Annotated in this window: 55 protein-coding genes and 1 pseudogene (1 of these 56 running past the window's edge); 22 read left to right on the top strand and 34 right to left on the bottom strand. The window is 63.5% G+C overall.

Annotated features, from left to right (window positions below; translation table 11 throughout):
* The 20 genes from Q8O29_RS03010 to Q8O29_RS02915 all read right to left on the bottom strand — a co-directional run.
* Positions 1–1205, bottom strand: partial view of an ABC transporter ATP-binding protein gene (locus Q8O29_RS03010; protein ID WP_305560576.1) — the 5' portion only. The gene continues 424 nt to the left of window position 1, outside the view; 1205 of the gene's 1629 nt are visible here — the first part of the coding sequence; its start codon is at positions 1203–1205; its stop codon lies off the left edge, out of view.
* Positions 1202–1897 (bottom strand): cysteine hydrolase family protein, encoded by a 696-nt coding sequence (locus Q8O29_RS03005; RefSeq protein ID WP_305560575.1) that lies wholly within the window; start codon positions 1895–1897, stop codon positions 1202–1204. The genes Q8O29_RS03010 and Q8O29_RS03005 overlap by 4 nt, the downstream gene beginning before the upstream one ends.
* 16 nt (positions 1898–1913) lie before the next feature.
* On the bottom strand, positions 1914–2900 hold the full coding sequence (locus Q8O29_RS03000; protein WP_305560574.1) for a formamidase: 987 nt from the start codon (positions 2898–2900) through the stop codon (positions 1914–1916).
* 19 nt (positions 2901–2919) lie between these two features.
* Positions 2920–3843, bottom strand: a complete 924-nt coding sequence (locus Q8O29_RS02995) for an ABC transporter permease (protein ID WP_305560573.1) — start codon at positions 3841–3843, stop codon at positions 2920–2922.
* Positions 3840–4931 (bottom strand): ABC transporter permease, encoded by a 1092-nt coding sequence (locus Q8O29_RS02990; protein ID WP_305560572.1) that lies wholly within the window; start codon positions 4929–4931, stop codon positions 3840–3842. The genes Q8O29_RS02995 and Q8O29_RS02990 overlap by 4 nt, the downstream gene beginning before the upstream one ends.
* Before the next feature lie 74 nt (positions 4932–5005).
* Positions 5006–6109: a BMP family ABC transporter substrate-binding protein gene (locus tag Q8O29_RS02985; RefSeq protein ID WP_305560571.1), complete on the bottom strand. Its 1104-nt coding sequence runs from the start codon at positions 6107–6109 to the stop codon at positions 5006–5008.
* Between the two features lie 54 nt (positions 6110–6163).
* Positions 6164–6550: an oxalurate catabolism protein HpxZ gene (gene hpxZ, locus Q8O29_RS02980; protein WP_305560570.1), complete on the bottom strand. Its 387-nt coding sequence runs from the start codon at positions 6548–6550 to the stop codon at positions 6164–6166.
* Between the two features lie 4 nt (positions 6551–6554).
* Positions 6555–7952, bottom strand: a complete 1398-nt coding sequence (locus tag Q8O29_RS02975; protein ID WP_305560569.1) for an AtzE family amidohydrolase — start codon at positions 7950–7952, stop codon at positions 6555–6557.
* Entirely contained in the window at positions 7949–8170 is a 222-nt protein-coding gene (locus Q8O29_RS02970; protein WP_305560568.1) for a DUF4089 domain-containing protein, read from the bottom strand. Before Q8O29_RS02970 ends, Q8O29_RS02975 begins: the two co-directional genes overlap by 4 nt.
* A gap of 16 nt (positions 8171–8186) precedes the next feature.
* Positions 8187–9008 (bottom strand): ABC transporter ATP-binding protein, encoded by an 822-nt coding sequence (locus tag Q8O29_RS02965; protein WP_305560567.1) that lies wholly within the window; start codon positions 9006–9008, stop codon positions 8187–8189.
* Positions 9009–9010: 2 nt separating this feature from the next.
* Positions 9011–9859, bottom strand: coding sequence for an ABC transporter permease (locus Q8O29_RS02960; protein WP_371134136.1), 849 nt, complete (start codon positions 9857–9859; stop codon positions 9011–9013).
* Between the two features lie 4 nt (positions 9860–9863).
* Positions 9864–10871 carry an ABC transporter substrate-binding protein gene (locus tag Q8O29_RS02955; RefSeq protein WP_305560566.1) on the bottom strand — a complete coding sequence of 336 codons (1008 nt, stop codon included), beginning with the start codon at positions 10869–10871 and terminating at the stop codon, positions 9864–9866.
* A gap of 49 nt (positions 10872–10920) precedes the next feature.
* Positions 10921–12666 (bottom strand): allophanate hydrolase, encoded by a 1746-nt coding sequence (gene atzF, locus Q8O29_RS02950; RefSeq protein ID WP_305560565.1) that lies wholly within the window; start codon positions 12664–12666, stop codon positions 10921–10923.
* 243 nt (positions 12667–12909) lie between these two features.
* A complete protein-coding gene (locus Q8O29_RS02945) occupies positions 12910–14235 on the bottom strand; it encodes a TRAP transporter large permease subunit (protein WP_305560564.1) in 1326 nt (441 codons plus the stop codon).
* Positions 14232–14804 (bottom strand): TRAP transporter small permease subunit, encoded by a 573-nt coding sequence (locus Q8O29_RS02940; RefSeq protein ID WP_305560563.1) that lies wholly within the window; start codon positions 14802–14804, stop codon positions 14232–14234. The genes Q8O29_RS02945 and Q8O29_RS02940 overlap by 4 nt, the downstream gene beginning before the upstream one ends.
* 7 nt (positions 14805–14811) lie before the next feature.
* Positions 14812–15987 carry a TRAP transporter substrate-binding protein gene (locus Q8O29_RS02935; protein ID WP_305560562.1) on the bottom strand — a complete coding sequence of 392 codons (1176 nt, stop codon included), beginning with the start codon at positions 15985–15987 and terminating at the stop codon, positions 14812–14814.
* Between the two features lie 189 nt (positions 15988–16176).
* Entirely contained in the window at positions 16177–16341 is a 165-nt protein-coding gene (locus Q8O29_RS02930; RefSeq protein WP_305560561.1) for a rubredoxin, read from the bottom strand.
* 58 nt (positions 16342–16399) lie between these two features.
* Positions 16400–17155: a cytochrome b/b6 domain-containing protein gene (locus Q8O29_RS02925; RefSeq protein ID WP_305560560.1), complete on the bottom strand. Its 756-nt coding sequence runs from the start codon at positions 17153–17155 to the stop codon at positions 16400–16402.
* Positions 17156–17172: 17 nt separating this feature from the next.
* Positions 17173–17691, bottom strand: a complete 519-nt coding sequence (locus Q8O29_RS02920) for a diheme cytochrome c (protein WP_305560559.1) — start codon at positions 17689–17691, stop codon at positions 17173–17175.
* A gap of 29 nt (positions 17692–17720) precedes the next feature.
* Positions 17721–18143 carry a DUF1924 domain-containing protein gene (locus Q8O29_RS02915; RefSeq protein WP_305560558.1) on the bottom strand — a complete coding sequence of 141 codons (423 nt, stop codon included), beginning with the start codon at positions 18141–18143 and terminating at the stop codon, positions 17721–17723.
* Positions 18144–18283: 140 nt separating this feature from the next.
* Here Q8O29_RS02915 and Q8O29_RS02910 point away from each other — a divergent pair, with 140 nt between their 5' ends.
* The 3 genes from Q8O29_RS02910 to Q8O29_RS02900 are packed head-to-tail and all read left to right on the top strand — an operon-like array spanning position 18284 to position 20780.
* Positions 18284–18676, top strand: a complete 393-nt coding sequence (locus tag Q8O29_RS02910) for a PepSY domain-containing protein (protein WP_305560557.1) — start codon at positions 18284–18286, stop codon at positions 18674–18676.
* A 17-nt stretch (positions 18677–18693) separates the two neighbouring features.
* Positions 18694–19356 carry a response regulator transcription factor gene (locus Q8O29_RS02905; RefSeq protein ID WP_305560556.1) on the top strand — a complete coding sequence of 221 codons (663 nt, stop codon included), beginning with the start codon at positions 18694–18696 and terminating at the stop codon, positions 19354–19356.
* Positions 19353–20780, top strand: a complete 1428-nt coding sequence (locus Q8O29_RS02900) for a sensor histidine kinase (RefSeq protein ID WP_305560555.1) — start codon at positions 19353–19355, stop codon at positions 20778–20780. Before Q8O29_RS02905 ends, Q8O29_RS02900 begins: the two co-directional genes overlap by 4 nt.
* Here the strand turns inward: Q8O29_RS02900 and Q8O29_RS02895 are convergent.
* Positions 20770–21648: an exodeoxyribonuclease III gene (locus Q8O29_RS02895; protein WP_305560554.1), complete on the bottom strand. Its 879-nt coding sequence runs from the start codon at positions 21646–21648 to the stop codon at positions 20770–20772. The genes Q8O29_RS02900 and Q8O29_RS02895 overlap by 11 nt on opposite strands.
* A gap of 9 nt (positions 21649–21657) precedes the next feature.
* Here Q8O29_RS02895 and pyrE point away from each other — a divergent pair, with 9 nt between their 5' ends.
* Both pyrE and Q8O29_RS02885 read left to right on the top strand, forming a co-directional pair.
* Entirely contained in the window at positions 21658–22437 is a 780-nt protein-coding gene (gene pyrE / locus Q8O29_RS02890; RefSeq protein ID WP_305560553.1) for an orotate phosphoribosyltransferase, read from the top strand.
* A gap of 12 nt (positions 22438–22449) precedes the next feature.
* A complete protein-coding gene (locus Q8O29_RS02885; protein WP_305560552.1) occupies positions 22450–23151 on the top strand; it encodes a DUF4124 domain-containing protein in 702 nt (233 codons plus the stop codon).
* 195 nt (positions 23152–23346) lie between these two features.
* Here Q8O29_RS02885 and gatB read toward each other — a convergent pair whose 3' ends face one another.
* The 3 genes from gatB to gatC are packed head-to-tail and all read right to left on the bottom strand — an operon-like array spanning position 23347 to position 26691.
* On the bottom strand, positions 23347–24882 hold the full coding sequence (gene gatB, locus Q8O29_RS02880; protein ID WP_371134135.1) for an Asp-tRNA(Asn)/Glu-tRNA(Gln) amidotransferase subunit GatB: 1536 nt from the start codon (positions 24880–24882) through the stop codon (positions 23347–23349).
* Between the two features lie 10 nt (positions 24883–24892).
* A complete protein-coding gene (gene gatA, locus Q8O29_RS02875) occupies positions 24893–26395 on the bottom strand; it encodes an Asp-tRNA(Asn)/Glu-tRNA(Gln) amidotransferase subunit GatA (RefSeq protein ID WP_305560551.1) in 1503 nt (500 codons plus the stop codon).
* On the bottom strand, positions 26392–26691 hold the full coding sequence (gene gatC / locus Q8O29_RS02870; protein WP_305560550.1) for an Asp-tRNA(Asn)/Glu-tRNA(Gln) amidotransferase subunit GatC: 300 nt from the start codon (positions 26689–26691) through the stop codon (positions 26392–26394). The genes gatA and gatC overlap by 4 nt, the downstream gene beginning before the upstream one ends.
* A 250-nt stretch (positions 26692–26941) precedes the next feature.
* On the opposite strand from gatC, the gene Q8O29_RS02865 reads away from it, so the two are divergent.
* The 4 genes from Q8O29_RS02865 to mrdA all read left to right on the top strand — a co-directional run bounded on the left by Q8O29_RS02865 (position 26942) and on the right by mrdA (position 31703).
* On the top strand, positions 26942–27985 hold the full coding sequence (locus tag Q8O29_RS02865) for a rod shape-determining protein (protein WP_305560549.1): 1044 nt from the start codon (positions 26942–26944) through the stop codon (positions 27983–27985).
* Between the two features lie 50 nt (positions 27986–28035).
* The gene (mreC, locus tag Q8O29_RS02860) at positions 28036–28956 is read left to right on the top strand and encodes a rod shape-determining protein MreC (RefSeq protein ID WP_305560548.1); all 921 of its coding nucleotides are present in this window, start codon (positions 28036–28038) and stop codon (positions 28954–28956) included.
* Positions 28953–29471 (top strand): rod shape-determining protein MreD, encoded by a 519-nt coding sequence (gene mreD / locus Q8O29_RS02855; RefSeq protein ID WP_305560547.1) that lies wholly within the window; start codon positions 28953–28955, stop codon positions 29469–29471. Before mreC ends, mreD begins: the two co-directional genes overlap by 4 nt.
* A gap of 156 nt (positions 29472–29627) precedes the next feature.
* On the top strand, positions 29628–31703 hold the full coding sequence (gene mrdA, locus Q8O29_RS02850; protein ID WP_305560546.1) for a penicillin-binding protein 2: 2076 nt from the start codon (positions 29628–29630) through the stop codon (positions 31701–31703).
* A gap of 89 nt (positions 31704–31792) precedes the next feature.
* On the opposite strand, the pseudogene Q8O29_RS02845 reads toward mrdA, so the two are convergent.
* Positions 31793–31945, bottom strand: a pseudogene (locus Q8O29_RS02845) (sulfite exporter TauE/SafE family protein); the annotation flags it as partial.
* Between the two features lie 467 nt (positions 31946–32412).
* Entirely contained in the window at positions 32413–34689 is a 2277-nt protein-coding gene (locus Q8O29_RS02840; RefSeq protein WP_305560545.1) for a response regulator, read from the bottom strand.
* A gap of 130 nt (positions 34690–34819) precedes the next feature.
* On the opposite strand from Q8O29_RS02840, the gene Q8O29_RS02835 reads away from it, so the two are divergent.
* The gene (locus Q8O29_RS02835) at positions 34820–35338 is read left to right on the top strand and encodes a TIGR02281 family clan AA aspartic protease (protein WP_305560544.1); all 519 of its coding nucleotides are present in this window, start codon (positions 34820–34822) and stop codon (positions 35336–35338) included.
* Between the two features lie 155 nt (positions 35339–35493).
* Complete coding sequence (locus Q8O29_RS02830; protein WP_305560543.1) at positions 35494–36282, top strand: hypothetical protein; 789 nt, start codon at positions 35494–35496, stop codon at positions 36280–36282.
* Positions 36283–36420: 138 nt separating this feature from the next.
* Here Q8O29_RS02830 and Q8O29_RS02825 read toward each other — a convergent pair whose 3' ends face one another.
* From Q8O29_RS02825 to Q8O29_RS02815, 3 genes are read right to left on the bottom strand one after another with little or no spacing between them, the layout of a single operon-like run.
* Positions 36421–38160: a GMC family oxidoreductase gene (locus Q8O29_RS02825; protein ID WP_305560542.1), complete on the bottom strand. Its 1740-nt coding sequence runs from the start codon at positions 38158–38160 to the stop codon at positions 36421–36423.
* Positions 38161–38170: 10 nt separating this feature from the next.
* A complete protein-coding gene (locus Q8O29_RS02820; protein WP_305560541.1) occupies positions 38171–38737 on the bottom strand; it encodes an HNH endonuclease in 567 nt (188 codons plus the stop codon).
* Positions 38738–38740: 3 nt separating this feature from the next.
* The gene (locus Q8O29_RS02815; protein WP_305560618.1) at positions 38741–40273 is read right to left on the bottom strand and encodes a CoA-acylating methylmalonate-semialdehyde dehydrogenase; all 1533 of its coding nucleotides are present in this window, start codon (positions 40271–40273) and stop codon (positions 38741–38743) included.
* A gap of 373 nt (positions 40274–40646) precedes the next feature.
* Between Q8O29_RS02815 and Q8O29_RS02810 the strand changes: the two genes are divergently transcribed.
* From Q8O29_RS02810 to creD, 7 genes are all read left to right on the top strand, one after another.
* A complete protein-coding gene (locus Q8O29_RS02810) occupies positions 40647–41804 on the top strand; it encodes an ABC transporter permease (RefSeq protein WP_305560540.1) in 1158 nt (385 codons plus the stop codon).
* Position 41805: 1 nt separating this feature from the next.
* The gene (locus Q8O29_RS02805) at positions 41806–42639 is read left to right on the top strand and encodes an ABC transporter ATP-binding protein (RefSeq protein ID WP_305560539.1); all 834 of its coding nucleotides are present in this window, start codon (positions 41806–41808) and stop codon (positions 42637–42639) included.
* 166 nt (positions 42640–42805) lie between these two features.
* Positions 42806–43759 carry an MlaD family protein gene (locus Q8O29_RS02800; protein WP_305560538.1) on the top strand — a complete coding sequence of 318 codons (954 nt, stop codon included), beginning with the start codon at positions 42806–42808 and terminating at the stop codon, positions 43757–43759.
* 80 nt (positions 43760–43839) lie between these two features.
* Positions 43840–44451 carry an ABC-type transport auxiliary lipoprotein family protein gene (locus Q8O29_RS02795; RefSeq protein WP_305560537.1) on the top strand — a complete coding sequence of 204 codons (612 nt, stop codon included), beginning with the start codon at positions 43840–43842 and terminating at the stop codon, positions 44449–44451.
* A complete protein-coding gene (locus tag Q8O29_RS02790; protein ID WP_305560536.1) occupies positions 44430–44993 on the top strand; it encodes a cyclic nucleotide-binding domain-containing protein in 564 nt (187 codons plus the stop codon). Before Q8O29_RS02795 ends, Q8O29_RS02790 begins: the two co-directional genes overlap by 22 nt.
* A gap of 181 nt (positions 44994–45174) precedes the next feature.
* Positions 45175–45582, top strand: a complete 408-nt coding sequence (locus Q8O29_RS02785; protein ID WP_305560535.1) for a hypothetical protein — start codon at positions 45175–45177, stop codon at positions 45580–45582.
* Between the two features lie 278 nt (positions 45583–45860).
* Positions 45861–47240, top strand: coding sequence for a cell envelope integrity protein CreD (gene creD, locus Q8O29_RS02780; RefSeq protein WP_305560534.1), 1380 nt, complete (start codon positions 45861–45863; stop codon positions 47238–47240).
* 26 nt (positions 47241–47266) lie between these two features.
* On the opposite strand, the gene creC is transcribed toward creD, so the two are convergent.
* From creC to Q8O29_RS02760, 4 genes are all read right to left on the bottom strand, one after another.
* Positions 47267–48664, bottom strand: a complete 1398-nt coding sequence (creC, locus tag Q8O29_RS02775) for a two-component system sensor histidine kinase CreC (RefSeq protein WP_305560533.1) — start codon at positions 48662–48664, stop codon at positions 47267–47269.
* Between the two features lie 99 nt (positions 48665–48763).
* Positions 48764–49447, bottom strand: coding sequence for a two-component system response regulator CreB (gene creB / locus Q8O29_RS02770; protein WP_305560532.1), 684 nt, complete (start codon positions 49445–49447; stop codon positions 48764–48766).
* Between the two features lie 212 nt (positions 49448–49659).
* Positions 49660–50292 (bottom strand): MarC family protein, encoded by a 633-nt coding sequence (locus tag Q8O29_RS02765; protein WP_305560531.1) that lies wholly within the window; start codon positions 50290–50292, stop codon positions 49660–49662.
* Positions 50292–51038, bottom strand: coding sequence for an SDR family oxidoreductase (locus Q8O29_RS02760; protein WP_305560530.1), 747 nt, complete (start codon positions 51036–51038; stop codon positions 50292–50294). The genes Q8O29_RS02765 and Q8O29_RS02760 overlap by 1 nt, the downstream gene beginning before the upstream one ends.
* Positions 51039–51134: 96 nt before the next feature.
* Here Q8O29_RS02760 and Q8O29_RS02755 point away from each other — a divergent pair, with 96 nt between their 5' ends.
* From Q8O29_RS02755 to Q8O29_RS02740, 4 genes are all read left to right on the top strand, one after another.
* The gene (locus Q8O29_RS02755; protein ID WP_305560529.1) at positions 51135–51737 is read left to right on the top strand and encodes a 2-hydroxychromene-2-carboxylate isomerase; all 603 of its coding nucleotides are present in this window, start codon (positions 51135–51137) and stop codon (positions 51735–51737) included.
* A 59-nt stretch (positions 51738–51796) separates the two neighbouring features.
* Positions 51797–52570: a dienelactone hydrolase family protein gene (locus Q8O29_RS02750; protein WP_305560528.1), complete on the top strand. Its 774-nt coding sequence runs from the start codon at positions 51797–51799 to the stop codon at positions 52568–52570.
* 77 nt (positions 52571–52647) lie between these two features.
* Positions 52648–53493, top strand: coding sequence for an amidohydrolase (locus tag Q8O29_RS02745; RefSeq protein ID WP_305560617.1), 846 nt, complete (start codon positions 52648–52650; stop codon positions 53491–53493).
* 32 nt (positions 53494–53525) lie between these two features.
* Entirely contained in the window at positions 53526–54185 is a 660-nt protein-coding gene (locus Q8O29_RS02740) for a glutathione S-transferase family protein (RefSeq protein WP_371134134.1), read from the top strand.
* Positions 54186–54211: 26 nt separating this feature from the next.
* On the opposite strand, the gene Q8O29_RS02735 is transcribed toward Q8O29_RS02740, so the two are convergent.
* Positions 54212–54733, bottom strand: a complete 522-nt coding sequence (locus tag Q8O29_RS02735) for a CorA family divalent cation transporter (protein ID WP_305560526.1) — start codon at positions 54731–54733, stop codon at positions 54212–54214.
* Between the last annotated feature and the right edge of the window lie 169 nt (positions 54734–54902).

Here is a 54902-nt window from a genome sequence, read left to right as displayed (position 1 = left end):
CCGCCGGCGCACAACGGCGGCCGGTCGAAGTCGCGCAGCGCCATGTTCTCGGCCACCGAGAGCTCGCCGACGCAGGCATTGCGCAGCGGCTCCTCGGGCAGGCTGCGCACCTTCAGCCGATGGTTTTCTTCGCGCGTGGCGGCATAGGACTGGCCCTTGACCTGCACGCTGCCGGCGGCGCGCGCGCGCTGGCCGACCAGGGCCTCGACAAGTTCGCGCTGGCCGTTGCCAGAGACGCCGGCGATGCCGAGGATCTCACCGGCCGCTACCGACAGGCTCAGGTCACGCACCGCAAGTGTGCCGCGATCCCCCATCACAGAGAGGTTTTTTATGACCAAGGGGAGGACCGTAGTTGCTATTATTTTTATAGCTGATGGCTCATGTTCGCTATGGGCTGGAGGCATATTTTTCTTCTCATCCAGGCTTTCGGGACGGGCGGCAGTCGCATCGCCCACCATGGCCTGCGCCAGCCGCGCCGGGTCGGTGCCTGCCACCGACGTGGTGTGCACCGCCTTGCCACGGCGCAACACCGTCACGTCGTCGGCATAGGCCATCACTTCGCGGAACTTGTGGGTGATGATCAGCACCGTGCAGTGGCCGGCGCGCGCAAAGTCGCGCACGTGGCCCAACACTTCGTCGGCCTCCTGGGGGCTCAAGACCGAGGTCGGTTCGTCCAGGATCAACAGGCGCGGCTTCAGGTAGAGCTGCTTGAGCAGTTCCAGCTTCTGCTTTTCGCCCGCCGCCATGTCGATCGGCCGCGCGTCCAGGTCCAATCGGAACGGCGTGGTCTGCAGAAAGGCTTGGAGTTCGGCGCGTTTTTTCTTCCAGTTGATCACCGCTGGTGCCCGGCCGCTGGCCAGCAGCAGATTTTCGGCCACTGTCATGCCGGGCGCCAGCGTGAAATGCTGGTAGACCATGCCGATGCCCAGCGTGCGCGCCACCACCGGGTTGTCAATCGCCTGCTCGCGGCCGTCAATCAGGATGCTGCCTGCCGAGGGCCTTTGGTACCCCGCCACACATTTGACCAGCGTGCTTTTGCCAGCGCCGTTTTCGCCCAGCAGCGCATGCACCGTGCCCGGCGCCACCTTCATGCTGACACTGTCGAGCGCGGTGAAGCTGCCGAAGTGCATGCTCATCTGGTAGGTGTCCAGCGCCAGCGCGCCGGTGGCCGGCGGCAGGCTGCCGATGGCTGCGGCTGTGCTCATGGCTGCGCCAGTGCGTCCAGCACTGCCGCAGATGTCGCATGGGCGCCGAACACGCCGCCCTGCATGGTGATCATCTTGAGCGCCGCCGCGTGGTTGCCGGCGTCGGTGGCGGCGGTGCAGTCCGACAGCAGCAGGCATTCGAAGCCGCGGTCGTTGGCGTCACGCATCGTCGTGTGCACACACACATCGGTGGTGATGCCGGTCAGGATCAGGTTGCGGATGCCGCGCGTGTGCAGCACCATCTCCAGGTCAGTGGCGTAGAACGAGCCCTTGCCGGGTTTGTCGATCACCACCTCGTCCGGCAAGGGCGTCAGTTCAGAAATGATGTCCCAGCCCGGCTCGCCGCGCACCAGGATGCGGCCGCAAGGCCCGTCGTCGCCGATGCCCACGCCGTTGGTGCCGATCTGGCGCGAGCGCCAGCGCTTGTTGGCCGGCAGATCCGACAGGTCGGGCCGGTGGCCCTCGCGCGTGTGGATGATGTGGTAACCCCTATCGCGCATACTGGCCATCAGGGTCTTGAGCGGCTCAATCGGCGCGCGTGTCAGTGAGATGTCATAACCCATCTTGTCCACGTAGCCGCCTTCGCCGCAGAAATCGACCTGCATGTCGATGACGACAAGCGCGGTGTTGCCCGGCTGCAGGTCACCGTTCCAGGGCCAGGCGTAGGGATTGGCGTTGACCAAGCGTTGCATCGGGTTGTTTTCCTTCTCAGGCCTTGTAGCTGCGGGTCGGCGCGTCGAAGCCGCAGGAGGTCCCGTCGGTGACGTCCACCGGCCAGGGCAGCCTGTACGTGCCGTCCATCATGTCGCGCATATAGGTGTAGGGGCAGTCCTGGGCGCCGCCTTTCACCGCCACGTAGCCGCGGTGGTAAAGCTGGTAGATGTTGTTTTCCACGCCCCAGCCGGTACGGGCTTCACGCACCAGGTCGGGCCGTACTTCGGCCGTGATGATTTCGTCGGGACGCCCGCCGCCTTCAACCAGCACGGTGCCATCGAAGTTGCAGAACATGCCCTCGCCCATGGAGTCGAAGCTGCCGTCGCTGCCGCACAGGCAGACGTTGGCCGTGATGGCGAGGTTGCTGAAGGCGTTGGCCTGGTTGCTGATTTTCCAGCTATGGCGGATGGGTGCGGTGTAGCCTGCAGTGCGGATGATGATTTCTGCGCCCTTGTAGGCGGCCTCACGCGCCATCTCGGGGAACATGCCGTCGTGGCAGATGATCAGCGCGAGCTTGCTGCCGTTCGGGCCGTCGCAGACCGGCACGCCGAGGTTGCCTGGCTCCCAGGGTTCGACCGGCACCCAGGGATGCAGCTTGCGGTAGTAGAGCTTGACAGCGCCGGTGTCGTCGATGATCAGGCCGCTGTTGTAGGGGTTGCCGCCGGGGTTGGCCTCCATGATGGAAAAACAGCCCCAGATGTGATTGTCCACGCAGGCGCGCTTGAAGGCTGCGACCTCGGGGCCGTCGAGCGACACCATCAGTTCAGGCGAGATCGACATCGACAGCCCGTGCAGAGCGTATTCGGGAAATACCACCAAGTCCATATTGCCCTGGTTGCGCCGCGCCTTGGCCACCATGTCGCAGATGCGCTGCGTCTGCGCGGCGAGTTGCGCGGCGGTATCGACCACAGGCAATTGCAGTTGCACCAGGCCCATGCACACGCCATGTTTCGATTTGTTGAGTCCACCCAGTCCTGTCATGCTGCTTCCTTGGTTGGTTTCATTGTGTAGAGGAGGAAAGTTCGCCCGGGCTACCGCTCACCGTGGTGCCTGGCCGGCAGGTGATGACCAGGATCAGCAGCGTCAGCACATAAGGCACGATGTTGAACAGGTGGTAGCCCCAGCTGATGCCGATGGACTGAAGCGCCGGGCCGATAGCGCCGGCGCCGCCGAACAGCAGCGAGGCGTAAACGCAGCGGATCGGGCTCCAGCGCGCGAAGATCACCAGCGCCACCGCGATCAAGCCCTGACCGCTGGAGATACCTTCGTTCCAGCTGCCCGGATAAAACAGCGTGAGGCAGGCGCCCCCCAGGCCGGCCACCATGCCGCCGGCGGCGGTGGCAGCAATCCGGATCGCGGACACCGAATAGCCGAGAGCGCGCGTGGCGTTGGCCGAGTCGCCGGCCATGCGCACCAGCAGGCCAGCGCGGGTGTTGGCAAAGGCCCACCACAACGCCACCGCCAGCGCGATGCCTATGGGCACCAGCGCGTTGATTTGCAGGGCCGAGCGCACCGCAGCCGAGTCGCTCCAGTTGCCCAGCGCAATCGCCGGCAACTGCGGCGCCTGCGGCTGGATCAGCGGCTTGCCCAGGTAAAACGCCAGGCCCATGCCCAGCAGCATCAGCGCAATGCCGGTGGCGATGTCGTTGACGCGCGGCAGCGAACACAGCACACCGTGCAAGGTGGCCAGCAATGCGCCGGTGGTGGCGGCGGCCAGCACGCCGATCCAGGCCGAGCCGGAGAGGTACGACGCGCCAAAGGCCGACATGGCCGACAGCACCAGCACGCCTTCAAGACCCAGGTTGATGCGTCCCGATTTTTCGGTGATGCATTCGCCGAGACTGACAAACAGGAAAGGCGCACCGACGCGCAAGGCACCGCCCACGATGCCGGCAAAAAAAATCAGGAGCTGGTCGGCGCTCATGGCTTGCCCTGCGGCAGGGGAATCGGACTGGGTTCGGATGGGCCAAAGCGGTTGATGCGTGCGAAGAAGGCTCGCCAGTCCACATCGCGCAGCGCTTCGCTGGCCAGGATCAGCACAAAGGCAATGCCCTGCAGCACCAGCACCGAGGCGTCGGGCAAACCCAGGCGGCGTTGCAGCAGGCTGCCGGCCGCGCCGAAGCCACCGAACAAAATCGCCACCGGGATGATGGCCACCGGATGCTGGCGCGCAATAAAAGCCACCAGGATGCCAGCGTAGCCGTAACCAGCGATCAGCGATGCGTTGGCGTTGGTGTGCACCGCCGCCACCTCGATGGCACCTGCCAATCCGGCGCTGGCGCCGCCGAGCGCGCAGGCCAGCAGAATCAGTTTGGAGGCCGGCAGGCCGACCAGATGCGCCGCGCGCGGATTGCCGCCGACCACACGCACAGCAAAACCCGAAGGCGTGATACGCATCCACAGGCCCGCCGCCAGGCAGGCCAGCACACCGATCACCAGCCCCCAGTGCACGTCCGAGCCGGCGATGCCGCCGATGCGCAAACCTTCGTCCAGCGAAAAGGTCGAGGGTTTGTTCAGGCTGGACGGATCGCGCAGCGGCCCCTCGACCAGGTGCTTGAACAAGCCGATGGCCACATAAGCCAGCAGCAGGCTGCTGATCGTTTCATTGATACCGCGGTATTGGCGCAGCCAGCCCGCCAGCGTTATCCATAGCGCGCCGGCCACTGCGGCGGCCAGGCAGACCATCACCGTGCCGGCCACATTGGCGGGCAGCGGCAGGCCCTGCGCCAGCCCGGCGCAGGCCAGCCCGCCCAGCACCACCGCGCCCTCGCCGCCGATCACCGTCAGGCCGGCGCGCGCCGGGATGGCCACACACAGGGCGGTCAGCATCAGCGGCGCGGCGCGCTGCAAGGTGTTCTGCCACGAGTACCAGTCACCGAAGGCGCCCTTGAACAACAGCAGCCAGACCTCCAGCGGGCTCACGCCGGCGAACCAGACGAAGACGCCGAACAACGCCAGCGCCGCGATGATGGCGCCTACCGGCAACAGGACGTTGGCGAGGGAGTTGCGCATGGGGGTTTTCTCCCGTTTCGGGCTGAGCCTGTCGAAGCCAAGGACCCTTCGACAGGCTCAGGGCAAACGGAACTTCAGACCGAGCCGATCACCCCTTCGACCAGGTAATTCATCTTCTCCAGCTCGAGGTCGGTCTGCTTGAAGACCTTGCCGGCCGGGACGATGGTGCCGCCCTTGTTGTCCTTGAGCGGGCCCTTGAAGATGTCGAAGCTGCCCGCTACCATCTGCGCCTTGACGCTGTCGGCCTGCTTTTTCGCCGCATCGGTCACGGTCGGGCCGTAGGCCGACATCTTCACGTAGCCGTCCTTCAGGCCGCCGCGGATGAAGTTGGGATGCGGCTTGCCGCTGCGCGCGGCTTCCACGAAGGTGGTGTAAGCCGTGAGCCAGTTCCACTCGGCGCCGGTCAGGTAGGCCTGGGGCGCGAGCTTGGCCTGGCTGGCGTGGTAACCGCAGACCATCTTGCCGCGTTTGGCCGCCGTCTCGACGATGACTTTCGGGCCGTCCACGTGCATGGTGAAAACGTCCACGCCCTGGTCGGCCAGACTGTTGGTGGCTTCGGCTTCCTTGACTGGCATGGACCAGTCTCCGGTGAAGATCACGCTGGTGGTGATGCCGGGCTTGACCGAACGGGCACCCAGGGTGAAGGCGTTGATGTTGCGCAGCACCTGCGGGATCGGCTTGGCGGCGATGAAACCGATCTTGTTACTCTTGGTCATGTGGCCGGCGATCACGCCGTTGAGGTACTGGCACTCCTCGATGTAGCCGAAAAAGCTGGCGGCATTTTTCGGGTGTTTGCCTTCGGTCCAGAGCCCGCCGCAGTGGGCAAAACGCACATTGGGAAATTTGGGCGCCACCGCCAGCACATGCGGATCGAAGTAGCCGAAGGAGGTCGGGAACACCAGCGACGCGCCGTCCTGCGCAATCATGCCGGTCATGCTCTTCTGCACGGCGGCGGTCTCGGGCACGTTTTCCTCCTCGACCACTTTGACGCCGGGCATCTTCTTGAGTTCGGCTGCAGCCTGCGCCTGCGCCTGGTTGTAGCCGTAGTCGTCGCGCGGGCCAACGTAGATCACGCCCACGGTCAGGGGCTTTTGCGCAAAGGCAAACGGGCTGGCGGCTGCGGCGCCTAGCGCGGCCAGGGTTTTGATCGAATCGCGGCGATTAATGAAGTTGGTCATGGTTGGTGCTCCAGGGGTTAAGGGGAATCAGTGGTCAAGGGAACAGGGATGAACTCAGTCAAGAAGGCTCACATGCGCCGCGACCACACGCCAACCTTCGGGCGTGCGTACCCAGGTCTGGCTCTGCCTGCCAGGTTTGGCGTTGCCGGCGCGCTGGAACTCGACGTTGGCGGTCGCGAAGTCATGTCCATAGGTGGTGATCACGGTTTTCAGCAAGCTGCGCTGCAGCCCCTGCGCGGGCCGTCCCGCACGGAAGTCCTGGATGGCGGCGTAGCCGTAGAGGTTCTCAGTGGCGCCGTAACGCAGGGTGTGCGGGCTGTCCCAGAACAGCTCGTCAAGCACCTCTACCTTGTTGTTGACCAGCGCGTCCTCATAACGCGCAAACACGGCCGTGACTTCGGCCAGGACCGCAGGAAGATTGATGGCGAGGGTGGGATGCATGGCTTCACAGAGTGACGGGTTGAACGTGGGCAATACCGGCGTCGCCCAGCACCTGCGCAACCCGGAAGGCCAGGTCCTCGCGCCACGGCGCGGCAATGATTTGCACGCCTATCGGCAAACCACCGGTGCCCGCCGGCCACATCGGCGCGGTGACCACCGGGCAACCCGCAAAGGAGATCGGCTGGGTCAGCAGGCCCATGGCGGCGCGGCAAGGCTGACGCACACCGTTGATGTCCTGCCACTCGGTGCCAATCACGGTGGCGCTGACGGGTGTGGCGGGGGTCAGCAGCACGTCCCAGTCCTGAAACAGGGTGTTGACCTTGTCGCGGTAAACGCGGCGAAAGCGCTGCGCGCGCAGATACCAGTCCACAGGCTGCAGCGCACCGGCGATGAAACGGTCCACCGACAGCGGCTCGAAATCGTCGGCACGCGTGCGCAGGTCGCCCAGGTGCAGGCTGCCCCCTTCACTTGCGGTGATGATGAAGGCCGCAGCGCGCGCCAGCGCGGCGTCGGGCCACAACACATCGGACTGCGCACCCAGGGTGCGGGCCGCCAGCGCCACCACCTCACGGGCGCCGGGTCCGGCATTGTCATGAAAGTAGCCGTCGAGCACACCGATGCGCAGGCCGGCTATCCCCTTGCCCAGGGCTGGCGACACCGGCTGCACACGCAGCGCATGGCTGCCCGGATCCAGCGGGTCGGGCTGCTGCAGCGCGTCGTAGGCCAGGCCCAAGCCGGCCAGGCTGCTGGCCAGCGGCCCGAGGTGGTCGATGCTGTGTACAAAGGGATAGGTACCGCGGCGCGACAGGCGACCGAAGGTGGGCTTGAGCCCCCAGACGCCGCACAGCGAGGCCGGCACACGAATGGAGCCGTTGGTGTCAGACCCCAGCGTGACGGGCACCTGTCCGGCCGCCACCGCTGCGCCGGAGCCGCCCGAGGAGCCGCCGGCGATACGCGTCAGGTCGTGCGGGTTGTGGCAAGGACCGTAATGCGTATTTTCGGTGGTGAAACCGTAGGCGTATTCGTCCATGTTGAGCGCTCCGACCAGCACCGCGCCGGCGGCTTTCATCTGCGTGACAAGCACCGCATCGGCGGTCGCCGCCGGCAAGCCATGGTTGACTTTGGAGCCGGCCAGGGTGGTCAGGCCCTCAATGTCAAACAGGTTCTTGACCGCATAGGGCACACCGGCCAGCGGCCCCAGGGTCTCACTGCGGGCTCGCCGGGCGTCCACGGCATCGGCTTCGGCGCGGGCGCGGTCCCGGGTTGTTTCGGTGAAGGCATTGACCCGGCCGTCGGTGGCGGCGATACACGCCAGGCTGGTCTCCACCAGCTCGCGTGCACTGAGATCGCCCGCAGCAACGGCGGCAGCCATGGTGGCAGCGTCAAACGCTATGATTTTCATAGCTGACTGCGCCCGTCATTCAAGGGCGGAAAGGCTGCCGGACTGTAAATTTCGGCGAGTTCGTCGTGCGGCGCCAGCGGCGCGGTATCCAGCAGCGCGGCCATGGCGGCGGTGCGCTGGAGGTGGGCAAGCACGCGGGCCGCCCGCTCCGGCGGCAGCGGCAGTCCCAGCACGGCGGCCGTGCTGCCGACATAAGCCGCGATCTTTGCTTCGTCCATGGTTTCTCCAGATGGCTCAGCGCCGCACTTCGCGCTGGAAAATTTCCAGGCTCAGTTTCTTGGCGCTGATGAAGCCCGGCTCGGACAGCGTCTCCACCGTGCGCGGCCGGGCATCGTCGTAGGGCAGGATCTCGGCGACGCGGGTCGGCCGCTTGGTCAGCAGCAACACCTGGTCGGCCAGGTACACCGCCTCTTCCAGGTCGTGCGAGACCAGCAGCATGGTGGTGCCGGTCTGCATGAAGACCTCTTGCAGTTTTTCGCGGATGAACAATGTCATTTCAAAATCAAGCGCAGAAAACGGCTCATCGAGAAACAGCACCTCGGGCTTGGGCGCCAGCGCTCGCATGATGGACGCGGTCTGCTGCTGTCCGCCAGAAAGCTCATACGGATAACGCCTCAGGTCGAACTTCACGTCAAACGACGCCACCAGTTCGGCCATGCGCCTGTCCACCTCAGCCTTGGACTTGCCCTCCAGCTTGAGCGGGTAGGCGATGTTGTCGATGGTGCGCATCCAGGGGAACATCGCCTCCCGGTAGTTCTGGAAGACGTAGCCGATCTTGGTGTCTTTCAGCGACTTGCCGTCAAACAGGATTTCACCGGCGTCAATCGGCACCAGGCCGGCGATCATGTTGATCAGGGTGGATTTGCCACAGCCATTGGGGCCGAACACCGAAACAATCTTGTGTTTCGGAATGTCCAGATTGAAGTCTTCATACAGCGGCCAACCGGCAAAGTATTTGGTCAGTCCGCGTATCGTGATGTGGGTGCCGGCCGGGCCGGGCTTGAACTGGGGCACAGGCACATCGGCAAAAACAGGGGCGTTGAGAACTGCAGACATGGCTACCTTCCACTCCAGTGAACAATACGGCGCTCGACGACGAGAAAGAGGATATTCAGCGCATAACCCAGCGCACCTGCCGCCAGAATCGACGCATACATGTCTTTCACATTCATGACCTGTTGCGAGTTGATGATGCGGTTGCCCAAGCCGCTGTCGGCACCAATAAACATCTCGGCCACAATCACGATCACCAGCGCCATCGACACCGCCGAGCGCAGTCCGACAAAACTCGGCTGCAGGCTTTCCCAGATCAGCACGTCCTTGAACACCTGCCAGCGCGAGGCGCCCATGACCTTGGCCGCCATCACCCGCTGCTTGCGCGCATTGATGACACCGTAAGCGCTGTTGAACACCACAATCAGCAGCGCGCCAAAGGCCGCAATGGCCACCTTGTTGACGTCCGATACGCCGAAGATCATCAGGAACAGCGGGATCAGCGCGGAGGACGGTGTCGAGCGAAAGAAGTCAATCAGAAACTCGACGCTGCGGTAGGCTTTTTCTGAACTGCCGAGCAAAACCCCCAGCGGCATGCCCACGGCGGCAGCAATCAGGAAGGCCTGAACCGTGCGCCAGACCGTCACCAGAAAGTCCTTGAGCAGCGGCCCACCCGCCAGGCCGTTGATCAGGGCGCCCATCGCATCGAGCGGCGGTGGCAGCAAAATCGCCTTGATAAAGCCCAGGCGCACCACCAGGTCCCAGACGATAAACAGCACCACCGGGCCAATGAAGGGCAAGGCCTTGCCCCAGGACGGCTTGCGCGGCGCGCTGCCGACCGGCGCTGTCGCGGGCGGCGCCCACGGTTTGCCCGGCGCCGTCGCTGCGGCGGCGATGGAAGAGTGGGCATCCACCGCTTTAGCCCTTGTAAAGCATGGAGTCAACCATCAGGCGCGAGGCAAAAATGCCGCGCTCGAAAAACAGGTCAAAAAACTTCTGAAAGTGGGCCACGTCGGCTGGCGTGAACTCGTTGTACATGGTGTAGGCCGCCAGCGGCACCTCGCTGGTCAGCGCGCCCTCGATGGCGGTGTAGCCCTTGAGGTACTGACGTGCCTCAACCGCCTTGGTACGCACATAGGTGACACCCTTGCCGTAGGCGGTGATGAATTTTTTCGTTTCGGCTGGGTGCTTTTTGATGAAGCTCGATGTCAGCGATGCGGAACCGCCAAACCAGGGCGCCATGGGGTCGCCCAGCACATAGCGGGAGATCACGCCGGCTTCCAGCACGCGGGTGGTGCCGTTGAGGCGGCCGATGGTGCCGGTGGGCTCCAGTGTGTAGGCGCCATCTAGTTGGCCTGCCGCCAGCGCTGCGATGTGCTGGCCAATGGGTAGCTCGACCACGGTGGCGCCGGTGGCGCCGCCGCGCTCCAGCACCGTCTTGGCCAATGTCACATTCTGGATACCGGGGCCTGAGCCTATACGCTTGCCCTTGAGGTCGGCCATGATTTTGGCGGTGCTTGCGACAGGAACAATCACCTGATCCAGCACGTTTTTCACGTTGCTGGGGTTGGCGCAGAAAATCTTGAAACTGCCGGGCGCTGCCAGCTCCCCCACAGCAATATTGCCTGAGCCGGTGCCATTGGCACTGCCGTCACAACGGTCGGCCAGCATGCCTTCCATGATCTGCTGGGCGCCGGCGAACTTCAATACTTCCACGTTCAGCCCTGCTTCCTTGAAGTAGCCGAGTTCAACCGCCGTATAAAAGGGCAGGCCGGCGGCGATAGGCCAGTAGCCGATGCGGATATTGGGGCCGGCCTGGGCACGGACGATGGCGGGCATGCCCAGCACGCCAAGCAGGGCAGCGCCTGTGACCAGGGTTTTTCTACGGGTGGCCGTGGCGGTGGAAGTTGAGCTGGGGGTCGTCATGGAAGCTCCTTGGAAGTGAAGTGGTTGATAAAACGATGCAAAGAAGGCGTCAGACCGCCAGGGGTTTGAGCGACTGGATATAGGCACGCCAGCCGCCAAGGTGAGAAATGTCACGAGCTCCGCCCTGCAGGGCCTGGACCTCGCAGACAAAACCTTGAACGCTGCTGCCGTCGCCGAGTTCCAGCGTGCCTATGCCCAGCGGCGCGGGAATCAGGGCGACAAACGAGCCGTACTCGGTCAGCGGCATGTCCCAGATTTCCAGCGCGATGCGCACGCCCTGGTTGGGGGCTACGCGCAGCAAGCCGGGTTTGGGCGGCGTGGTGCCGGGCAAGGCATACAGCCTGTAATGCGCTGCGGTTTCAGTGTTGCAAACCAGCGTGGCGCCCCGTTGGGTCAGTTGACCGTTTAGCGGCATGCCCGACAAATGCGCCCCCACGACGGCCACCTTCACGGTTTTAGCTCTCTCGCTCGTTGGGAGAGGGGTGGGGTGAGGGCTGAGCCCGGCAACCGGCTGCATGGCCGGTAAGGGCTCCCCGGTTGCGCCCAGCAGCAATCCTGTCTGGTGGTGGTAACGCTGGCCAAGCTCGGCCAGTTGCCAGTCGCTGCCGGAGGGCCCGATCAGGGTGATGCCAAACGGCAGGCCGTCTGCCCGCATTGAACTGGGTACCGACAGCGCTGCGTAGTCGAGCAGGTTGACAAAGTTGGTATAGGCGCCGAGCTTGCGGTTCAGCGCCACCGGGTCCCGCTGCATCTGCGCAATCGTGTAATGCGTAGGTGCGGTCGGCACCAGCAGGCAATCGGTCTGCGCCCACATGGCATCGGCCTGCTGGCCCAGCAACTTGACGCGGGTTTGCACCTCATAAAGATCAGCGGCGCTGTAGTTGCGGCCGGCGGCAATGATGCTGCGTACCGGCTCGATCACCTCGCCTTCGTGCGCATCAAAGAAACCGCGGATGGCGGTGTAACGCTCGGCCACCAGCGCACTTTCATAAAGCAGCGACGCTACCTCGGCGAGCGGGCGGAAATCGACGGGCACGGCGGTGCCGCCCATAGCCTGCAGGCGAACGATGGCGTCCCCGAACGCCGCCTCGGCAGCAGCGTCACCATAAAACTCCGGCGCCGACGGAATACCAAAACGGAAGGCAGCGGGCCAGGCTTTGCTGGCCATCACCAGTTTGCGCGACCAGGCGTCAAGCGGGTCGTGCCCCATGGCGGCCTCCAGCACGCGCACGGCGGTGGCGACGGTACGCGCCAAGATGGACACGCAGTCCACGCTTTGCGCGGCTGGCACCACGCCGCGCGCACTGATCAGGCCGCGCGAGGGTTTCAGGCCGACGATGTTGTTCAGGCCGGCCGGCACCCGGCCGGAGCCGGCGGTGTCGGTACCCAGCGCAAAGTCCACCTGACCGGTGGCCACCACATAGGCCGAGCCCGAGCTGGACCCCCCCGATACATACAGCGGGTTGAGCGCATTGGGCACGGCGCCAAACGGTGAGCGTGTGCCGTTCAGGCCGCAAGCAAACTGGTCAAGGTTGGTTTTACCGGCCAGCTGTGCACCAGCATCGAGCAGCTTTTGCACGACAGCGGCATGGGCTGGCGGCGTGTAGGCAAAGGCCGGGCAGGCCGCCGTGGTGGGCAGTCCGGCAGCATCAATATTGTCCTTGACGGCAAAACGCAACCCCGCGAGCGGGCCCGTCCCCGCCTCGTCGGCTGCCGACAGGACAGCTTGCGCCGGTTTGTGGATCCAGGCCTCATCCGCCCAGGCCGGGTCGGATGTGGCGGAATCGAGGGTCATGACGGGGTGCACCAATTTAAAGCATCCATACTTGTGTACAAGATGAGATGCAAGGGCCGTGCCAAGTGATGGTGGCGTCGCTGACCAGCGGTGCTACCTTGCCCGCGCCACAGCCGGGCGCGCCTGCGCGCTCAGCGCAGGTGCCCTGCATTTATGTATCAAAAATGCCGCTGGCCCATGACTGGTGGGAGGAGGTAGCTACTTTTTTAATAGCACCTGCGCCGACCGGCGATGCCGCAGGCCTTACCAGCCGATGGCCTTCGGCAGCCAGGTCGCTATCGCCGGGAAGAAAAAGACCAGCACGATGCCCAGGATCTGCAGCCCCACGAACGGAATCACACCGAGGTAGATGTGCCGCGTGGTCACACCGGGCGGCGCGACGCCGCGCAGGAAAAACAGCGCCCAGCCGAAGGGCGGCGTCAGAAACGAAGTCTGCAGGTTGACGGTGATCATCATCGCCAGCCAGACCATGTCGACACCGGCGGCCGCGAAGATCGGCAAGAACAGCGGCACGGCGATGTAGCTGATCTCGATCCACTCGATGAAAAAGCCGAGCACGAAGATCAGGCCCATCAGGAACCAGATCGCGGTGTTGATGCCGCCCGGCAAAAACGCGAACAGGTCCTCGATCAGCTTTTCACCTTGCAGGCCGCGGAACGCCAGGCTGAAGACCTGCGAGCAGATCAGGATGAACAGCACCATCGCAGAGATCCGCGTGGTGGTCTGCATCACGTCGCGCAGCACTGACAGCGAGAGGCGGCGCGCCAGTGCCACCACCAGGATGGAGCCCAGCGCGCCCATGGAGGCGGCCTCGGTCGGTGCCGCGACGCCGCCGATGATGGAGCCCAGCACCGACAGCACCAGCGCCACCGGCGGCAGCGCCACCTTGAGCACGCGCAGCCACAGCTGCGCACGTGACACCGCGTCGCGCTCGGCCTGCGGCACCGGCGGCATGGAGTCGGGCCGGATCATGCCGTAGACCACGATCCAGCTCACATACAGCCCGGCCAGCATCAGGCCCGGCAGCACCGCTGCGGCAAACAGCGTGCCCACCGACAGCTGCATGATGTCGGACAGCAGGATCAGCACCAGGCTGGGCGGGATGATCTGGCCCAGCGTGCCCGAGGCGCAGATGGCGCCGCAGGAGATCGCCGGGTCGTAACCGCGCCGCAGCAGCGTCGGCAGCGTCAGCAGGCCCAGCGTGATCACGGTCGCGCCGACGATGCCGGTGGTCGCGCCCATCAGCACGCCGACGCCGATGATGCCCAGCGCCATGCCGCCGCGCAGCCCGCCGGCCAGGTGGCCGATCACGTCGAGCAGGTCTTCGGCCAGGCGCGATTTTTCCAGCATCACGCCCATGAAGACAAACAGCGGGATCGCCAGCCACTGGTAGTTGGCGACCACGCCGTATATGCGCGCCGGCAGCAGGTTGAACAGCGATTCACCGAAACCCATGAAACCAAAAATGAAGCCGCTGGCGGCCAGCGTGATGCCGACCGGGATGCCGCCCATCAGCATCAGGAAAAAGCCGATCAGCAGGCCGATTGCCAGCCATTCGTTCATGCTCATGGCGTGCCCTCCGGGGTGGGGGCCGGTTGCGGGTCGAACAGGCGCAGCGCAGCGCCGACACCCTGCGCCGCTGCCATCAGGCCGAACACCGCAAAACCCACGGGGATCAGTGCCTTGAGCATCCAGCGGTGCGTCAGGCCTCCCGGGTCGGACGAGATTTCGTTGATCACATAAGACTGGGTCACGAACTGGATCGAATAACGAATCACCAGCGCCGCCATCGCGATGGCCAGCAGCGCCGTCAGCAGGTCCACCGCGGCTTGCGCGCGCGGCGTGTAACGCGCGTAAAAAACATCGACACGCACATGTTCACCCTTGAGCAGCGCGTAGGTCATGCCGAACAGCACCAACGGCGCCAGCAGGTGCCACTCGAGCTCCTGGGCCCAGACCGAGCCGATGCTGAAGGCATAACGCATCAGCACATCAATGGCCATCAGCACCACGATGGCCAGCGTGAGCCAGGAAGCAGCGCGGCCGATCAGGTCCACGGTGCGCTCGACACGCGCCACAAAGGCGCGGGCCAGCCCGGCGGCCCCCCCGGGGGCGCCGGCAGTTGTCAGATTCGTCATGACTGGTTCAGGCCGTCAGGATCTTGTCGTGGTACGGGCCTTCGCTGTAGCCGGCCCAGGCGTCGTACTTTTTCTTGTACGCCATGTAGGAGTCGTGCACCTTTTTGGTCATGGCATCCTTGGCCACTGCCTCGGCCAGCACCTGATTGGTGACTTCGCGCAGCTTTTTGAGCACCTCGGCGGGCAGCGGCTTGGCGATCACGCCCTGGTTTTTCACCAGGTCGTCCATGGCCTCGGCATTGTTGCGCTGGCACCAGGCCTCGCTGATGACGTTGCACGCGGCCGCGGCGTTTTCCACCACCGCCTGCAGGTCCTTGGGCAGCTTGTCCCAGGCGGCCTTGTTGATCAGCAGTTCCGACACCGTCGCCGACTCGTGCCAGCCCGTGGTGTACAGGTATTTGGCTGCCTTGTGCAGGCCCAGCTTGCGGTCCTGGAAGGGGCCGACGAACTCGGCCGCGTCGATCACGCCGCGCTCCAGCGCGGGGAAGATCTCGCCGCCGGGCAGCAGTTTCACATCGACGCCGAGGGCCGCATACACACGGCCGGCCAGGCCGGGAATACGCATCTTCAGGCCCTTGAGGTCGGCGCTGGACTTGATCTCCTTCTTGAACCAGCCGGTCATCTGCACGCCGGTGTTGCCGCAGGGCATGGCGACCATGCCGAAGGGCGCATACACCTCGTTCCACAACTGCTGGCCGCCGCCGTCGTAGAGCCAGCCGTTGATGCCCTGGAAGTTCAGGCCAAAAGGCACGGCGGTGAAGTACTGCGCGGCAAAGGTCTTGCCGGTCCAGAAGTAGCTGTTGGCATGGTTCATTTCCACCGTGCCGGCACGCACCGCGTCGAAGCCTTCCAGCGCGGGTATCAGCTCGCCCGCGCCAAACACCTGGATCTTCAGGCGCCCGCCCGACATCGTGTCGATGCGTTTGGCCAGGTCGGTCGCACTGCCCGGTCCTTCCATGTAGAAGGGGGAACCCTTGCCGTAGGCGCTGGTCATCTTCCAGCTGAAATTCTGCTGGGCGCGGGCAATCATCGGAAAGCCGAGCGCCGTGCCGGCAGCGGCGGCGACAGAGGCCCGGGTCAACATGGAGCGGCGTGTGGAAGTCATGCGGTAGTCCTTGAAGTAGTGAGGCTGATAAGACAGGGCCTGCTGCGCAAACGGGATGGTTACGCCAAGGGTTAGCATGCAAACAGCGTGCCACGGAAGGGTTAAACAACAGGCGGTTTTCCCTCTGTAGGGGCCTCCCTACAGGCCCTGGTGCAGGCCCCACAGAGGACGTGTTCCGCTCCGGCTGGATGGCTGGGTCAGCGGACGCGGCTTTGACTCGGGATTGAAGTCCGGTGCTTCAGGCTGCCCGGCCAGCCTTGACAGGCTTTAGATCAGCACCATGCTGAAGTCGCTCTTGCCGACATTGCATTCCGGACAGGTCCAGTTGGCGGGCACGGCGGCCCAGGGCGTGCCCGGGGCGATCCCGTCTTCGGGCCGGCCAGCCGCCTCGTCATAGATGAAACCGCAGACGACACACAGGTAGACGTTCATGGATTCCTCACCGGGAGTAATGGAGTGATCGAGTGATGGGAGTGGGGCGCGCACCCTGTCAGTCTTCATCGTGGGCCTGCCCGGTTGCCGCGTCGTTCCAGGTCTTGCTGGAGATCAGGCCGTTCGGTGATTGCTGCCACTCCCAGCCACCGTAGGCCAGCACGGCGAGCAGCAGCAGGGCGGCCAGCCAGACACGGTTCTTCTGCACCAGGTCCGGTCCCTTGCCGGCTATCCTGCCGGTCAGCATGGGCAGGGCCTGGTTTTTCCGCCGCAGCAGGCTCAGGCCCGCGATCAGCGCCAGGTGGGCCAGCACGACAAACAAAAACGCTTCACCGAAAAATTCGTGAACCTCTTCCAGCCAGTCGCCGCCGAGAAAGTCGCCCCAGTCGTTGTAAGTGGCATAGCCGCTGAGCGTCAGCGGCAGCACCATCAGCAGCAGCGCCACCACGGCCAGCGCCATCAACAGGTTCTGGCCCTGCCGCCAGTTGATGTCGGCCAAGGACCGGCTTTGCGTGAGCGAGCGCAGCCACGCCGGTGCGCCGGCCAGCTTGCGCCACATCAGGCCCAGGCCCGCCTGGCGCGGACCCAGCAGGCCGTACAACACACGAAACACCAGCAGGCCGGCCAGGGTGTAGCCGAGCGTGACATGCAACAGACGCCAGCTTTCGCCGTCAGCGGTCAGGTAGGCGCCCAGAAAGCTCAGCGCAAACAGCCAGTGGAACATGCGCGTGGGCGCGTCGATCACCCGGCGGCCTGGGGTGGCCGCTGCGGGCGCGGCCAGCGCGGTGGTGTGGATGGAAGGGGTGGCATGCATGGTGGTTGTCTTTCGAGTCAGTCGTTCCAGGCCCGGCGATAACGGGTATCGAGCCCGGCCGGGAAGCGGATGTTGTCGTCGTTGTAGTCGCCCTTGTCGGCCGCGGTGTGGCAGGCCGCGCAGTTGGCAGCACTCTTGACGCTGGCGTGTTTCCAGACAGCGGGATCGACCTTGCGGTGTTTGCGTTCAAACCAGGCCGCGCGGGTGATGCGGTCCTGCGGCGGCTCTTGCGCCACGCGTTTGTAGGTGCCCGCGTTGACCTTCAGCCAGCTGCTGAGCTGTTGCACCGTGGCCGCGTCCAGCGAGGCGTCGGTGCCGTAGTGCTTGTCCAGGTTGGTCATGATGCGTTCCCAGGAGCGGGCAGGCAACATGCCCGGCGGATAGGCGGTGTGGCAGGCGGCGCACTCCTGGGTGTAGGCCGCAGGCATGTTGCCCGGCAGCAAGCGGCTGCTGTCGGCCCGGACCAGGGCGGGCAGCGCAGCGAGGGCGCAGGTGGCGGCGATCAGCAGGCCGCGGACAGGGGGGAGGGTGTTCATGAAGAAACTCCGGTGGGGAAAAGCATGGCTCAGGGCTTGAGGCTGTTGAGGTAGGCCAGCACGTCGGCCTTTTCGCCAGCGCTGCATTCGCGGCTCAGCACATCCTTGCAGTTGCGGCGAAACCATTTGTCCACCTTGGCGCTGTCGGTGAATGCCTTGGGGTTGAAAGCCGGAGCCAGCGGTGTGATCGACTTTCCGGTGCTGGCGTGTTTGCCCTGCGCCGTGGGTGGCGCGCCGTGGCATGAGGCACAGGACCATTCACCGCCGTGTCTGGCGGAAAAAAATACCCGGCCCTTGTCGGCGTTGCCGGGGGACCCGGCCTGGGCGCTCCAGTGGCTGAGCTGCTCTGCAGGCGTGGTGTCGCCGGCCTGGCTGGTGGCGGGCAGCAGCGCACTGGCCAGCGTGGCGGCAAGCAGCAAGGCTGCGGGAAAGAAGCTGCGTATCGGGGTCATGGCTGGGCTTTCTGCGTTCGGGTTGAGTGGGTGTTGGCAGGTCTTGCAGGGGATGGCATGTATTTTTGGCAAAGGCGCTTGAACCCTTCCTGAAGACGTCGTTCATCTGCGGTTCACAATGGCTGCAGGACAATCCCGTCATGACCTTCATCCTGCCTTTCGTCCTTGTCGGCAAGCGCCGCCGCCCGCTGCGGGGCGCCTTGTGGGTGCTGGCGCTGCTGATTGGCAGCCTGGGGCTGCAGCCAGCCTGGTCGGGCGGCAGGGACGACCACAACCGTGCGCGCCAGGCGCTCCAGGCCGGTGAGGTGTTGCCACTGGGCAAAGTGCTCGAGCTGCTTGAGCGCGAGCACCCGGGCCAGGTCATGGAAGTCGAACTGGAGCAGGAGGAAGGCCGCTGGGTCTACGAAGTCAAGCTGCTGCAGCCGCAGGGCCAGCTGGTCAAGCTCAAGCTGGATGCCCGGACTGCCGCCCTGTTGTCCACCAGGGGCGGCAGCACAAGCGACGCGCGCAGCGGCCGTGACACGCGCCCCTGACACCCCGCTGCCAGCCCATGCGCATCCTCCTGGTTGAAGACGAACCCACGCTGCGTGCCCAGCTGCGTGCCGGGCTGGTGGAAGCCGGTTATGCGGTGGACGAGGCCGACAACGGCCGCGACGCCCACTTCCTGGGAGACACCGAAGCCTTCGACGCCGTGGTCCTCGACCTGGGGTTGCCGGTGCTCGATGGCCTGACCGTGCTCCAGCGCTGGCGTGACGGCGGGCGAACCATGCCGGTGCTGATCCTGACGGCGCGTGACAACTGGCACGACAAGGTGGCCGGCATCGACGCCGGGGCCGATGACTACCTCACCAAGCCCTTTCACATGGAGGAGCTGCTGGCGCGTGTGCGCGCGCTGATCCGCCGCGCTGGCGGCCTGGCCTCGGCGGTGCTGCAGTGCGGCGCGCTGGCGCTGGACACACGCAGCGGTCGCGTCACGCTGGCCGGCCAGCCGGTGAACCTGACCAGCCACGAGTACAAGGTGCTCGACTACCTGATGCACCGACCCGGCGCCGTGGTGTCGCGCACCGAACTCACCGAACACATTTACGCCCAGGACTTCGAGCGCGACTCCAACACCATCGAGGTTTTCGTAGGCCGCCTGCGCCGCAAACTGCCGCCCGAGCTGATCGAGACGGTGCGCGGGCTGGGTTACCGGCTGGTGCCGCCGCCATGACCATCTGGCGCCGGGCCACGTCGCTGCGTTTGCGGCTGCTGGCCGCGACACTGGCCGCACTGGCGCTGGCCTTGCTGCTCGCGGGCGTGTTGCTCAGCGGCCTGTTTCGCGATCACGTGATGCGGCAGTTCGAGGCCACCCTGACCCAGCAGCTTGACCAACTGACCGCCCGGCTCGAGCTGGATGCCAGCGGCCAGCCGCTGATCGATACCCGGACCCTGTCCGACCCGCGCTGGCTGAAACCCTATTCGGGGCTGTACTGGCAGCTGGACCGCATCACCGCCGACGGCCTGTCCCGCGCGGGCGTGTTGCGCTCGCGCTCGCTGTGGGACACCAGCCTGTCGCTGCTCGCCGACGAACTGGCCGATGGCGCGGTGCATGTGCATCAGGGCAAGGGTCCGCTGGACGCCCCCTTGCTGATGCTCGAGCGCAAGGTGCGGATCGCCGAACAACCCGATGACCGCTGGCGCATCGTGGTCGCGGCCGACATGCAGGAAGTCACCGGGGCGGTGGACAGCTTCAATGGCGTGATGGCGGCGTCGCTGGCGGTGCTGCTGGTCTTGCTGGTGCTGGCGGCGCTGGCGCAGGTGGCGGTGGGACTGGCACCCCTGCGCGCCATGCAGCGCGCGCTGGCCGATGTGCATGAGGGGCGGGCGCAGCGCCTGCAGGGCCGCTTTCCCGCCGAGGTGCAGCCCCTGATCGACGACTTCAACGACGTGCTTGACCGCAACACCGAGGTGGTGACGCGCGCGCGCACCCAGGCGGGCAACCTGGCCCATGCGCTGAAGACGCCGCTGTCGGTGCTGGACCAGGCCGCGGCGGGGACGCTGGCAGGGCCGGGCAGCGAACTGGCCCGGCTGGTGAGGGAACAGGTGGGGCTGTCACGCCGCCACATCGACTGGCACCTGGCCCGCGCCCGGGTGGCCGCGACGCAGCGCCTGCCCGGCCAGCGCACCGCGGTCGGGCCGGTGCTGGCCGGCCTGGTGCGGGTGATGGCGCGGGTCCACGCCGAAAGAGGCATCACCATCACCCTGCAAGCCGGTGGCGCAGCGCTGTTTTTTGCCGGCGAGGAGCAGGACTTGCAGGAAATGCTGGGCAATGTGCTGGACAACGCCTGCAAGTGGGCCCGTTCAACGGTGACGATTGCCGCCCGACCGCTGACCGGCGTCCGGCCCCTTCAGTTGCAGGTTGATGTCGAGGACGATGGTCCCGGAATTGACGCCGCACATCTTGCTTTGGTGGGCGCCCGGGGCGTGCGCCTGGACGAGTCGGTTCCCGGTACGGGGCTGGGCCTGGCCATCGTGCAGGACCTGGTCGGCTTGTACGGCGGTGAGCTCAGCCTGCAGCCAGCCGCAGGCGGCGGATTGCGTGCCAGCTTGCGCCTGCCGGCCGTCCAGGCGCCTGCTGCCGGTGTCAAAGTGTGAGGGCGTAGTCCACGGTGATCGGTGCATGGTCGGAAAACCGCTGCGCCCTGTAAATTGTCTCGCTTTGGGCCAGCGCCGCCACCGCCGGCGTGGCCAGGTGGTAGTCCAGCCGCCAGCCGACATTTTTCGCATAGGCCTGGCCGCGGTTGCTCCACCAGGTGTAGGCCTCGTCGGTGGCCGTGGGTTGCAGCTTGCGGTAGACATCGACCATGCCGCCGCCGCGTGTGGCTGTTGTCGTTGGCTGCCCGGTGCCGCCTGTCATTTCTTCAATGGCTTCATCCGCCACCTCCGCGTCACGCAGCAGTTCCGACATCCAGGCGCGTTCTTCGGGCAGGAAGCCGCTGTTCTTTTTGTTGCCCTTGAAGTTCTTCAGGTCGATCTCCTGGTGCGCGATGTTGATGTCGCCGCACAGCACGAAGTCGCGCGTCTTCTTCAGCTTGGCGAGGTAGGGGTAGAACTCGGCCAGGAAGCGGAACTTGGCGGCCTGGCGCTCCTCGCCGGAAGAGCCACTGGGGAAGTAGCAGCTGATGATGGACAGTCTGGGCGCCTGCTTGCGGCCGGGCCGGTCAAAACGCAGCTCCACATAACGGCCTTCGGCGTCGAATTCATGGGAGCCGTAACCGGTGATCACGTCGCTGGGTTCGTGGCGCGTGTAGATGGCGACGCCGGAATAGCCTTTTTTCTCCGCGAAGTGAAAGTGCCCCTTGAGGCCGGCGATGTCCTCGAAGCGCCCGGCCACATCGGCGGCCTGGGCCTTGAGTTCCTGCATGCAAATACAATCCGGCTGGGTCTGGGCCACCCATTCGGTCATGCCCTTGCTGGCGGCAGAACGGATGCCGTTGAGGTTCAGACTGGTCAACTTAAACATGGGACTCCAATGAGCATAACAACGGGCACGCCAGCGCCGGCCGGCAATCCTTTACCCCGGGACGGCACGCCAGACGACGAGCGCCGGACGCTGGCGCAGGAATTCGTCGAGTTCGCCATCGCCTCCGGCGTGTTGCGCTTCGGCGAGTTCAAGACCAAGGCTGGTCGCATGAGCCCCTACTTTTTCAATGCGGGCCTGTTCGACGACGGCGCCAAGCTGGGCCGGCTGGCGCAATTTTATGCGCGCGGCCTGCTGCTGCAGGAGAAAACCAGCGGCCTGCAGTTCGACATGATTTTCGGCCCGGCCTACAAGGGCATCCCGCTGGCCGCCGCGGTGGCGGTGGAGCTGGCGCGTCTCGGCCGCAATGTGCCGTTTGCCTACAACCGCAAGGAAGCCAAGGACCACGGCGAGGGCGGCACGCTGGTCGGCGCACCCGTCAAGGGCCGGGTGTTGATCATTGACGACGTGATTTCGGCTGGCACCGCGACACGCGAGTCGATTGCCATCATCCGCGCCGCTGGCGCCACGCCGCATGCGGTGGCCATCGCGCTGGACCGGCAGGAGAAGGCAGTCGAAAACGGCCAGGATGTGGCTTACAGCGCCGTACAGTTTGTCACCCGCGAGCTGGGTCTTCACGTTTTTGCGATTGCCCGCTTGACCGACTTGTTGCAGTATCTGGCTGAGGCGGGCAAGGCGCCTGCTGGTGGTTTGGAGTCAAACGGCGGCGACTTGCTTCAGACTCATTACCAGCGGGTGCTGGACTACCGGCAGCGCTACGGCGTTGATTGAGGAATCAAGCACATGCCCCTGCAGTTGTACACCGTGACCCAGGCAGGCCTTGCCCTGGTAGCCGCCTGCCTGAGCGAAATCGCGGTCGCACAAACCCGCGTGCCCACCGTGCAAGGCATTTACACCTGCGTTGACGGCACCGGCCGCAAGATTACCTCTGACCGCCCGATTGCTGAATGCCTAGACCGGGTTCAGCGCGAAATCAACCCGTCAGGCACGGTCCGGCGGGTGCTGCCCCCCCAGCTGACCCCCCCAGAGCGCGCCGCGCTGGAAGAAAAGGAAAAGGTCGCCGCCGAAGTGCGGGCCCGCGAGGCTGAAGACAAGCGCCGTGACCGCGCCTTGTTGCTGCGTTATCCCACGCGTGACCTGCATGACAAAGAGCGCGCCGAAGCGCTGAGCCAGGTGGGCGAAGTCATCAAGGCCTCGAACAAACGCTCGCAGGAGCTTGCCGAGCAGCGCAAGGCCATCCATGCGGATTTGGAGTTTTACAAAGACACGCCAGGCCGGGCGCCGGCCTCCCTGAAACGTCGGCTGGAAGAAAACGACAGCAGCGTTGCGATGCAAAAACGCTTCATCAGCGAGCAAGACGCCGAGAAAAAACGGGTGAACCGGCGCTTCGACGACGAGTTGCTCAAGCTCAAACAGCTGTGGGCGACTTCCGGTGCTGTTGTGCCGGGCAAGCCTGCGCCTGCGCCGGTGGCCGCCAAAAAATAAGAGTACCGATCTTTTTCAAATACACGACAGTGAATTGGACTGCTCTCACCCTCGCCCTTCGGGAGAGGGTTGGGGTGAGGGGTTGGGCGCTTCGACAATGATGAATTTGGAGCGCTCGATAGTGATCAAAAATGGCTCTGGCCCATATTGGACGGGCGCAAGCAGCTATTATTTTGCTAGCGATTTCGATCTGCGCTAAGCCAATTTTTTCTTCAGCAATTCATTGACCTGCGCCGGATTGGCCTTGCCCTTGGTGGCTTTCATGGCCTGACCGACCAGCGCGTTCATGGCCTTGGCATTGCCGGCGCGCACTTCCTCGACGTTTTTAGCGTTGGCCGCGAGGACATCGTCGATGATCTTTTCGAGCTCGCTGGTGTCGCTCATTTGTTTGAGGCCAAGCTGTTCGATTAACGCATCCACTTGCGCGATGGGCTCAGCATCCACAGTATTTCTCGACCACAGCAACTCAAAAACCTGCCGAGCTGCTTTGTTGGAAATCGTATTGTCAGAAATGCGTGAAATAAGCGCTGCGATTTTTGCTGGTGCTTTGGTGCTCGTCAATTCGTAAACACTGATTTCAGGTAAAGCGTCTGATGAATTTAGTGCAGGTAACACTGCGTTGATGTACCAATTCGCTGCGAGTTTAGGTTCGCTGCTCAGTTTGGCTGCATCTTCATAATCTGCAGCGATACCCCAGCTACAGGTTAGTTGAGCGGCGTCGTGCTCCGATAAACCGTGCTGGCTCCGAAATCGCGCAGCCATTGCTCGAGGTAGCTCCTTCATAGCCGCACGCGTTTCCTCAACCCACTCGCGCGAAATCACCAGCGGAGGCAGGTCCGGGTCAGGAAAATAGCGGTAATCCGCCGCATCTTCCTTGGTGCGCATGGCGCGCGTCTCGCCGGTGTCCGGGTCGAACAGCACGGTCGCTTGCTGGATGGTTTTGCCGTCCTCGATTTGCTCGATCTGCCAGCGTACTTCGTAGTCGATGGCCTGCTGCATGAAGCGGAAGCTGTTCAGATTCTTGATCTCTCGGCGTGTGCCCAGCTCCGCGCCGGGCTTGCGCACCGACACGTTGGCGTCGCAGCGGAAGCTGCCTTCCTGCATGTTGCCGTCACAAATCCCTATCCAGGTCACGATCTTGTGCAGCTCTTTCGCATAGGCCACCGCTTCCGCAGATGAACGCATGTCGGGCTCGGTGACGATCTCCAGCAGCGGCGTGCCGGCGCGGTTCAGGTCGATGCCACTCATGCCTACAAAGTCTTCGTGCAGCGACTTGCCGGCATCTTCCTCAAGATGCGCACGCACCAGGCGCACCGATTTTTTTTCATCGCCGAGGAAAAACTCGACCGTGCCGCCCTGCACCACCGGAATTTCAAACTGGCTGATCTGGTAGCCCTTGGGCAGGTCGGGGTAAAAATAATTTTTGCGTGCGAACACGCTGCTCTCGGCGATGTGCGCATTGACGGCCAGGCCGAACTCGATGGCGCGCTGCACTGCGCCCTTGTTCATCACTGGCAAAGCGCCGGGCAGGGCAAAGTCCACTGCCGAGGCCTGGGTGTTCGGCTCTGCACCAAAGGCGGTCGAGGCGCGGCTGAAAATTTTCGATTGCGTGGTGAGCTGCGTGTGGGTCTCGAAGCCGATGATGACTTCATAGCCCAGCACCAGCGGCCCCGTGGGTCTGCCTGCCTGCATCTGGGCGAAGGGGTTGACGGTGGGTTGGGTCTGGCTCATGTCAAATCACTCAAAGGCCTGGGGGCTGGCGCAGGTGCCAGTCGGTCGCGAGCTGGAACTGGTGCGCCGCGCCCAGCAACTGCGCTTCCTTGAAATAGTTGCCGATCAGTTGCAGGCCGACCGGCATGTTGTGCGCGCCGAAACCGGCCGGCACACTCATGCCGGGCAGGCCCGCCAGGCTGCTCGACAGTGTGTAGATGTCGGCCAGGTAGCTGGCCACCGGGTCGCTGGCGTTCTCGCCGATCTTCCAGGCGACGGTGGGCGACACCGGGCCGGCAATGATGTCGCACTGTGCGAAGGCCTTCTGGAAGTCCTCGGCAATCAGCCGGCGGATTTTCTGCGCCTTCAGGTAGTAGGCGTCGTAATACCCGTGCGACAACACATAAGTGCCAATCATGATGCGGCGCGTGACTTCGTCGCCAAAACCTTCGCTGCGCGACTTCTTGTACATGTCGGTCAGGTCGCCGTAACTGGCGGCGCGGTGCCCGTAACGAACACCGTCGAAGCGGCTCAAGTTGCTGCTGGCCTCGGCCGGTGCGATCACGTAATACACCGGGATGGACAGCTCTGTCAGCGGTAGATCGACATCAACCAGCGTCGCCCCCAGCTTTTCAAACTCGGCCAGCGCGGCGCGCACGGCCTGCAGCACGTCGGCCGAGCAGCCAGCGCCGAAAAACTGGGTGGGCAGGCCAATCCGCAGACCCTTCAAGCTTTTTGGGGCTGTAGCCCCTGTCCCACCTGCGCCAGCAGCTATCAAATCTGTAGCGTAATCGGCCACCGGCAGGTCCAGCGAGGTCGAGTCGCGGTCCAGGTCCGGCCCAGCCATGCTCGACAGCAGCAGGGCGCAATCGAGCGCAGAGCGCGCCATCGGGCCGGCCTGGTCCAGGCTGGAGGCAAACGCCACCATGCCGTAACGCGAGCAGCGGCCATAGGTCGGCTTGATGCCGGTGATGCCGGTCAGCGAGGCGGGCTGGCGGATCGACCCACCGGTGTCGGTGCCGGTCGCCGCAGGCACCAGGCGCGCAGCCACAGCGGCTGCGCTGCCGCCCGACGAACCACCGGGAATCCGCGTGCGGTCCCAGGGGTTCAGCACTGGCTGGTAGGCGCTGTTCTCGTTGCCCGAACCCATGGCGAACTCGTCGCAGTTGAGCTTGCCCAGCGTGACCATGCCCGCGCCAGCCAGTTTGCCCACCACGGTGGCATCGAACGGACTGCGGTAGTTCTCCAGCATTCTTGAACCGGCGGTGGTTGGGAAGTCGCGCGTGACAAAGATATCCTTGTGCGCCAGCGGCACACCGAGCAGCGGCGTGCGCTCCCCGGCGGCCAGGCGCGCATCGGCCGCCTTGGCCTGCGCCAGTGACACCGCGCTGTCGGTGGCAAGAAAAGCGCCCAGGCCGGCGTTTTGTTCAATGCGGGCCAGGAAGTGCTGCGTCACTTCGACGCTGGAGACGTTGCGGGCGGCGAGTTTGGCCGCGAGTTGGGCGACCCCGAGGTCGTGCAAATCGGTGCTCATTCAATCACCTTGGGCACGAGGAAGAGGCCGCGCTCGACAGCGGGCGCGCTGACCTGGCTGGCCTCGCGCTGGTTCGGTTCACTGGCAATGTCGTCGCGCAGACGCAGGGCCACCTGCCCCAGCACCGCCGCCGGGTGCGCCAGCGGCTCCACGCCCTCGGTATTGACGGCGTTCATCTGTTCTACCAGCGCGAAAAAGCCGTTGAGCTGACTGCGTGTGTGTTCGGTTTCGTCGGGGCGTAACTCCAGCCTGGCCAGGTTGGCGACGCGCATGATGTCTTGGGGTGTCAATGCCATGGAAAAACTACAGCGGAAACGAGGTGTAAAGGTGAAATAATGGCTTGTGTGCCAGCCAGTGACTCACGGGGGATGCGTTATTATCCCGCCTTTGGTGTGCACTCAGGGTTGGATGCACGCTTTAGGCGTTATTTATCAAGGTGCTAGACCGTTTCGTCCTTCCATTTTTCACGCGCTCATTGATTAATCATAGAAGGCGATAGGGCAACGAAGTTTGCTCCGTGCCCACCACCAGAACCGGACCCCCAACATGTTTGAAACTTTCCGTCGGTATTTTTCCACCGACCTGGCGATTGACCTCGGAACCGCCAACACCCTGATTTTTGTGCGCGACCGTGGCATTGTGCTGGACGAACCTTCGGTAGTTGCCATCCGCCACGAAGGCGGCCCGCAGGGCAAAAAAACCATCCAGGCCGTTGGCCGCGAAGCCAAGGCGATGCTGGGCAAGGTTCCCGGCAACATCGAGGCCATCCGGCCGATGAAAGACGGCGTGATCGCCGACTTCACCGTCACCGAGCAGATGCTCAAGCAGTTCATCAAGATGGTGCATCCGCGCAGCTTCTTCAAGCCGAGTCCGCGCATCATCATCTGTGTGCCCTGCGGCTCCACCCAGGTCGAGCGCCGGGCGATCCGCGAAAGCGCCCTGGGCGCTGGCGCCAGCGACGTGTACCTGATTGAAGAACCCATGGCGGCGGCCATAGGCGCCGGTCTGCCGGTGTCCGAAGCCAGCGGCTCCATGGTCGTCGACATCGGCGGCGGCACCACCGAAGTCGGCGTGATCTCGCTGGGCGGCATGGTATACAAAGGCAGCGTACGCGTTGGTGGCGACCGTTTCGACGAGGCCATCATCAGCTACATCCGCCGCAACTACGGCATGCTGATCGGCGAGCCGACCGCCGAAGCCATCAAGAAAAACATTGGCTCTGCCTTTCCCGGCTCCGAGGTCAAGGAGATGGAAGTCAAGGGCCGCAACCTGTCCGAAGGCGTACCGCGCAGCTTCACGATTTCCAGCAACGAAATCCTCGAAGCCCTGACCGACCCGCTCAACAACATTGTCAGTGCCGTGAAAACCGCACTCGAACATACCCCGCCCGAGCTCGGCGCCGACATCGCCGACCGCGGCATGATGCTGACCGGCGGCGGCGCGTTGCTGCGCGATCTGGACCGCCTGCTGGCCGAAGAAACCGGCCTGCCGGTGCTGGTGGCCGAAGACCCGCTGACCTGCGTGGTGCGCGGTTGCGGCATCGCGCTGGAGCGCATGGACCGCATGGGTTCCATCTTCACTTCGGAATAACACGCATCCTTCTCGATGCCGCCGAATGGGCGCATGATTGACCGCAGACCATGCCCTTAGGAACCCTCGACAGAACCCCGCCGCCCTTTTTTAAACAGGGGCCGTCGGCCTTGTCCAAGCTGATGTTTTTCAGTGCGCTGGCCCTGTTCCTGATGGTCGCCGACATGCGCTTCCGGGTCACCCAGCCGATTCGTGCCGCCTTGGCCACTGCGCTCTATCCTGTGCAATGGCTGGCGCTGCAGCCGGTGCGGGCCGTGCAAAACGGCGGCGGTTATTTCACCGCCTTGAACCAGGCCAAAACCAGCGAGGAAGAAGCGCGCAAAAAACTTGCGCTGCAGTCGCTGCGGGCCGGCCAGGTCGAGCAATTGGCGCTGGAGAACACGCGCCTACGCAAGCTGCTCGATCTGCGTGAGCAAAAAGCCATCAACGGCCTGGCCGCTGAAGTGCTGTACGACGCGCCCGATCCCTACACCCGCAAGATCATTATCGACAAGGGGCTGGCCCATGGCGTTGCCCTCGGCTCGCCGGTGGTGGATGAGTCTGGCGTACTCGGCCAGGTTACCCGCGTGCATCCCCTGGTCAGCGAAGTGACCTTGGTGATCGACCGCGAACTGGCCATTCCGGTGCTCAACACCCGTACTGGCGCGCGCAGCGTTGCGTATGGCGAGCCCTCGGCTTCGGGCGGTGGGCTGGAGCTGCGTTTCATGGGCAGCAACTCGGATGTGCAGCAGGGCGATTTGCTGACGACCAGCGGTGTGGACGGGGTTTACCCACCGGGGTTGCCGGTGGCCAAAATCGAGAAAATTGAACGCCGTGCCGAATCGGCTTTTGCCCGCATTTACTGCACGCCCGAAGCCCAGGTCGGCGCGGCCGTGCATGTCATGGTGATCGCGCCGGTGTCGGGCCAGATTCCGCAGCGGCCGGTTGACGAGGCCGCGCCGAGCCCGGTGAAGAAAGGAGCCGGAAAATGATCATGCCGTCGGGCCAGCAACTGTTGTTGCCGGCCAACCCCGTTTTCATTTGGACCAGCCTGATCGTTGCCCTGCTGCTGGACATGCTGCCGCTCGGACGTGTGCCCTGGATGCCCGATTTTCTGGCGCTGGTGCTGGTGTTCTGGAACGTGCACCAGCCGCAGCGCGTGGGCATCGGCCTGGCGTTCATGTTCGGTCTGGGCATGGACGTGCACCAGTCGGCCTTGCTGGGACAGCATGCGCTGGCCTATACCGCGCTGAGTTTTTTCGCCACCATGATTCACCGCCGCCTGCTCTGGTTCACGGTGCCTTCGCAAGCCCTGCAGGTACTGCCGATGTTTGCCGGGGCGCACGGGGTCGAGATCCTCATCCGCATGAGCAGCGGCGGTATTTTTCCGGGCTGGACACTGCTGTTGGCCCCGTTGGCCGAGTCGCTGCTGTGGCCGGTGGTCAGCGTGATGCTGCTGGCCCCGCAGCGGCGGGCGCCCAACCCCGACGAAAACCGGCCTTTATGACGCCCCCACGGTCACTCGCTGCGCGTAGTTCCCTGCCCCCCGAGGGGGCCGCTGCGCCTGCGGGCCGGCGGAGCCGGACCCGCGGCCCTTGCTTGAAGGGGATGGGAGTTCAACTCCGGTTCGGGCACTTATTGATCTGCGCGGGGTCCGACTGAGATGACTGAACTCCGGGATGTTGAAGCCGACCTGTCCCGCTTTCGCGCGCGGGTACTGGTGGTGGGCCTGGTCGTCCTGTTGGCCTTCTCGCTGGTCGCCGCCCGCCTCGTTTATTTGCAGGTGGTGCGGCACGACGACCTCAACGCGCAGGCCGAAAGCAACCGCACGGCCGTGGTCCCCATCGTGCCCAACCGTGGCCTGATTCTGGACCGCAACGGCGTGGTGCTGGCGACCAATTATTCCGCCTACACGCTGGAGATCACGCCCTCCAAAGTCGGCGACCTCGACGACACCATCGAGGCCCTGGGACGTCTGGTGGAGATCACACCGCGCGACAAGCGACGCTTCAAAAAACTGCGTGATGAATCCAAAAATTTCGAATCCTTGCCGATCCGCACCCGACTGAGCGACGAGGAAGTGGCGCGTTTCGCGGCCCAGCGTTTTCGGTTTCCCGGCGTGGACATCAAAGCGCGGCTGTTTCGCAGCTACCCCTACGGCGAGCTGGCCAGCCATGTGGTGGGCTACATCGGCCGCATCAACCAGGCGGAAAAAGAGCGCATCGAGGAAAACGACGAGGAAGGCAATTACCGCGGCACCGACTACATCGGAAAACTCGGTGTCGAGCAGAGCTTTGAGCAGCAACTGCATGGCAACACCGGCGTCGAGCAAGTGGAAACCTCCGCCGGTGGCCGGGCGGTGCGCAAGCTGGCCAGCAGCCCAGCTACGCCGGGCGACACGGTCATGCTGTCGATCGACATCAAACTGCAGAAACTGGTGGAAGATCTGTTCGGCGAGCGGCGCGGTGCGCTGGTGGCGCTGGACCCGCGCACCGGCGAGGTGCTGGCCTTTGTCAGCAAGCCGACCTTCGACCCCAACCTGTTTGTTGACGGTATCGACAGCGAAAGCTGGCAGGCCCTCAACGAGTCCATCGAAAAACCGCTGCTGAACCGGGCCTTGCGCGGCACCTACCCGCCGGGTTCTACCTACAAGCCTTTCATGGCCATGGCGGCACTCGAGTCCGGCAAGCGCCAGCCCGGCAGCATCACCAACGACACCGGCTCCTGGATGTTCGGCGGCCACCAGTTCCGCAGCCACGGCTCAGCGATGGGGCCGGTGGACATGTACCAGAGCATTGTCAAATCGAGCAATGTCTACTACTACTCGCTGGCCAACGACCTCGGCGTGGACGCCATGCATGATTTCATGAGGCCGCTGGGCTTCGGCCAGTTGACGGGCATCGACATCCAGGGCGAGGTGCGCGGCGTGCTGCCCAGCCAGGCCTGGAAGCGCGAATACTTCAAGAAAAAAACCGAGCAGATTAAAAAATGGTACCCCGGTGAAACCATCTCGCTGGGGATCGGGCAGGGCTACAACAGCTTCACCATGCTGCAACTGGCCCAGGCAACGGCGGTCCTCGCCAACGATGGCGTCAAACACAAGCCACGCCTGGTGATTGCAACCCAGGACTCCATGACGCGAGCCACCCACCCGGTGGCGGCCGATGCGCCAGAAAACCTCGGCTACAAGCCCGAGAACCTGGCCGTGATTCGCAAGGCATTGGTGGGGGTGACACAGGAAGGCACCTCAACGCGGGTGTTTGCGGGCGCCGGTTACTTGAGCGGCGGAAAGACAGGCACTGCCCAGGCCTCAACGGTCGGGCAGAAAGACAAGTACAACAGTGCCAAGCTGGAGGAGCATCAGCGTGATCACGCGGTCTACATGGCGTTTGCACCGGCCGACCAGCCCAAAATTGCGCTGGCGGTGATTGTTGAAAATGCCGGCTGGGGCGCTGGCGTGGCGGCGCCGATTGCGCGGCGCGTGTTTGACTATGTGCTGCAGGGCCAGTACCCCAGTGAGGAAGACATGCTTGCCGTACAAAAGGGGCTGGCTGCTGCGCCCATCGGCAAGCCACGCTCGGCCGCCGAGATGGCCGGGCTGCTGGCCACCAGCGCCGCGTCTGCCGGGCCAGTGAGCGCGGCGGCGGCCCAGGTCAGGGCGGCCAGGGCGGCGGCACTTGCGGAAGCCGTTGCCAAACTGATCCCCACCGCGTCTGCCGTCGAGGCCAACGCAGACTAGGAGTCTGGGCGGCAGAAGGCGTCGAAGCGAAAAGTGGCCCCGTCGCGGCCGCTTTGCAGCCGACGTACCTTCTGCCGCCCAGGCTCCTAGACCGACGTCCCCTTGTTGACACCAAACAGCGTGGCCGGGTGAGTGGTGGGAAAGACAGCAAACAATGCGGGTACCAGAATCAGGCCGCCGCCGACGATGGCGTCCACAAAACCCACCGGCAGCGAGGCCATCGTCACGATCAGCAACTCCATGGCTGGATGGTCTCATCGAGCCTGCGGGACCTGCGGATCCGACGGGTGGGGAGCATCCACTGATTCGGTACGCGGGAGGCAAAAAAAAGCGCCGGGAAAGCCCGACGCTTTTGTCAAAAACATCCCAGAGGATGCCAATATTTTCTAGTCAATCTGTTTGTCTCCTCGGCCCCTCTGCGAGCACCGTGGCCCGTCTGCAGGTCATTAACTGTAGGTCGCGCACCCACTTAGTGCATCAGCATTTTCCCTCCCCTGGGGCGCGCACTCCTCGTATGCGAGGGTTCCAGCTTGCTGGCATGACTTATGCCTCTTGCCACCTGTCGTTGGGTTTATTCGCACAAAAACGGGAATCACTATGGACCGCAGGCGCCATCTTCGGCGACAGTGAGACCCATCGCCAGCGTGAGCGCCGAGACGTTCACGCGCCGCGTTATGTCAAAGGGTTGGGCTGATTTTTCGCCGGCTGGTTATCGGGCTGGCTTGCCAAGGGTGAAGAAAAAACAGGCACCTTCTTGCGGCGCAGATTTTGCCCAGATTTTCCCGCCGTGGCGCGACACGATCCTGCGCGCCGTCGCCAGGCCAATACCGGCGCCTGGAAAATCTTCCGGTGCGTGCAGACGCTGGAAGGCGCCAAACAGTTTGTCCGCATAGGCCATGTCAAAGCCTGCGCCGTTGTCCTTGATAAAAAAAACCGTGTCGCCGTCCGAGCTGGTTTCAGCGCCTACCGAGATGTCGGCATGGGCCTGCCGCGAGGTGAATTTCCAGGCGTTGCCCAGCAAAATCTTCAGGAGGTGGCGCACCAGTGCGGCGTCGGCAGACGCGGGCAAGGGCGCATGCACATGCGTGTGGACCTGGCGGTCAGGCGCCTGTTGCCGCAGCGTTTCAATCTCCTTTTCTGCCATGGCGGCCAGGTCCAGGGGTCCGCGCCGGATATCGGTGCGAGACAGTTGCGCCAACGCCAGCAGACTGTCGGTTCGCTCATTCATCTGGTTGACACCGGCGCGGATGCGCTGAAGGTAGTGCTTGCCGCGCTCGCTGGCACCGGCGCCCATCTCTCTTTCGAGCAGGCCGGCCAGTCCGTTCACAGCGATGTAGGGCTGACGCAAGTCGTGCGCGAGCGACTGCGAGAAGGCCTGCAACTCCTGGTTGGCCGCAGTGAGCTCGATGGTGCGCTGCTCCACCCGGCTTTCGAGCTCGGCGTTGAGCTGCATGATTTGTTGCTCGGCGAGTTTGCGCTCGGTGATGTCGCGCAGGATCACGCTGACCTGGACATCGCCATGGCTGCCGACATGTTGTGAGGATGAGATCTCAACCGGAAAACGTGCGCCGTCGCCGCGCACGCAATTGATCTCCCCGCGAAACTCACCGGTACGGCTTCTCTGTTGGAGCATCGCCGCCACACGCGGATCAGCGGCATCCATAAGACCGGTGAGGCCGGTGGCCTTGATCCGGGTGTCATCCATCCCGAACATGGCGCAAGCGGACGGGTTGGCAGCAATCACCGTGCCGTCTGCCAGAGCCTGGATGAATCCGTCGAGGCTGGTCTCGAACACCAGGCGAAAACGCTCTTCGCTGATGCGCAAGGTGTCTTCCGCCGCCAGCAAACTGCGGTAGCGGCGCGCGCGGCTTTGCGCCGCCGAGACCAGCGCGGCCGGCTCCACCGGCTTGACGATGAAGTCATCTCCGCCTTGCCGGAGCGCTTGCGCCTGTTTGTCCAGGCTGGTTTCAGCCGACAGGAAAACAATCGGGATGCGCACAAAGGCCTGCTGCTGGCGAATAAGCGCGGCCAGCTCAATCCCGCTGCATTGCGGCATGTGGATGTCGCAAGTGATCAGGTCGGGCTGGAAGTCGATCAAGGGCGCCATCACCTGGCTGGGGTCGGTGACGATGCAGGTTTCCATGCCGGACGCTTCAAGCACGCCGGCATAAAAGGCGGCCAGTAGATCGTCGTCGTCCACGATCAGCACACGGTAGGGTCGGACGGGTTCCCCGGACGTGACCTGGTCCAGCAGGCCAAGCAGTGCGGGCACATCGAGCGGGTGCGCAAAATAACCGGCTGCGTCGGCGCGCACGGCTTCCAGTCGGGCCTCGAAATCGTTGCTGCCCGTGATAAAAATCAGGGGGACCGGGTTGGCGCCTTCGGGGACGGTCTGGGTGTACTGCTTTAGTTGGGGGTCGGCGTTAAAAACCGCGTTGGCCAAAATCGCAACAGGCCGCGTCTGCACCGGGAGCTGATCCGGCTGGTCAACGATGCGGCTGGGGTATCCGGCGTGCTGGAGCTGGGCACTCAGCCGGCTGGCCGCTTGCACGTCTGCTTCAACAATAAAGATCAGGCCCCCGGTCTGTGTGCGAAGTTGTGGCGCCGCCCAGCTGCGAACTCGAGGCACTGACAAAGAAAGAGCTGCAGAAGTGCCGCTGACCTGTGTCATGGCGTCGTACAAGGCCTGTTCGCTGACCTGCAGCGAACGGCGTTCAGCCGCGCCCACAGGCCGGCCCAAGGCCGTGGCTGCAGACAGAAGCGTTTCGATGCTGGTGGCCGCCTCACTGATGGCCGGAAACCCGAAGGTGCCCCCCGAACCCGCCAGCTTGTGCGCTCCTGCCAGGGCTGAAAGTCCTGCTGCGTGATCGCCCGCATGCAGGTATTGCTGCAAGGCTGTGCCCACCTCGGCGACCTTTGCCGGTAGGCTTGCCAGATAAAGCTCGCGCTGCGTTTGCATGAAGAGGGCGAGGCGGGTTTGCGACATCGAATTCCTTGGCTTGAACAATTATGTGCCCCGCCGAAGACCCCGCCGTCATTTCGCCAGGCGTGGGCCCGTATCATGTTTGCTGGCCCGCGGCAGCGGAAACGGCGTGTATGCCCACTTGGATATTGGCATGAGCAACAACAGTGCGAAAGAAGTGGGTCGGGTCGGCGCCGGTCTGGCTTGGGGCCCGCTGGCCATCGTGCTGTTCTGGCTGGTGGTCATGGCGGTGTTGTATGCCTTGATGACGCAGGTACTGAAGCCGCCGCCTCTGGTGGTTTCAGCGACGGGAGAGCTGTTGATCCCCAGGGCACGCGATGGCCATTTTTATGCGCAGGGGCATATTCAGGGCAAGCCGGTGACTTTTCTTGTCGACACAGGCGCCTCGCTGGTGGTGGTTAGCGAGGCATTTGCGCGTGACGCCGGCCTGGCGGCTGGCGAGCCGACGACATTTCGGACGGCCAATGGCGAGCTGCGGGGCCGGATTGTTTCCGGCCTGACCGTCTCGGTCGGGCCGGCCAGTGTTTCCGGCACACGGGTCGGCGTGGGGCTGGTCGGCCCGGACGCCGGCGTGGCCTTGCTGGGGCAGAGTTTTTTGTCCAAATTTGAACTGGTTTTGTCCGGAGAAACCATGATTTTGCGTCCCAAATAGTCTCAGGTGAGGGAAAAATGGCCGCAACGGACGACAGGCGGGCATCCACAGGGTAATAAGTTACAGCTGCCCCGGTAATTCATGACTGACAAACGCGTCCAAGGCTCGTAACATTCGCTGACATTCAGGTTTTGTCTGCAAGCAGGAGTACATCCATGTCACGAGCCGCTTTTGTTCTTTTTGCGTGGCTATTTTTCAATGGGCTTGCTCCTGCCCTGGCCGCCGATATCTCCGCCCACCAGCAGGGCGTGCTGATCAAGGGGCCGATCCAGAAAGGCGATTACGCCAAAATCATCCAGTTTGTCCGGCACGCCGACAACTACGAGCGTTTTGCGCGATCTGTTTTTCTGGACTCTCCTGGCGGGGATTTCGATGAGACCGTCAAGATTGCCCGGCTGCTTGAGAAAAGTCACGCAGCAACCCATGTGGTTCCTGGTGCCCGTTGTTACAGCGCCTGTTTTATTTTGTGGATGAGCGGCGTCAGTCGTCATGTCCCCAGCAGTGCAAGCCTGGGGGTGCACCGGATCAATGTGAAAGTGAATGGTCAACCCATGGACCCGGCGTCTGAACGCTTTGCCAGCATCGCCCGCATCGTCGAAAATTACATGGCCGCGCTTGGCACACCGCGTACTATTCTGGACAAGATGAACGCCACCGCTTCGGCCAATATGTTTGTGATCAACCAGCGCTGGCTGGCCGATCAGCAACTGCTGGTCGCACTGTCTTACCGCATGGGGTTCATGGACGCGGCCCAGATGCATTGCGGGCCAGAACCCTATGCGGCCGCTGTCAAGGACAAAACCCCCATGACCGAGGAAGAGGCAAAAGGCTGGGGCGCGCAGATCAAGCGCTGGATGGGGTGCGCCGACGAGCTCAGGGCCCGCAATCAGAAGGCGGACGTTCTGACCATCGCGGCCCTGCTCGACGATTCAGACGCCAACTGAGGTCAGTGCCTACCCCTTCTTCGCCGCGTTAGCCTGCTCAGGAAGAACGGAAGGTTCAGGTCAGGCATCAGAAGCGAGCCTCTGGCCTGCGTCAGCCCGCAAGGTGCAGAGTTCAAACGGATTGAACGAAGGTCGGGGCTATACCCCGTCCTGAATCCATTGGGCAGCCTTCTCGGCAATCATCAGTGTGGGTGAGTTGGTGTTACCGCTGGTGATGAGTGGCATCACGCCGGCATCGACCACACGCAAGCCCGTGATTCCGCGCACCCGCAAGTGCGCGTCCACCACCGCCAGCGGGTCATCGGCCCTGCCCATTTTGGTGGTGCCCACCGGGTGGAAGATGGTCGTGGCAATGTCGCCGGCCAGCCGGGCCAGGTCTTCATCGCTTTGGAACTGCACACCTGGGCGGAACTCTTCCGGCTGATAAGCCGCCAGGGCGCTCTGGCCCACAATGCGGCGCGTGATGCGCAGCGAATCGGCCGCCACCTGGCGGTCTTCGGCGGTGCTCAGGTAGTTGGGCGCAATCGCCGGGGCGTCCTCAAAACGGCCACTTTTGATCTGCACCGAGCCCCGGCTGGTCGGGTTCAGGTTGCAGACACTGGCGGTGAACGCGTTGAAGGTGTGCAGGGGCTCGCCAAAAGCGTCCAGCGACAGTGGTTGCACGTGGTACTCGATATTGGGGTAAGGCTGGTCGGGGGAGCTGCGGGTGAAAGCGCCGAGCTGCGAGGGCGCCATGCTCATCGGGCCGGTTTGCTTCAACGCATATTCGAGGCCGATCTTTGCCTTGCCCCACAGCGATGTACCCAGCGTGTTGAGCGTGAAGTGTTTGGCGGCGGCGCTTTTGACCTTGTACACCGAACGGATTTGCAGGTGGTCCTGCAAGTTGGCGCCCACCCCGGGCAGGTCCACCACAACGGGTATGCCGTGTTTTTGCAGCAGCGCCGCCGGCCCTATGCCCGAGAGCTGCAGAATTTGCGGCGAGCCTATGCTGCCCGCGCTCAGAATGACTTCGCCCAATTTACCTTGTGCCTTGCCGGAGTCGCGCGTGGCAAAAGCCGGGACACTTTCCTGGCCCGTCCAGACCTCGACGCCAGTGCAGCGCTGGCTGCCGTCGTCCTGCCGCTCAATCACGAGTTTGCTGACTTGCGCACTGGTCCACATTTCAAAATTGGGGCGACCAAAGCAGGCGGGGCGCAGAAAAGCCTTGGCGGTGTTCCAGCGCCAGCCGTTTTTCTGGTTGACTTCAAAGTAACCCACACCTTCGTTGTCGCCGCGGTTGAAGTCATCGGTCGCAGGAATGCCCGCTTGCTGCGCAGCTTCGGCAAAGGCGTCGAGGATGTCCCAGCGAAGCCGCTGCTTGTCGACACGCCATTCCCCGCCCGAGTTGCGGTGTCGCAGCGTTTGTTGATAGGGAGCGCCCTGATCCTGCATCAGTGTCGGCGCCGTGCCGCGCGCACCGTGCATGGCGTTGGCGCCTTTGTAGTGGTCTTCATGCAGCATGAAGTGGGGCAGGGCGTTGTCCCAGCGCCAGGCATCGTCGCCGGTCAGTTGTGCCCACTGGTCGTAGTCGCGCGCCTGACCCCGCATGTAAATCATGCCGTTGATGCTGGAGCAGCCGCCCAGCGTCTTGCCGCGCGGGTAACGCAGGCTGCGGCCGTTCAGGCCGGCCTCCGGCTCGGTGCTGTAGAGCCAGTCGGTGCGCGGGTTGCCAATGCAGTGCAGGTAGCCGACAGGGATGTGAATCCAGTGGTAGTCGTCCTTGCGGCCGGCCTCGATCAGGAGCACGCGTTTCGACGCATCGGCGCTCAGGCGGTTGGCCAGCAGGCAGCCGGCGGTTCCCCCTCCGACAATGATGTAGTCAAAAGTGTTTTCGTTCATGGGTGTTGTCTCATGCTTTTTTTCGAGTAATAATTTTTAGTTTTAACGCCACAATTTCGGCCCTGTTAATTGCCAAGTAGACCTGCGCTAGAGCTTCCTCGTATTCCTGCCAGAGTTCAGTTCCAACCTGCAACTCCAGATGGGTCGCCACTCGGGATGTCCCCCACTCCTCGAACTGCTCGAGCCGAGCAATTCGTTCAATCACATCAACTACACAGCGAGTCGTCGGACTAAGCGGCGCGCGACTGAGCATCCAACGCTTCCAATCGTTGTTGCCTTTGGATTGGTTGCATTTGCCGCACGCGGGCACCAAATTTCTGATGTGCGTATATTCGCCGGTAGGCCGCTTGTCCTTGATAAGCGGGCGCAAATGGTCCCACTCGCTAGCCGGATTGCCGCAATAGACGCAGGTTAGTGGACTTCCATGCTGCTGATTAAAAAAACTGAGAGCTTCATTTATTTCGTCGTCTGTGGGGACTTCCACAGGCAATACACCGTTGATGAATGCATTTGTGATCGACGAAGTCCGTGCCTTTAGACCATGAGGTTTGGGCAATAAGAAGCGCGAAATCGCCATTGATCACTTCGCAGTCGGCATCACAAACTCCGCGCCTTTGCCAATGCTTTCGGGCCAGCGCTGCATGATGGACTTCTGCTTGGTGTAAAAACGCACACCCTCCTCACCGTAGGCATGCATGTCACCAAACAGACTCTTCTTCCAGCCGCCAAAGCCATGCCAGGCCATGGGCACCGGAATCGGCACATTGATGCCCACCATGCCCACCTGAATGCGCCGGCTGAACTCACGCGCCACATGGCCGTCCCGGGTAAAGCAGCTCACCCCGTTGCCAAACTCATGCGCGTTGATCAGCTCCACCGCTTCCTTGAGGTCCTTGACCCGCACACAGCCCAGCACCGGCCCGAAGATCTCCTCCTTGTAGATCTTCATCTCGGGCGTCACATGGTCAAACAGCGTGCCACCCATCCAGAAACCACTCTCGCAGCCGCTGCCCGCATCCTTGCCGGTAAAGCTGCGACCGTCGACCAGCAACTGCGCGCCTTCCTTGACGCCTGCATCGATGTAGCCGGTGATCCGGCTGTGCGCCGCTGCGCTCACGATGGGGCCCATCTCCGCATCCAGGTGCACACCATTCTTGACGACCAGGGTTTTGGCGCGGGCGGCCAACATGGGAACCAGCTTGTCAGCGACATCGCCGACCAGCACCGCCACCGAGATCGCCATGCAGCGCTCACCGGCCGAGCCGTAACCGGCGCCGATCAGCGCGTCAACGGCTTGCTCCAGGTCGGCGTCGGGCATGACCACCATGTGGTTTTTCGCGCCGCCGAGGGCCTGCACACGCTTGCCGTGGTGCGCCCCGGTTTCATAGATGTAGTTGGCAATCGGCGTCGAGCCGACGAAAGACACGGCTTTGACGTCCGGGTGCACAAGCAGCGCATCGACCGCCTCCTTGTCACCCTGGACCACGTTGAAGACACCGTCGGGCAGGCCGGCTTGTTTCAGGAGTTCGGCGATAAACAGGCTGGGGCTCGGATCAATCGGGCTGGGTTTGAGGATGAAGCAGTTGCCCGCAGCAATGGCCACCGGGAACATCCACATCGGCACCATCACCGGAAAGTTGAACGGCGTGATACCGGCCACCACACCCAGCGGCTGGCGCAGGGTCCAGTTGTCAATCCCGGTACTCACCTGGTCGGTGAAGTCGCCTTTGAGCAGTTGCGGGATGCCGCAGGCAAATTCAACAATATCAATGCCACGCGAGACTTCGCCCTGGGCGTCGGTGAAGACCTTGCCGTGTTCGGCGGTGATCAGATGGGCCAGCTTGTCTTTGTTCTGGTTGAGCAGCTCCAGGAACTTGAACATCACCCGGGCGCGGCGAATCGGCGGCGTGTCGGCCCAGGCCGGGAAGGCGGCTTGCGCAGCGGCCACGGCGGCATCGACCTCGGCAGCGTTGGCCAGGGCCACGCGGCCGGTGATCGCGCCTGTGGCGGGATTGAAGACGTCTTGCGCGCGGCCGGAACTGCCTGCGGCGCTGCGTCCGTTGATGGCGTGACCGATGGCCTGCGCGGTGTTGCTTAAAAGAGGGCGACTCATATCATTCATTTCTCAGGCTCCAGGGGTAAGTGCCCAGATTATCGGATGGCGGCGCGATGTACCAGAATGGTATCCCGCAGTGTCTGGGCAAACGCTGACAAAGGGTGGCGCGGTGCAAGGCTACTGATGGATTAAAGGCTGGCAAGCTGCCACGGGCCTGACAGGCCACCGGACGTCTTTGCACCCGGATGCCACTTGGCCGCTGGCGGCCGCTTCTGTAGGACAGCAAGAGGGCGTTTTGAAGCCAAATGCCGGTAGCCGTGGCACCTGTAGCTGCATTACCATGCTCTTGAGCGCCTGAGCCATGCGCACCCGTGCGCCGGCCGCTGCCTGTTCTGCCGAATCACCTTCTGACTCTCGCACCATCAAAAACATGCCACTTCCGGAGGAAACCGCTGTCAGCGAATCCACTCCGCATATCGAGTCGCAGGACACGCCGGAAGGCGCGTGTTATTTGGTGCTGGGTCCGTGGACAGCCAGTGAACTGACCGCGCGGCCAGTGTGGGATGCGCTGAGCGCCCACCTGCAATCCCTCGGTGCTGAAGCTTCGGGTCAGAGCGTGTTGTGGGACTTGCGCCAGATCGAGCAGCTTGATCATCTGGGCGCACAGGTGCTCTGGGACCATTGGGGCCGGCAATGGCCTGAAAAATTCGAGCTTGAGCCCGCGCAACGCGCGGTGCTGGAGCGTGTGGCCGAGTTCAGCGTGGAGCGGCCAGCGACGCCGCCTCAAGGCTTCAGGCAGGCCTTCCTGAAGCTGGGCGAGGGGTTGCTGGAAGTTGTCGACCATTTCACGGGCCTGGTGGCCCTGGTGGGCCGCCTGGTGCTCAACCTTGGCAAGCTGGTCAGCAACCCGCGCGAAGGCCCGTGGCGTGACATATCCGGCCATCTGTATCACATTGGCGCCACGGCTTTGCCGATCACCGCGCTGGTCGGCTTCCTAATTGGCGTGGTGCTGGCCTACCTGATCTCGCAGCAGCTCAAGCAGTTTGGTGCCGACGCCTTCATCGTCAATATCTTGGGCATCTCGCTGATCCGCGAGCTCGGGCCAGTGCTGGCCGCCATTCTGATTGCCGGGCGCTCGGGATCGGCCATCACGGCGCAGATCGGCGTGATGCGCGTGACCGAAGAGCTCGATGCGATGCGTGTCATGGGTATTGCGCACAGCTACCGGCTGGTGATGCCGCGTGCCATAGCGCTGGCCATCGTGATGCCGCTGATCAGTGTCTGGACCACCGTGGCGGCGCTGCTGGGCGGCATGCTGGCGGCTGATCTGGTCATGGGCATCACGCCCTCGTTTTTCATCAACGCCCTGCCTGCCGCCGTGGATGTCGCCAATCTTGCGCTGGCCAGCGCCAAGTCGGTGGTATTTGGCGTGCTGATTGCGCTGATCGGCTGTCACTTCGGCCTGCGTGTCAAACCCAATACCGAAAGCCTGGGTCGCGGCACCACCGCGTCCGTCGTGACCTCCATCACCGTGGTGATTTTGGTCGATGCGCTTTTTGCCGTGCTGTTCAAGAGCATCGGGACCTGACATGGATACGGACAACAGGAACACGACAGCCCCCCGCAGTCAGCCGAACGACGACGTGATCGTCGACATCGCCGGCTTGTCTACCGTGTTCACCAATGGCGACAAGGAATCCGTCATTCACCAGGACCTCGACCTGTGTATAAAGCGCGGCGAGTTCCTGTCGCTGGTGGGTGGCTCGGGCACCGGCAAAACCGTGCTGCTGCGCGAGATGCTGGGGCTCGAAGACCCGACGCGCGGCGAGATCACCGTGCTCGGCAAACCCGTTGCCGAGTTGGGCAAACACGGCGCGTCGCGTCGCGTGGGGATGTTGTTCCAGCAGGGCGCGCTGTTTTCTGCCTTCACGGTGCTGGAGAACATTGCCTTCCCGCTGCGCGAGCTCAAAACGCTGCCAGACGCGCTGATCCGCGAGGCGGCCATGGTCAAGTTGCAGATGGTGGGCCTGGCGCCGGAACATGCCGACAAAATGCCGGCCGACCTGTCGGGTGGCATGGTCAAGCGGGTGTCGCTGGCACGCGCCCTGATCATGGACCCGCCGCTGCTGCTGCTGGACGAGCCAACCGCCGGTCTGGACCCCGAAAGCGCAGACAGTTTTTGCGCCCTGCTGCGCTCGCTGCACAAGGGCATGGAGCTGACCGTGGTGATGGTCACGCATGACCTGGACACGCTGTTTGAGCTCAGCACGCGAATTGCTGTACTCGCCGACCGCCAGGTCATTGTGGTCGGTGCGCCGCGCGATGTGATTGCTTTTTCGCACCCGTTTATTCGGAGCTTTTTTCTGGGTGAGCGTGGCCAGCGCGCGGCAGAGTTGCTGCGCGAATACCCCTTCACCGTATGAGGTGCCTCCATAAATCCGCTGCTCGGGCGCATTGCTGCGTTGCGCGGTGCTCGGAATCCTCATGCACCAAAGTGCATTCCGGTGTCCTGCGCGCCGGGCGCCTTGCACTGCATCCCGAGCAACGAATTTCTGGAACCACCTCACAGAGAGATTAAGGACTTTAAAAATGGAAAACAAAGCCCACGCCCTGGCCGCCGGCGCTTTTGTGCTGGTGGTCGCTGCCCTGCTGGGCCTGCTGGCCATCTGGCTGACGCGCGACAGCAGCGAGCGCCACCTGTATGAGTTGTCCACCCGGGAAACCATCTCCGGCCTGCAGCCGCAGGCGCAGGTGCGTTTTCGCGGCGTGCCGGTTGGCAAAGTCGAGTTCATCGGTTTTGACCACGAGACCAAGGGCAACGTGTTGATCCGCATCTCGGTCGATGTGGGTACGCCGCTGACCCAGTCCACTTTTGCCACCCTCAGCTCCCAGGGCGTGACCGGCCTGGGTTTTATCCAGCTCGAAGACGATGGCCCGCTCACTGTGCTGCTGGTGCCCAATGACGACGACCCACCGCGTATTCCGCTCAAGCCCGGTTTGTTGGACAAGCTGCTCGGCAAAAGCGAGGTGATCATGGACCAGGTGGAGCAAGCCAGCACCCAACTCAACAAGTTGCTGGGCGACGCCAACCAGCAGGCGCTGATGAACGCGGTCACGCAGTTCGGCCAGGCCGCCGACAACATCAACAAGGTGGTGCTCAAGCTTGACCCGGTGGTGGCCAGCTTGCCCAAACTGAGCCAGGAAACCAGCGCAACCATGAAGTCTCTGAAGACCGCCGCCGACGACGTGTCCAAAACCGCTACCAGCGTGACCGCCACCGCCGAACGCCTGAACGCCAAGGGTGGCCCCATCGACAAGGTGGCCGAAGGCGGCGCCGCGCTGGCGGCCACGGTGGAGACCTTCAGCGCCGCCACCTTGCCGCGACTGGGCGAGGTGGCGGAGGAAACCGCCCGTGCCATGCGCCAGCTCCGGCGCACCGTCAATGCGGTGGACGACAACCCGCAGTCGCTGATTTTCGGCAATGGCCCGCCCGCACCCGGCCCGGGTGAAAAAGGCTTCACCGCTCCCGGAGGACAACCATGAACTATTTTTTTGCTATCAATAAAATAGCTGCTTGCGCCCGCCACGCAAGGGCTGGAGGTCGATTTGGCTTGATATTTTCGATGGCCCTGCTGCTGGGCGCGTGTTCGGCCCTGCCCGACAAGCCGGTGCGCGCCGCGCTGTACGACTTCGGCCCCGGCGCGCTGACCTCGCAGCCGAGCACGCGGCTGGCGTCGCTGCCACCGATTGCGCTGGCCCACATCTCCACCGCTGGCGGCGCCTTGGACAACCAGGCCGTGTTGTACCGGCTGGGCTACGACGATGCGCAGCAATTGAGGCCTTACTCGCAGGCGCGCTGGAGCATGCCGCCGGCGCAACTGCTGCGCCAGCGCCTGCGCGACGTGCTCAGTCGCAATCGCGCTGTGCTCAATGCCGGTGAAGGCCCGGCGCTGAACCGCAGCGTCAACCAAGGGGTGCTGCCGCGCGTGTTGCAGCTCGACCTGGAAGAGTTCAGCCACTTCTTTGAGTCGCCCGGCAGCAGTGTCGGGCTGGTTCGCCTGCGCGCCACCCTGGTGGAGCCCACGCCCACCGGCGAAAAGTTGCTGGCCCAGCGCAGCGTCACGGTGCAGCGCCCCGCGCCCAGCGCTGACGCCCCCGGCGGCGTGCGTGCGCTCACGGCGGCCACCGACGCCGCGATTGACGAGATTGCGACATGGCTGCAACAGGTGCCGTGAACCTTGAAGACAAGCTTCGGCAGGCCGGGCTGGAACTGCTCGGCAACTGCCAGAAGATGTCCGGGCGCGGGCCTGACCTGCTCGAACATTCGGCAATGCTGGAAGACTTCACGCCGCAGGAGCTCGACACCCTGGGCGAGGCCATGCTGCTGGTCCGCGCGCAGCCGGGCCAGGTGCTGATCAGCGAAGGCGACAAGGGCGACTGGATGCTGCTGCTGCTCAGCGGCACGGTCGATGTGACCAAGACCACGCCGCTCAGCGAAGATGAGCCCGAATCGCAGGAGAGCTTCTCGCGCCTGGGCGTGGCCACCGAAGGCGCGGCCCTGGGCGAGATGTCGATGTTCGACCGCGATGTGCGTTACGCCACCTGCACCGCCATCGACACCGTGGAAGCCGCCGTGCTCAGCCGCGCAGCGATTGGGCAGCTGATTCGCCAGCACCCCGGCGTCGGCGCCAAGCTGGTCGTCAAAATCACCCAGCTGCTGGCGCAGCGGCTGCGCAACACCAGCAACAGGCTGGTCAAAATGCTACAAAAACAATAGCTGTTGGCGCATGTCTAATAAGGGCTACAGGCATATTTCGTATAAATTTTTACCCGCTCAACCCGTCCCTTTTGTCATTGCGGACCCCGGATCGTGGTCCGGGGCAGGCTTGACCCGCAATCCATGTATGCACACCCTGCGGCGGTGGCTCATGCGCCATGGATCCCGGGTCAAGCTCGGGATGACAATCCAGGGAGTACAGAGTTTTTATTCAATTCATGAAGACAAACCGATGAAAACACCGGCCCTGCGCGGCGGCTTGCTGGCCTTGCTGGCAGCCACGCTGTTTGGCGTCAGCACGCCGCTGGTTCAGTACTTCGGCGTCGGCCTGGGCGCACTGACAACACCGGCCCTGTTGTATGCCGGCGCTGCGGTGGCCGGTGGCCTGCTCATGCTGGGCGGCGTGTTGCTGCACCTGGTGGAGTCGCACGGCCATGGGCATGAGCATGCGGCGCTGGACCACGAACATGCGCACGACCACGCCGATGGCCATCACCAGCATACGCATAGCCACCTGCACCACCACGAAGCGCAGGCCCACACCCACCCGCATGTGCCGGATGCGCACCACCAGCATCGGCATGGGTGATTCCATTTCTAGATCATCCGTGCACTTTGTCGGCTTCGCTAGCCGTACGTCTGTACTGTCGTCGCTTCGCCTTCGCGTTCACGAATGATGTAGAAAAGGAAAAAGCGGGCAGCTTGAAACCAGCTCGGGCGCAGAGTTGGCGGTGGCAGGGTCAATCGAGCATTCGCATCGAAAAGTGAGGCGGTTTCACACTCGCTTCACACAAGCCCGTCTTTTCTCATACCGGCTTCACACGGCGTTTGCACACTCCATTTCGTTGTCAAAACGAAAGGACGCTCATGAAGTCAAAATTAATCTCGATTGCCTTGGTCCTGGTGCTACTGATTGCCGCGCTGATGCAGATCAGTGGTGTGGTGCACGACCGCCAGAACTACCGGCAAATCGCCATCCAGAGCGTGGCGCAAAGCCTAGCCGGTGCGCAGACGCTGACCGGGCCGCTGATTCACATGTCCTGCACAGAAGAGTGGAATGTCAAAGTGGACAAGGAGGTGCGCGTCGAGCGGCGCGAGTTCATCCTGGTGGCTGCGCCCGCCGTGCTCACGGTCAAGGGGAGTAGCCAGCTCGAGCCGCGCTCCCGTGGCCTGCATGCGACCCAGGTATTCAGCCTCAAGGCGCAGCTTGTCGCGCAGTGGGCGGATACCGAAGCGCTGAAGCCGGTGGCCCTGCATGTCGGCTCACGCATGAACTGCGGCCAGCCGCTGCTGATGATGGCGGTGTCCGACGCGCGGGGCATACGCCATGCCAGCGTGAAGATTGACGGGCAGGTCTTGCCGCTCAAGCCCGGGACCTTTTTTGGGAGTTACCCGCGCGGCGTGCATGCACCGCTGCCGCCTGGCCTGGGGCGCAGCACGCCGATCGAAGCGCAGCTTGAAATCGAGCTGGTCGGCACCGAAAGCATCTCCGTCGTGCCGCTTGGTGGCGACACCCGCATGCAGCTCAGCTCCAACTGGCCGCACCCGAGTTTTGGCGGTCAATTTCTGCCGGTCGAGCGCAAGATCACTGATGACGGTTTTGAAGCGACCTGGCGCGTGAGCGCCTTGGCCAGCACGGCGCAGCAGGACGTGACTCGCACGGACGCTTCCAAAGGAAAAAGCGTGTGTCCACCGGCCGTTGACGGAGCCATCAGGGGCTCCTGTGTTGAAGCCTTCAGCGTGACCTTTGTCGACCCGGCCAACACCTACGCCCTGAGCGACCGGGCGACCAAATATGGTCTGTTATTCATCGGCCTTACCTTTCTCGCGGTCGGCCTGTTCGAGTTCATGAAAGCGCTGCGCGTGCACCCCATCCAGTACTTCCTGGTGGGCGCGGCCATGAGCCTGTTTTTCCTGCTGCTGGTCAGTTTGTCGGAGCACATGCGATTTGACGCTGCCTACGCCATCGCCTCGTCGGCCTGCGTGCTGCTGTTGGCCTATTACGCCAGCTACATGCTCAAAAGCTGGGGGCGCGGCGTGCCCTTTGGCCTGGGCATTGCGGGTCTGTATGGCATGCTTTTTGTGCTGCTGCAGATGGAGCAGACTGCCCTGGTGCTGGGTGCCGTGGCCTTATTCGTTGTACTGACCGCCATCATGATGTTGACGTGCCGGATTGACTGGTATGCACGCTTTCGGCAAGCCGACCAAGCTGGGCAGACCAAGCAGGCAGCAGAGGTGACAGACTGATGCCTGCCGCTCGTACCCGTGCCGGCTCAGAAGTGCAACTCGACCCGCAACCCCGGGTGGGTGTTGCGCACCACCATCCGGCCCCCATGGAGCACCATGATCTGCCGCACGATGGCCAGGCCCAGGCCCGATCCCTTGGTTATGCCGTCCGGGCGCACGGTCGAGAAGAAGCGCTCTCCCAGCCGCACCAGGGCGTAGTCAGCCACGCCGGGCCCGCTGTCCTGCACGGCGACCTGGCCTTCGCGCGCCTCTACCGTGATGACGGAGCCCGCAGGCGCAAACGAGCAGGCGTTTTCCAGCAGGTTGCCGAGTGCCAGACCCAGCAGTTCGGGCTCTGCATCAACCCCGCTCAATTCGGGGGTTGCTATCATATTGATAGCGTACTCCGCATAATTGACATGGGCTACAGCCTGAAAAGGCTTCAAAAAATCGGCCCACAGCAGTTTTTTACGCTGCACTTGTGCATGGCGCTGCTCCAGCTTGGTCAGCTCCAGCATGCGGTCCACCAGCGCTTGCAGGCGGCTGGTTTGGCTCAGCACCTGCCCGGCAAACTCGCGGCGCGCGTTATCGGGCAGTTCGTCCTGCAGCAACTCGCCCGCCCCGCGAATCGCGGCCAGCGGGCTTTTGAGCTCATGCGTCAATGCACGTACATAAGCCTCTATGTACTCGTGGCCCTCCAGCTTCAGGCGCATGGCGTCCACTGCCATCGCCAGCTCTCCGAGCTCGCCCGGTATTTGCGGCACCGCAGGTTTGGCGCCCTGGCCGACGGCGTTGGCATAGTGGCGCAGCTTGCGAATGCTCCACACCACCCACAAGGTTACCGCCACACCAATCGCCAGTGACAGGGCCAGTAGCAGCAAGCCACTGAGAAAAATCTTGCGTTCGGCCCGGTCGATGAAGGCCTGGATGGTGGACATCGGCTTGGCCACCGTCAACACCCCAATCGTCTTGCCAGCGTGTTGTACCGGCGCGGCGACATACATCACGGATGTCCGGTCGTCATGCTGGATTTCGCGGGTGGCGCGCGCGCCGTACTCGCCACGCAGAGTGCGCGCCACATCGCGCCAGCGCGAATAATCCTGTCCGATCGCGGTGTTTTCCGAATCGAACATCACGGTGCCTTTGCTGTCGGTGATATAGACCCGAAAATCCAGCGACTGTTTGGTCATGCCCCAGATCTGCACGTCGATAGGACGGCGCGCATAACCGCGCACCTGCTGCGCAAACCGCCCCTCAGCCATGTGGCCCGCCGCCAGGTCGTCGCTGGCGAGTTCGGCCAGAATGTTGGCGGTATCCACCATCATGTCTTCCATGACTTCGCGCACGCTGGGCTTGACCTCTGTCATGAAGACGCGCAACACAAAGAAGGCCGCCAGGCCAGCAACCAGAAAAAAGCCGAACAGCAGGCGTATGCCTAGACGCATGTCAGCCGCACCGAACGCGGTGCCATGCCAGCATACGCTGCGGCCTGGCCCTTGAGGGAGAGGCGGCCACACGCAGTGAGTGCGCAACGGGGTGTTTCATCACTCAACACAGTAACCCATGCCGCGATGGGTCACGATGTAGTCGTGGTCTGGCGCGGCCTCCTGCAGTTTGGCGCGCAGGGTTTTGATGTGGGTATCGACGGTGCGGTCGGTACTGTCCGAATCAGCACCCCATACGGAGACCAGCAGTTCTTCGCGCGAGCGGATACGCCCCCGGTGGCGCAGCAGATCGGCCAGCAGGCCAAACTCGCGCCGCGTCAGATTCAGCGGCCGGCCGCGCAGGCTGACGCGCTGGCCGGGCATGTCCAGGTCGAAAGGGCTGATGCCCGAGGAATGCGCCGCTGCCGGAGCCTGCATGCGCGCCCGCCTGAGCATGCCGCGTACTCGTGCCAGCAACTCGCGCGGGCTGAAGGGCTTGCTCACGTAGTCGTCGGCGCCCAGTTCCAGGCCGAGTACACGGTCGATCTCTTCGCCGTGGGCGCTGAGCATCAACACCGGCAGACTACCGCTGTTGCGTACCTCCCGGCACAAATCCAGGCCGCTGCCATCGGGCAAGCCGACATCGAGAATCAACACGTCGGGCGGGCGCATGGCAAGCTGACGGCGCGCATCGCTGAGCAGCAGGCTGTGTGTGACGGTCAGGCCGTCGCGCTCCAGTGTGTAGATGATGGACCTGGCGATGGCCGGGTCGTCCTCGACCAGCAGAATGCGTGCACTGATCATTTGACCCACCGCGCTACCCGGAAAATTTCAACCGGAGCTGCGGAACCGGCTTTGCCGGGCCGCAGGCGCAGGCCTTGCAGGCCGCCGGGCTGCGAGACGCAGCCCCTCTGAGTTCCGTCCAAGCCTGCACTGGCAGGCTCGGAGCCGCGGCACTCAGCCCCCCGGAGGGCTGAGGGCTACACGCAGTGAACGAACGTGGGGGCTCCATCTATTCAGCGGCCGAGAATGGGAAACAACTTGTGCAGCCCGTCGGCCATCACCTCCACCGCCAGCGCCGCCAGAATCAGGCCCATCAAACGGGTCATGACGTTGATGCCGGTTTTGCCGAGCACGCGGGCAATCGGTTCGGCCAATGAAAAACACACGGCTGTGGCCAAACCGATAACCACGCCGTAGCCAACCAGCAAGCCCAGGTCAAAAAAAGTTTTGGCTTTCTCGGCGTAAATCACCACGGTGGACATGGTGGCCGGCCCGGTCAGCAGCGGAATGGTCAGCGGCACCACCGCAATGCTGGCGCCCATGGCCGCCTTGGCAGCGCCGTCTTCCAGCTCGTGGGTTTGCGGCTTGGCCTCGGCCGGTTGTGCGTTGAGCATGTTCATAGCACTGAGCAGCAGCAGCATGCCACCGCCGACTTGAAAACTCGCCAGCGAAATGCTGAAGAAGTCGAGGATCTGCAGGCCCAGCAGCGCACTGGTGGCAATCACCACAAACGCGCTGAACGACGCGGTGACGATGGTGCGCCGCCGCTGCGCGCTTGAAAAACCCTGCGTGTAGTGGATAAAAAACGGCACGATGGCCAGCGGGTTGACGATGGCCAGCAAGGTGACCAAAGGTTTGAAGTCCATCAACGGCCACCTGCAATATCTAGCAGGGCGCCGGTGGTGTAGCTCGACTCATTCGACAGCAGCCACAAAATGCTTTGCGCGACTTCCTCGGCGGTGCCGGGGCGCTGCATCGGCACCTGCGGCGCCAGGTCGCGCGCGCGATCTGGCAGGCCGCCCGAAGCGTGGATGTCGGTGGCTATGATGCCGGGCCGCACCGCGTTGACGCGTATGCCTTCGGCCGCGACTTCTTTGGCCAGGCCCAGGGTGAACACATCGACCGCGCCCTTGGCCGCCGCGTAGTCCACATACTGGCCGGGCGCGCCCAGCCGCGCGGCCACGCTGGAGACGTTGACAATGGCGCCGCCCGCGCCGCCGTAGCGTGTACTCATGCGTTTGACGGCCTCGCGCGCGCAGACCATGGTGCCGATGACGTTGATGTCAAACATGCGTTTGAGGCGTGCCACGCTCATGCCATCCACCCGCGCCGTCTGGTCCACCACCCCGGCGTTGTTCACCAGCGCCGTCAGTCGGCCCAGCTTGGCGTCGACTTTTTCAAACATGGCCAGCACCTGGGCCTCGTCGGCCACATCGGCCTGCACCGTGAGGGCCGTGCCGCCTTTCTTTCGGATCTGCCGCACCACCTCGTCGGCAGCCAGCGAATTGGCCGTGTAGTTGACGGCCACTGCGTAACCCTGCCGGGCTGCCAACAAGGCGGTGGCGGCGCCAATGCCGCGCGAGGCGCCGGTGATCAAAACAACTTGGGACAAAGCCTGCCTCCAGCAAAAAAAAGCAATCCCGGTTACAAACCGGTGGGACCCGAATCAATGTACATCAATCGGCAGCAGAGCCAACAGGAGACACCCTTGAGCATCACCATTGACTATTACTTCACGCCGCAAAGCCCGTGGACTTACCTGGGCCACCAGCGCTTTGCGCAGATCGCCAATGCAGCGGGTGCTGCGGTTCGGGTGCTGCCGGTGGACTTCGGAAAGATTTTCCCGATCTCCGGCGGCTTGCCGCTGGGCCAGCGCGCGCCGCAACGCCAAGCCTACCGGCTGGTCGAGTTGCAGCGGTTCAGCGAGCACCTGCAGATGCCGTTGAACCGTCAACCCAAATACTTCCCCGTGGGCGGCGACCCGGCTGCGCGGCTGATCACTGCGGTGGATCAGCAGGACGGCAGCGCTGCGGCCATGACGCTGGCGGGTGCTATCTTTCGCGCGGTCTGGGTCGAAGAGCGCGACATTGCCAGCGCGCAGGTGCTGGCGGAAATCCTTCACGCCGGTGGCGGGGACCCCGCCCGGCTGCTGCAATCGCAGGGAGCTGAGATCCAGCAGCTGTATGAAGCGCACACGCAGCAGGCGATTGATGCCGGTGTGTTCGGCGCACCCAGCTATGTGGTCGCTGGCGAGATTTTCTGGGGCCAGGACCGGCTGGATTACCTGCAGCAAAGGCTCGCGCGCCGGTAAATTCTTCGCCCCTGCGATCACCCCATTGCAACCCATCCACTGAATCAGGAGACCCAATCATGGCCAACTTGATCGACCTCCAATCCGCCGACGGATTCGTCTTTCCGGCCTATGTGGCCGAACCGGCCGGCAAGCCCAAAGGCGCCGTCGTGGTGCTGCAGGAGATCTTCGGCGTCAACTCGCACATCCGCTCGGTCGCCGATGGGTATGCCGCCGCCGGCTACCTGGCTGTTGCGCCGGCCACCTTCCACCGCGCCAAACCCGGTGTCGAGATGGGCTACACGGAGCCCGACATGAACGCTGGCTTTGCGCTCAAGACCGCAGTCGAGGCGCTGCCGGCGCCGAACGCAGCGACGGGCCGCCCCGAGCAAGTTCAGCCCCTTGAGGGGGCAGCGCAGGACGCGAAGCGCCAAGCGTGGGGGCTGTCACCGGTGCTGCAGGACATCCAGGCCGCGATCAGCCATGCAGCGCAGACCTCGGAGGGCAAGGTGGGCATCGTGGGTTTCTGCTGGGGCGGACTGCTGACCTGGCGCGCGGCCTGCACCTTGTCGGGCCTGTCAGCGGCCGTGCCTTATTACGGCGGCGGCATGACGGCGGGCGATGAGCCGACGCGCAAACCGGCCTGCCCGGTGATGGCCCACTTCGGCAACCAGGACCACTGGATTCCGCTGGACACCGTCGAGGTCTTCAAAAAGGCGCAACCCGGCGTGGAGGTGCATGTCTACGAAGCCAACCACGGCTTCAACTGCGACCAGCGCGGCTCGTACAACGAAGCCGCAGCCAAACTGGCGAAACAGCGCACGCTGGACTTCTTCACCAAGCACCTGGGTTGACCGTGGCTTGCGGCCGAATTCTCAAGCCTTTTTGGACCTTGGCCCATAGGTGGCGGGCGCAAACAGCTATATTTTTGATAGCAATTGCACCGCTGGCGGCAGAAGCTGCTGACTACGCCGGCCCGCTGTTCGACGCGCACCTGCACTACAACGAGGAAGCGTGGAATGGCAGCGTTGGGCCGCACAGCCCCGCCGATGTGCTGGCGCGCATGCAGCGCAACGGCGTCAAGGCCATCGTCGCCAACTCGCGGCCCAACGATGGCACCAAGGCGCTGGCGTCGCTGGCGCAGACCCACCAGGCCGGTGTGACGGTGGTGCCTTTCATCCGTCTGTACCGCAACCGCGCCGACTATGACGGCTGGTTTCGCGACGAGACCATTTACGAAATGGTGCAGGCCGAGTTTGCACGCGGCGTGACTGGCGCGCAGGCTGGACCGTACAAAGGCATCGGCGAGTTTCACCTGTACGACAGCGCCAATGCGAACGGGCCAGTGGCAAAAAAACTGATGCAGTTTGCCGAGAAGAACCAACTCGCCATCCTCGCGCATGTGGACGACGTGGCGATTGACCTGCTGATGGCGCATGCACCGGGCGCGCGGCTGATCTGGGCGCACACCGGCATTGGCGGGGCGCCGGTTGCGCGCGTGGACGCGTTGCTGGCCCGGTACCCGGCGCTGATGGGCGAGCTGTCATACCGACCCGGCCTGACTTGTGACAGTGGCAAGCTGTGCCCCGAGTGGCGAGCGCTGCTGCTCAAGTACCCCGGCCGCTTCATGATTGGTTCGGACACCTGGGTCAACCAGCGCTGGCAGTATTACGACGAGCTCATGAAGGGCTACCGCGTGTGGCTCGGCGACCTGCCTCCCGATGTGGCGCGAAAAATCGGGTGGGACAACGGTGCTGGTTTGTTCGGGGTGAAGTAGCAGCATCGCGCTGCTGATGTTTCAATGGAAGGTTGCCTGTGACTCTGCAGCTCCACTACTACCCGAGCACCGCCGCTATGGTGCCGCACATCGTGCTCGAAGAAATCGGCGCACCTTACCAGCGCGTGCTGGTAGACCGCATGCAGAACGCGCACAAGACGCCGGACTACCTCCAGCTCAACCCGAACGGACTGATTCCGGTGCTGGTGGACGCGGAACTGGTGCTGTACGAAACCGCCGCGATCTGCCTGCACCTGTGCGACACCCATCCCGAAGCGGGCTTGGCCCCGGCCCTGGGTACGGCAGCGCGCGCGCACTTCTACAAATGGCTGATGTGGTTGACCAACACGCTGCAGGCCTCGCTGATCGTGTACTTCTATCCGGAGCGCTTTGTGGCGCCGGGCAACACCGCCGGCGCCGCCGAGGTCAAGGCGCAGGCCGAAGCCAGAATCGGCGGCTTGCTGAACCAGCTCGACGCAGAACTGGCACGCCACGGTGGCCCCTGGTTTGCGGGCCAGGCTTACAGCGCGCTTGACGCTTATGTGTTCACGCTGTGTCGCTGGACGCGCAATTTCAGCTCGCCCGCCGCCCGCACCCGGCCGCACTTGGGGCCTTACCTGCAGCGCCTGCTGGCGCGGCCCGCAGTGCAGCGCGTGTTCGCGGCGGAAGCGCTGGTCCCGCCGTTTGTCTGAGACGGGCGCAGCGCTGCCCTAGGCTCCTAGCGCGCGGTTCTGGCCAGATACTGTTTGCGCCAAAACACCGTCCCCACGACGATGATCAGGACAAGCATGAAGCCGAAGATCCACCAGAAGCCGTAGCGCGTGTGGATCAGGGGCAGAAACTCGAAGTTCATGCCAAAAAAACCGGTGATCAGGTTCAGGGGCAGAAAAATGGCTGTCAGCGCCGTCAGCGTTCGCATGATGCTGTTGGTGCGGTTGCTCTGTGCACTGAAGTGAATTTGCACAACGGTTTCGGCCGACTGCTCCAGCCGGCGCGCGTGGTGCACCACGCGCTGGATGTGCTCAATCACGTCGCGGGCGCGCGCCACCATCTGGTCGCGGCGCGTCTGCGCGAGCTGGGCGTCGGCGGCAAACGACGACATCGGTTGCTCGCGCAAGGAGTCCAGCCATTCCTGCATCGCATCGTGCTGCTCGTCGCACAGGTCTTCGAGCACATGCAGCTGGCTGCGCGCGTCCATCAGCGAGCCCCAGTTGATAAAACGCGAGTTGGGTTTGAGCAATTCGCCCTGCCAGTGCTCTAGCTGGGTGGTGATTCCATTTCCACAACATTAGTGCAATAATATCCTCCATCATACTTGATGGAGAAAGTCATGGCACGTCCAGTTACCGGGGATGATGAGACGATCGAAATTGCGCAAATAGCGATCTCGCAAGCCACAACGATGGATG

This window comes from Polaromonas sp., from assembly GCF_030689685.1.
GTDB lineage: Bacteria > Pseudomonadota > Gammaproteobacteria > Burkholderiales > Burkholderiaceae_C > Polaromonas.
Note: the sequence above shows the minus strand (reverse complement) of the source record. Positions and strands in the feature narration are given on the sequence as shown.

Bases quoted from the DNA above. Each gene is read 5' to 3' on its own strand.
- Q8O29_RS02935 (WP_305560562.1), bottom strand. From the start codon at position 15,987: ATGCTAACCCTTGGCGTAACCATCCCGTTTGCGCAGCAGGCCCTGTCT.
- Q8O29_RS02970 (WP_305560568.1), bottom strand. From the start codon at position 8,170: ATGGACGAAGCAAAGATCGCGGCTTATGTCGGCAGCACGGCCGCCGTG.
- Q8O29_RS02885 (WP_305560552.1), top strand. From the start codon at position 22,450: ATGCCCCTGCAGTTGTACACCGTGACCCAGGCAGGCCTTGCCCTGGTA.
- Q8O29_RS02985 (WP_305560571.1), bottom strand. From the start codon at position 6,109: ATGACCAACTTCATTAATCGCCGCGATTCGATCAAAACCCTGGCCGCG.
- gatA (WP_305560551.1), bottom strand. From the start codon at position 26,395: ATGAGCACCGATTTGCACGACCTCGGGGTCGCCCAACTCGCGGCCAAA.
- Q8O29_RS02925 (WP_305560560.1), bottom strand. From the start codon at position 17,155: ATGCATGCCACCCCTTCCATCCACACCACCGCGCTGGCCGCGCCCGCA.
- Q8O29_RS02975 (WP_305560569.1), bottom strand. From the start codon at position 7,952: ATGAAAATCATAGCGTTTGACGCTGCCACCATGGCTGCCGCCGTTGCT.
- Q8O29_RS02830 (WP_305560543.1), top strand. From the start codon at position 35,494: ATGTCACGAGCCGCTTTTGTTCTTTTTGCGTGGCTATTTTTCAATGGG.
- Q8O29_RS02805 (WP_305560539.1), top strand. From the start codon at position 41,806: ATGGATACGGACAACAGGAACACGACAGCCCCCCGCAGTCAGCCGAAC.
- Q8O29_RS02895 (WP_305560554.1), bottom strand. From the start codon at position 21,648: ATGTTTAAGTTGACCAGTCTGAACCTCAACGGCATCCGTTCTGCCGCC.
- Q8O29_RS03005 (WP_305560575.1), bottom strand. From the start codon at position 1,897: ATGCAACGCTTGGTCAACGCCAATCCCTACGCCTGGCCCTGGAACGGT.
- Q8O29_RS02810 (WP_305560540.1), top strand. From the start codon at position 40,647: ATGCCACTTCCGGAGGAAACCGCTGTCAGCGAATCCACTCCGCATATC.
- gatC (WP_305560550.1), bottom strand. From the start codon at position 26,691: ATGGCATTGACACCCCAAGACATCATGCGCGTCGCCAACCTGGCCAGG.
- Q8O29_RS02825 (WP_305560542.1), bottom strand. From the start codon at position 38,160: ATGAACGAAAACACTTTTGACTACATCATTGTCGGAGGGGGAACCGCC.
- Q8O29_RS02815 (WP_305560618.1), bottom strand. From the start codon at position 40,273: ATGAGTCGCCCTCTTTTAAGCAACACCGCGCAGGCCATCGGTCACGCC.
- mreD (WP_305560547.1), top strand. From the start codon at position 28,953: ATGATCATGCCGTCGGGCCAGCAACTGTTGTTGCCGGCCAACCCCGTT.
- Q8O29_RS02945 (WP_305560564.1), bottom strand. From the start codon at position 14,235: ATGAGCATGAACGAATGGCTGGCAATCGGCCTGCTGATCGGCTTTTTC.
- Q8O29_RS02965 (WP_305560567.1), bottom strand. From the start codon at position 9,008: ATGTCTGCAGTTCTCAACGCCCCTGTTTTTGCCGATGTGCCTGTGCCC.
- Q8O29_RS02955 (WP_305560566.1), bottom strand. From the start codon at position 10,871: ATGACGACCCCCAGCTCAACTTCCACCGCCACGGCCACCCGTAGAAAA.
- pyrE (WP_305560553.1), top strand. From the start codon at position 21,658: ATGAGCATAACAACGGGCACGCCAGCGCCGGCCGGCAATCCTTTACCC.
- creB (WP_305560532.1), bottom strand. From the start codon at position 49,447: ATGATCAGTGCACGCATTCTGCTGGTCGAGGACGACCCGGCCATCGCC.
- Q8O29_RS02995 (WP_305560573.1), bottom strand. From the start codon at position 3,843: ATGAGCGCCGACCAGCTCCTGATTTTTTTTGCCGGCATCGTGGGCGGT.
- Q8O29_RS02840 (WP_305560545.1), bottom strand. From the start codon at position 34,689: ATGTCGCAAACCCGCCTCGCCCTCTTCATGCAAACGCAGCGCGAGCTT.
- Q8O29_RS02835 (WP_305560544.1), top strand. From the start codon at position 34,820: ATGAGCAACAACAGTGCGAAAGAAGTGGGTCGGGTCGGCGCCGGTCTG.
- Q8O29_RS02820 (WP_305560541.1), bottom strand. From the start codon at position 38,737: ATGGCGATTTCGCGCTTCTTATTGCCCAAACCTCATGGTCTAAAGGCA.
- mreC (WP_305560548.1), top strand. From the start codon at position 28,036: ATGCCCTTAGGAACCCTCGACAGAACCCCGCCGCCCTTTTTTAAACAG.
- Q8O29_RS03000 (WP_305560574.1), bottom strand. From the start codon at position 2,900: ATGACAGGACTGGGTGGACTCAACAAATCGAAACATGGCGTGTGCATG.
- Q8O29_RS02910 (WP_305560557.1), top strand. From the start codon at position 18,284: ATGACCTTCATCCTGCCTTTCGTCCTTGTCGGCAAGCGCCGCCGCCCG.
- Q8O29_RS02800 (WP_305560538.1), top strand. From the start codon at position 42,806: ATGGAAAACAAAGCCCACGCCCTGGCCGCCGGCGCTTTTGTGCTGGTG.
- Q8O29_RS02765 (WP_305560531.1), bottom strand. From the start codon at position 50,292: ATGGACTTCAAACCTTTGGTCACCTTGCTGGCCATCGTCAACCCGCTG.
- Q8O29_RS02915 (WP_305560558.1), bottom strand. From the start codon at position 18,143: ATGACCCCGATACGCAGCTTCTTTCCCGCAGCCTTGCTGCTTGCCGCC.
- creC (WP_305560533.1), bottom strand. From the start codon at position 48,664: ATGCGTCTAGGCATACGCCTGCTGTTCGGCTTTTTTCTGGTTGCTGGC.
- Q8O29_RS02905 (WP_305560556.1), top strand. From the start codon at position 18,694: ATGCGCATCCTCCTGGTTGAAGACGAACCCACGCTGCGTGCCCAGCTG.
- Q8O29_RS02990 (WP_305560572.1), bottom strand. From the start codon at position 4,931: ATGCGCAACTCCCTCGCCAACGTCCTGTTGCCGGTAGGCGCCATCATC.
- Q8O29_RS02930 (WP_305560561.1), bottom strand. From the start codon at position 16,341: ATGAACGTCTACCTGTGTGTCGTCTGCGGTTTCATCTATGACGAGGCG.
- Q8O29_RS02920 (WP_305560559.1), bottom strand. From the start codon at position 17,691: ATGAACACCCTCCCCCCTGTCCGCGGCCTGCTGATCGCCGCCACCTGC.
- atzF (WP_305560565.1), bottom strand. From the start codon at position 12,666: ATGACCCTCGATTCCGCCACATCCGACCCGGCCTGGGCGGATGAGGCC.
- Q8O29_RS02790 (WP_305560536.1), top strand. From the start codon at position 44,430: ATGGCTGCAACAGGTGCCGTGAACCTTGAAGACAAGCTTCGGCAGGCC.
- mrdA (WP_305560546.1), top strand. From the start codon at position 29,628: ATGACTGAACTCCGGGATGTTGAAGCCGACCTGTCCCGCTTTCGCGCG.
- Q8O29_RS02900 (WP_305560555.1), top strand. From the start codon at position 19,353: ATGACCATCTGGCGCCGGGCCACGTCGCTGCGTTTGCGGCTGCTGGCC.
- hpxZ (WP_305560570.1), bottom strand. From the start codon at position 6,550: ATGCATCCCACCCTCGCCATCAATCTTCCTGCGGTCCTGGCCGAAGTC.
- Q8O29_RS02750 (WP_305560528.1), top strand. From the start codon at position 51,797: ATGGCCAACTTGATCGACCTCCAATCCGCCGACGGATTCGTCTTTCCG.
- gatB (WP_371134135.1), bottom strand. From the start codon at position 24,882: ATGAGCCAGACCCAACCCACCGTCAACCCCTTCGCCCAGATGCAGGCA.
- Q8O29_RS02795 (WP_305560537.1), top strand. From the start codon at position 43,840: ATGGCCCTGCTGCTGGGCGCGTGTTCGGCCCTGCCCGACAAGCCGGTG.
- Q8O29_RS02785 (WP_305560535.1), top strand. From the start codon at position 45,175: ATGACAATCCAGGGAGTACAGAGTTTTTATTCAATTCATGAAGACAAA.
- Q8O29_RS02940 (WP_305560563.1), bottom strand. From the start codon at position 14,804: ATGACGAATCTGACAACTGCCGGCGCCCCCGGGGGGGCCGCCGGGCTG.
- Q8O29_RS02865 (WP_305560549.1), top strand. From the start codon at position 26,942: ATGTTTGAAACTTTCCGTCGGTATTTTTCCACCGACCTGGCGATTGAC.
- creD (WP_305560534.1), top strand. From the start codon at position 45,861: ATGAAGTCAAAATTAATCTCGATTGCCTTGGTCCTGGTGCTACTGATT.